Origin of the sequence: Enterobacter sp. HMSC16D10 (genome assembly GCF_001807145.1) — a bacterium.
GTDB lineage: Bacteria > Pseudomonadota > Gammaproteobacteria > Enterobacterales > Enterobacteriaceae > Enterobacter > Enterobacter roggenkampii.
The window spans coordinates 1-54,583 of record NZ_KV787902.1; the positions used below are offsets into that span (position 1 = coordinate 1).

The following is a 54,583-nucleotide window of genomic DNA, read 5'->3' on the forward strand; positions in this document are numbered from 1 at the left end:
ACGCGGTGGCCAGTTTTTGTTGACCACTTCACTCTTCGTACCCGAGGCTGTGAATGGCGGTAGGTCGGATTGCTGCTCCTGAAGAATAAGAACCTGCTCATTCACTTCTGCGAATAATCCTATCAACCCAAAACGGCGTGTAGATACATGTATTGCGAATTTATTAAAATACAAACTTATATTCTGCTTGGTATTTCATTTACAAGTGATAAGTCTGCAGAAGAGGTTGTTGCGTCTTGCTGTGCTAAGATGCGAGAAAGAAGTTAATGGGCTTTCGCAGGCTGGATAAATGTGAAGATCCATTCAATTACCATCATGGATAAGGAGTCAGAGATGGTTTTTGTGATTGATAATAGGGTTTTTTATCGCTCTGAAGATGGTGCCATATGGCCATCCGGAGACGAGGGCTCTACTGTCATTCTGACCCTGACAATGAACAGGCTACTCACATGCCTTCTCGAAAGGCATGGTCAAGTCCTGACACGGAATGAACTCCTGGATAACGTCTGGGATGCTCATGGGTTGCGCTCATCGAGTCACACATTAAATAAATACATCTCAGAACTGAGAAAACACTTCGTCCAGTTTGGTATTACGGATGAATGTATTACCACAGTGCCTCGGGTCGGCTTTATGTTTAACAGTGATATTGATGTCAGGGATATAACTGAATCTACGATTGCTGATGGACGACTCAAAGAAGATGAAGAGTCGGAGATAATAAAGGTAGTACACCGTACGGCGGTAGCGGGTAAGAACAAGGTTCTTCATTATACGCTGGCACTGATTGTACTTTTAATCAGCGCTACCTTAGTTGTGTCAGGTCTCGTAATTCCGTCGAAAGACGTAAAGGAAATAAAACAGATTAAGCCTCATTTTTTGTTTAACTACGACACCTGTCCTGTCTATACAGTCCAGAGCAACTCTGCATCCCTGTCAGAGCAAAAAAAAGAACTGTTTTTAGAACTGGCTAACTCAAATCATATTCAGTGTCTGGAAGGCACTTCTTTTCTCTATCAGGTTTCAGAGTCCTATCTGTACGGCAATAAGGGGAGGGCGTTTATCAGTCGATGCACGCAAAAGAATAATAATTACATCTCCTGTCTGAATAACTACTGGAGTGGTTATGAACGCAATCAATAAAAAAACAGGAATATCGGCCGTAATTTTACTCCTCATCCTGGCGTTATCGGTGTGGTTCTACGTTCACATGCGTCATAAACAGAGTGCGTTGAGTGTTAACTGTTCCACAATTGTGCGTTACAACCATCACGAACCTGATTTCGTCGCTACGCTGGAGTTTATTTTCCGTTTAGATAAAAACCACGATGGCCAGGCTGTCCTGTCTGGGAATATCCAGTCAGCGCGAGGTGTTAATGTCATCTCACGCACAATTCTCTTTAGCTATGAGATGAACAGGCCGGGTGAGATTGCCCTGACCGATACGCGCTACGTTAAAAATCCGCGTGATACAGCTGATGATGACAGTTTTAAAAGCAGCTTCTTTTATGTTCCCGAGGGAACCGTTCGCCAGCTGAAGATTGAACCTACAGGTAATGGCTGGCTGATTGGAAATCTGCAGTCGCCATTTGCGCTTTGCGTGAACAGGTAAGGCTGGTCAGGGATTGTAAACCTGCTCATATTCCTGTGTAGCTGTCTGTTGGGAGCGGTTCATGGTGTTGGCTTAAAAAACCGGGCGTTACGCCCGGTTTTTTTATCTTACAACCAGCACAGGGCATTTCGCATGCCGCACCACTGCCGCAGCGTTCGAACCCAACAGATAGGTCGAGATGTCAGGTTTGTGGGAGGCAATGATGATCAGGTCGGCGCCGATCGTGTCAGCGAGCTTAAGGATCTGATCCTTCGGAGACCCCGTCACGGCGTGGGTCTGTATCTTGTCTGCAGGGATTTTGAATTGCTTAACAATCTCATCCAGTTTCGCTAAAGCAGCGTGCTGGAATTCTTTTATCTTCGGCACTTCCACGGAGTAGGCCAAACCTAACGATGAAAAATAGGGAAGCGAAGGAATAACGGTAAGAAAGTGAACCTTGGCCGTGTTAAGTGCGGTGTGTGCCTGAACGAACGGGATAACCATGTGCGTCAGGCTATCCTCGGAAATGTCAATGGGAACCAAAATGGTGTTGTACATGTGTCCTTCCTGAGTGTTTTTTGCACAACTCAGAGTAGGCCGTTAATTCCTTCAAAACAGAGAGCAGGCTGTCATAACGAGGACAAATTTTGGTTATGTGATATTCGCCCGGTCGAACCTGCCTCTGAATTCGTCAAGTAGTGTGACAAAGAACGTTTGTTAAACGGGGCATCCTGGGATTCATCGGCCCATGTCACTGCCCATTTCTGCAAAACGGGAAGCCTCAACCGGGCGCAATGCCCGGTATCGTATTCATATTGCGTGGCAGCTTACGGAAGCCATAATTTTATTCCCGCCAATATTACCCATAATTAGCTCGAGTAATTTCCGGTATTCCTCACGGGTCATCACCTCGGCCCGTATTTCAGTTTTTCCTTCTGCTTGCGCCGTATCGCAATAAATGGCTTTCAGACTCAACGTCAACTCTTTCGCCATGTTGACCACACTCTGCCGCACCGCATCTTCATGCTCGTCATCACAGGTGATTTTCAGGACATAGCATTTTTCGCCTTCATGGAGCGCGGGCAGCTGATTAATCCGTTGCGCAGCTTCGCGAAGCAGGATGTTGGCGCACAGAATAATCACGCTGGCCATACCAGCATTCCAGAATTGACCTAATCCACATAGCACGCCAATTCCGGCCGAACACCACAGCGTCGCGGCGGTATTAAGACCGCGAATATTCATTCCCTCACGCATAATAACGCCAGCGCCAAGAAAACCTATTCCGGAGACAATCTGCGCTGCAATACGCCCCGGGCTATCGGGTGACGTCGAGAGGGAACTTAAAATAAACACGGCCGCACCCGTTGCAACCAGAGCATTGGTGCGAAGCCCGGCCATACGCTGGCGCCACTGTCTTTCCGCGCCAATAATTGCGCCCAGCAGCATCGCTGCGAGCAGATGAGAGATATAAGGGAACATCAGCCTGTCGCCTGTTAACATGGTTACACGATAAGCGTCAGCGCTTCACAAAGCACAGTATGACGCCGTTAAAACGCAAAGCATGTCAGCGCGAGGGCGGCGGAAAGAGTGAATGATTAAACATGAACATCGCGATGCTCCACAAATTTGGTCGTTCTTAATGTATTGGGATGCAATCACGTCAAGAGGATTGCTGCCCACCGTTAAGGTAAGCAGCGAGAAAATCGCGTCAGCTTACCTTCGTATCAACGATAAAATGGCTTTCCAACGAAGGACTCCTGTGAAAATTTTTGCCAGTATAAGCAGGCGCAATAATGAGTAAAGTAAAAAAACAGCGCCCTTGATGTATTGTTTAAGTTTGCAGGGAATATTTTTCAGACGTCATCTGATTTTCAAAAATACCCGGTATACTGCATTTTGCTTATTTCAGGCAATAACAGGCAAGGCAGGAAGTATGTCTCTTCGTTCGCTGCGGGCGTTATGCCTGACAAGTTTTTTCATTGCTGATGTTCGTGATGGTCTGGGGCCTTTTCTCGGTATTTTCCTGACCGAACGCCACTGGACCCCTGATGATATCGGCATCCTGATGACGGCCGGCGGGCTGGCGGGGTTACTGGCCACGCTGCCGGCGGGATTCATCACCGACACCTCCCGCCACAAGCGCGCTGTGCTCGCGCTTCTGTGCATTCTGATCACGCTCAGCACGCTTCTGCTCTGGTTTAGCCAGCAGAGCAGCGTTGTCGCCGTGTCGCAAGTCGTCACCGGTATCTGTGCGGCATTTGTCGGGCCGTTGATCGCCGGGATTACGCTGGGGTTGACTGGGCAGGGCGGGTTCAGCGCGCAGATGGGCAGAAACGAGGCGTTCAATCACGGCGGCAACTTTGTCACCGCGCTCATTGCGGGCGGCATTGCGTGGTACTGGGGCGTGGGCGGGATTTTCCTGCTGATGACCAGCACCACGCTGCTAACGCTGTGTGCGCTGCTTGCCATTCGCAACAGCGATATCGATAACGACGCGGCGCGCGGGCTGTCCTCTTCAGCGAGCCTGCCGGTCCCCGGTTTTGCGGTGCTGATGAAAAACCGGGCGCTGTTTGTGACCGGGTTGACGCTGCTGCTGTTCCACCTGGCGAACGCCGCGCTGCTGCCGATGCTGAGCATGAGGGTTGCCGCGGCACCTGCCGCGATCAACCCCGGTTTGTATGCAGCAGGTACCGTCATCATTTCTCAGGCCGTGATGATCCCCGTCGCCATCTGGGCCTCGCGCCGGATCGAACACTATGGCTACTGGCGCTTGATTATGTTGGCGCTGCTGGTTATGCCGGTGCGTGCGGCGCTGGCGGCATCCACGGATGCGCCGTTAATGATGATCCCGGTACAAATTCTCGACGGCCTGGCCGCCGGGATCCTGGGGGTCGTCGTACCGTCGTTTATTGTGGTGCTGCTGCGCGGAAGCGGGCACGTCAATGCCGGGCAGAGCGTGGTGATGTTGATGCAGGGAGTAGGGGCATCCATGAGTCCGGCATTAACCGGGACGATCGCCGGTCATTACTCGTTTGCGACGGCATTCAGTGTCCTGAGCGCGATTGCGCTGGCTGCCGTCCTGCTCTGGTGGCGCGTTGCGCACCGGAGCTGGGAAACAAACGCGCCGGGTGAGGCTTAGCCGCCCACCCGGCGTAGCACTTAAGCCAGCTCGTTAGGGCACGCTTCGCCCTTTTCCAGCTGCTGCAGGTTCCCCAGCGTGGTTTCAGAAATGCTGATCAGCGCTTCGGCCGTCAGAAACGCCTGGTGACCGGTAAACAGCACGTTATGGCAGGCAGAGAGGCGACGGAACACGTCGTCCTGGATGACGTCATTAGACTTGTCTTCAAAGAACAGATCGCGTTCGTTCTCATACACGTCCATCCCCAGCGCGCCAATCTTCTGGGTCTTCAGGGCTTCGATAGCAGCCTGAGAATCAACCAGCCCGCCGCGGCTGGTGTTGATGATCATCACGCCATCCTTCATCTGGTCAAACGCCGCCTGGTTAAGCAGGTGATAGTTTTCCGGGGTCAGCGGACAGTGCAGAGAAATCACGTCGGACTGCGAGAACAGGGTCGGTAGGTCGACGTACTCCACGCCCAGATCCAGCGCTGCGGCGCTTGGGTACGGATCGAATGCCAGCAGACGCATGCCAAAGCCTTTCAGAATGCGCAGGGCAGCCACGCCAATTTTACCGGTGCCGATTACGCCAGCGGTTTTGCCGTACATGGTAAAGCCGGTCAGCCCTTCCAGCGAGAAGTTGGCGTCACGGGTGCGCTGATAAGCGCGGTGAATACGACGGTTGAGGGACATCATCATGCCAATCGCATGTTCAGCCACCGCTTCCGGGGAGTACGCCGGAACGCGCACCACCTTCAGACCCAGCTCTTTTGCCGCGTCGAGGTCCACATTGTTGAAGCCCGCACAGCGCAGGGCGATGTACTTCACCCCCTGTTTTTTCAACTCTTCCAGCACCGGGCGACTGCCGTCATCGTTTACGAAAATGCAGACGCCTTCACAGCCGTGCGCCGTTTTGGCGGTTTTTTCGGACAGCAGAAAGTCGAAAAATTCAAGCTCAAACCCGTAAGCCTCGTTAACATGTTGCAGATACTTTTTGTCGTACTGCTTTGTGCTATATACTGCGAGTTTCATAAGACTTTCTCCAGTGATTTTGCATTCACGTTAGCATGATTAAAATTATCTTACAATTTCTAAAATATTATTGAATTCAATAAGTTCTATCAATTATTCTAGAGCATATGTGCACCCTAACTCCATGATATTCATATCCACCGATTTCTTAAGCGGGACTGACACCAGCGACATGTCTGCTTGTTTTACTCTAAGGGGGCTATGGGGGAGACTAAAGTCACAACAAGTGCGTATGTTTGGGTAAGTGGTTTCCCAATGCTTGAAAATGTGACTACCTTTAGCTGTTAAAATGACGTAGCTCTTTGAATGTCCTAACATCGAAGGTAGTATTATTACTATCATTTTAAAATGACAGGGAGACCGAATGTACAACCATAATCGGGATAAAAGTCATTTCGAAGAGAAAGTCTTAGAGATTGAAAATCTTGCGCAGCGAATTGCCACAAAGCATTTGCTTTATGGTACCGCTGGTATGTTTTTTGAAACTCAACAACTTGTTGCTCACCTGAGAAGGGAGATCGAGTCGCATTGCTTGACCTGGTCAGGCGGGATTCAATTACTTGATGAACAGATACATCATCTTAAGGAACAGGATGATTTACTCACCTTCAATAAAGCTAAGTTATTTATTGTTGTTGAAAAAAACCGAACAACAACGACGACTTTAGCGCTTAAACAGATCGGTTTCGTTGCCGGTGGGGCGCAAGTGTATGGGGGCGCTAGTTTATGCGTCGGTTCGCTGGGTCTGGCCTGTGCTGCGTATGGTGCACCTATGATTACTCATGGGCTAAACAACATGTATGAAAATGGATACTATCTTCTTTATCGTGAAGATCGGTCTGGCACGCTAAGAGATGCTTATCGTTACGTAGCAGCGAAACTCGGCTATGGGAATAATGAAGCTGATATTGTCTATGGAGTAGTTGATATCTCTTTATCAGCCTATGGCGCGGGCAGGAGAGTACTGGCTCCCCGAGAAAAATCCTGGAGTCTGTTTCGCAACATTGAATCTGATTATATCAGAGGATGGCAAGAGGCTTCTAAAACAGCGATGGCTCTGGATTTAACCAGTGGAAGCGTCACAGGTTGGCAGATGTACCAGATAGCTAAAGAGAATTAATTATGTCGGAACAATTCGAGTTGTCATTAACCCCACCGATTCTACCTGCCGTATGCTATTTTATTGTATCTATTGTCGTTTTTTTCTTGTTGTACCTCGGGAAACTCAAGGTCAACAGGCTTCATAAATATCCTCTGTTCATTGCCTATACGCTATTTGTGATAGCCATCGCAGCCATTCAAATTAACGTTTTTGCCAACGGCTATGAGTTTGTTAGCGGTTTTTTACATATTGATTTTGATCCCTGGCGGTACGACTCGGTGTATTGGGGGTCATTGATATTCGCCATGCTTTACCTGCTGGCAATGCCACGGAATAGGTATTAATGTCGCAAATCTGCTCTGCGATTATTCTTGAACTTATGCGTAACCAATTGAACCGAAACTATATTCTTTAGGTTACGCATAGCAAAAAAATTACCGCTTACTATTACAGCATCTATTCTTAACTTGGCGTCAACTTCAACTCAACCGCTAAACATGCGACAATGATCGGCACTGCCGGCTTAATTCTTTCGCTAAATCAGGATATTAACTGCCCATGAAGGGTAAATACAAAGCCGCTCTTGCGCTTTTACTGCTGTTCATATTGTTGCCGCTGACGCTGCTGATGACGCTCGCTCAGTGGGTACCGACGCTCGCCGGGATCTGGCTTCCCGTCGGGACGCGCATCGCGTTCGAAGAGAGTCCGAAACTGACTCGCCGCGCGCTGGTGATCCCCGATCTTCGCTATCTGGTGGAAGACTGCGAAATTGCCCGCATCGATAACGTGACGCTGTCACACCCCAGCCGCTGGAAGCTGGATATCGGCGCGCTGGATCTTAACACCGTCTGCCTGAGCAAAATTCCCCAGTCGGCGCCCTCAACGGTCGCCCCGAAAACGCTGGCACAATGGCAGGCTGTGTTACCCAATACCTGGCTCACGATTCACCGCCTGACGCTGTCGCCCTGGCAGCAGTGGCAGGGCGAGCTGCAGGCGTCGCTAACCCCCTCCAGCCAGGAGATCGCCTATAAAGGCGAGCAGGTCAGCATTAAAGGCACGCTTCGCGGTCAGACGCTCTCGGTCAGCCAGTTCGATGTTCAGCTCCCGGATCAGCCGCAGCCGATTAAGCTGGTGGGCGAGTTTACCCTGCCGCTGGTGCCGGACGGCGTGCCGGTGAAAGGCCACGCGGTGGCGACCTTTAACGTGCCACAGTTAACGTCTCTGGTCGATGCCGATCTCGACTGGGAAGACAATCAGGGACAGCTGGTGGTGATGGCGAGAGACAACCCCGATCCGCTTCTCGACCTGCCGTGGCAGATCACGGCGCAACAGCTCAACATCAGCGACGGGCGCTGGAACTGGGATCTCTCGGGTATGCCACTGAGCGGGCGGGTGTCCCTTCGCGCCGACAACTGGCAGCAGGGGCTGGAGAAAGCCACCCTGACCGGACGACTGAACGTCTTGACGCAAGGCGATGCGGGTAAAGGCAACGCGGTACTGAATATTGGGCCTGGCAGGCTCAGCATGGAAAACAGCGACATGCCCCTGCACCTGAGCGGCGAGGCGAAGCAAAACGATCTCATTCTTTACGCCAAATTACCGGCAAAACTGACCGGCAGCCTGTATGAACCGCAGCTCGCCTTTGAGCCGGGCGCGCTGCTTCGCTCGCGCGGGCGCATCATTGACTCGCTCGATATCGATGAAATCCGCTGGCCGCTGGCGGGCGTGAAGCTCACCCGGAAGGGGGTGGACGGTCGTTTACAGGCGATTCTGCGCGCCCATGAAAACGAGATGGGCGATTTTGAACTCCACCTGGACGGTCAGGCCAACGACTTTTTACCCGATAACGGCCTGTGGCAGTGGCGCTACTGGGGCAAAGGCGGCTTTACGCCGATGCATGCCCGCTGGGATGTCGCCGGGAAAGGCGAGTGGCGCGACAACCTTATTGAGCTGACGGCACTCTCCACCGGCTTTGACAAGCTTCAGTATGGCACGATGGAGGTCAGCACGCCGCGTCTGGTGCTGGATCGGCCTGTACGCTGGCTGCGCGATGCCGAAAAACCAACCTTCAGTGGGGCGTTGTCGCTCAACGCAGGGCAAACCCGTTTCTCCGGCGGCAGCGTGTTGCCGCCCTCGGTCCTGACCTTCAGCGTCGACGGCACCGACCCGACGATTTTTCAGTTTAAGGGTGACCTCCATGCGGACAACATCGGCCCGGTACAGGTTAACGGACGCTGGGATGGCGTGCGCCTTCGCGGGCAGGCCTGGTGGCCGAAACAGTCCCTCGCCGTATTCCAGCCGCTGATCCCGCCGGACTGGAAAATGACGCTGCGCGACGGGGCGCTTTATGCGCAGGTCGCCTTCTCGGCGGCGGCCGATCAGGGCTTTGAAGCGGGCGGGCACGGAGTGCTGAAATCCGGCAGCGCCTGGATGCCCGATAACCAGATTAACGGCGTCGATTTTGTGCTGCCGTTCCGCTTCAGCGAGGGCACCTGGTCTCTGGGCACGCGCGGTCCGGTCACGTTGCGCATCGGTGAAGTGGTAAACCTGGTGACCGCGCGCAACATTACCGCGGATTTACAGGGCGATTATCCCTGGACGGAGGACAATCCGCTGCTGCTCACCAACGTGAAGGTGGAAACCCTCGGCGGGAAGATCACCATGCAGCAGCTGCGAATGCCGCAGCACGATCCGGCTCTGCTGCGGGTGGACAATATCTCCTCGAGCGAGCTGATTAGCGCCGTCAATCCGAAACAGTTCGCCATGTCGGGGCCGGTCAGCGGGGCGCTGCCGTTCTGGCTGGACAACGAAAAATGGATCATTAAGGATGGCTGGCTGACCAACCCGGGGCCAATGACGCTTCGCATCGACAAAGATACGGCCGACGCCATCGTGAAAGACAATATGGTCGCGGGCGCCGCGATTAACTGGCTCCGCTATATGGAAATTTCGCGTTCGTGGACGAGAATCAATTTAGATAACCTGGGTGAATTAACCATGCAGGCGACCATCAAGGGGACCAGCAGGGTCGATGGCAAAAGCAGCTCCGTCAACCTGAACTATACCCATGACGAGAATGTCTTTACCCTCTGGCGCAGCCTGCGTTTTGGAGACAACCTGCAAACCTGGTTTGAGCAACACGCGGCGATACCCGGTCTCCGCAGTTCGACTGGCAAGGAAAGTGAGGAATAACAATGAAAAAGATGGCTGGTGCGCTCACCGTTGCCGTTGCCGCGCTACTGTCCGGCTGTACGCCGCGCATTGAAGTCGCTGCGCCAAAGGAGCCGATTACCATCAACATGAATGTCAAAATCGAACATGAGATCCACATTAAGGTCGATAAAGACGTTGAAACCCTGCTGAAATCGCGCAGCGATCTGTTCTGAGGATGCCATGAAACGAGTAGCTCTGATTTTGCTGGCGCTGGGGATGAACGTACAGGCGGCTACGCTCACCCTCAACGATGCCCGGGCCCAGGGGCGCGTGGGGGAAACCCTCAGCGGTTATCTGGCCCCGATTCAACAGGATGCCGAAACGCTGGCGCTGATCAATCGCATCAACGCGGCGCGCACGGAAAGCTACCAGAAGCTGGCTGACAGCAATAATTTGCCGGTCGATGAAGTGGCCAAAATGGCAGGGCAAAAACTGGTTGCTCGCGCCCAGCCGGGCGAGTATGTGAAGGGCATTAACGGAAAATGGCTGAAAAAATAGCTAGCGGTAGCGCTTGCGATATTCACCCGGCGAAACGCCAAAGCGCTGCTTAAACGCCGTTGAAAAATGGCTATGGTCGGTGAACCCCCAGCTGTAGCCAATGCCCGCCAGCTTTTCGTCATCACCGGCTGCGCGCAGCACCTCCGCGCAGCGATCCAGGCGGCGGTTTTTAATGTACTGCGCAACCACAAGCCCCTTCTCGGCAAACATGCGATAGAGGCTGCGCACGGACATTCCGCTCTCGGCGGCAATCCACTCCGGACGCAGCGATTCAGACTGAATATGGTCGTCAATCAGCGCCACCACATGCTGGAACTGGCGCTCCTTACGCGGCTGAATGATTTCGCGCTGCTGGAAAGCGGGGCGCAGCAGGCAAATCATCGCTTCGAGCGCCGCTTCGCTCTCCCGGTCACTCAGGCTGGCATTGCTCATGCTCTCCATCAACAGGCGATGGCTCAGCTGCACCGTGGGCAGCGTGCGGGAAAGGGCGGTGGCGCAGCTTATCTCCTGAAAACGGCACTGCTGCTCAATAATCTGACGGGGAACCAGGAGCGAAATCTGGCGGGATTTTTCCTGCCAGTTGATCGAGCAGGGGCGTGAGGCGTCAATCAGCGTGATATCCCCGGTTCTGAGTACCGCGCGACGGTCATCCTGCTCAATCTCCGCGCTGCCTTCGAGCTGAAACACGGTATAGAACCAGGCATCGTTACTCTGTTTGATCTCCTCACGGGAGCGGAACAGGTTGACACCACCGGCGGTGACGGTGCTGAGCTTCAGGCTGCGCGCATAGCTGGTCTCCAGCTCGCCGTAGAATCTGCCCCCGGTGGGCTGCGCGTTAAAACGCCCGCAAACCTGGTTAATTTGCGCCAGCCACTGCTGATACTGTTCCTGCTCGCTTGCACACGCCATCGTTTCTCTCACTGCACCGTCAACGTTTTCGCATTGTTGCATTTGTGTTGCATTTTGTCAGAGCTATGAGGCTGACTATAGGAAAGAACACTCACCGGTAACAGCGATATAAGCGGCAATTATCGCGATTTGCGGCGCCTGTCACAGGTGGCAAAGCGAATGTCACAGAGACAAAAGCGAGAATGCAAAACCCCTCTTAGACTGGATGAACACCCTGCGAAGAATAACGAAGGAGTATCCTATGTCTGAATCACTGGTGGCTATTCAGCCTGCCGTGCAACAATTTTTAGACCGACAGCATGGCCTGTGGATTGAAGGGCGTCAGGCCGCGTCGGACAGTGAAAAGCGGCTTAATGTCTACAACCCGGCCACGGGCGAGGTGATTGCCTCAACTGCCGACGCCAGCGTCGACGACGTTGATCGTGCCGTCATGTCCGGCTGGCGCGCCTATGTGGCCCGTACCTGGGCCGGAAAACTCCCGGCGGAGCGCGAGCGGATCCTGCTCCATTTCGCCGATCTCGTTGAAAAGCACGGCGAGGAGCTGGCTCAGCTTGAAACGCTGGAGCAGGGCAAGTCCATCAACATCTCCCGTGCCTTTGAAGTCGGCTGCACCCTGAACTGGATGCGCTATACCGCCGGGCTGACCACCAAAATTGCGGGCAAAACCCTCGATCTCTCCATCCCGCTACCGCAGGGGGCACGCTATCAGGCGTGGACGCGTAAAGAGCCGGTTGGCGTGGTGGCCGGAATTGTGCCCTGGAACTTTCCGCTGATGATCGGGATGTGGAAAGTGATGCCAGCGCTGGCCGCGGGCTGCTCTATCGTCATTAAGCCGTCGGAAACCACGCCGCTGACCCTGCTGCGCGTGGCGGAACTCGCCAGTGAAGCGGGCATCCCGGACGGGGTGTTCAACGTGGTGACCGGCAGCGGCGCGGTGTGTGGCGCAGCGCTGACCTCGCACCCGCATATTGCGAAGGTGAGCTTTACCGGCTCAACGGCAACGGGTAAGCAAATTGCCCGCGCGGCGGCGGACACGCTCACCGGGGTGACCCTCGAGCTCGGCGGGAAAAACCCGGCAATTGTGCTCAAGGATGCGGACCCCGCGTGGGTGATAGAAGGATTAATGACCGGCAGCTTCCTGAACCAGGGGCAAGTGTGCGCGGCGAGCTCACGCATCTACATTGAAGCCCCGCTGTTTGACACGCTGGTGAGCGGGTTCGAACAGGCGGTGAAATCCCTGAGCGTCGGGCCGGGCATGTCGCCGGAGGCGTTTATCAACCCGCTGGTGTCGCGTGCGCACTGCGACAAGGTGCAGTCTTTCCTTGATGAGGCGACGTCGCGCAACGCGGAGCTGATCGTCGGTAACCGTGGTCCGGAGGGCAAAGGCTATTACGTGTCGCCGACGCTGGTGGTGAACCCGGATGCCTCGCTGCGGCTCACCCGTGAAGAAGTATTCGGTCCGGTGGTCAACCTGGTACGCGTCGCCGACGGGGAAGAGGCGCTCCAGCTGGCAAACGACACCGAATATGGCCTGACGGCCAGCGTCTGGACGCAGAATATCAGCAAGGCGCTGGAGTATACCGATCGGCTGCAGGCGGGCACCGTGTGGGTGAACAGCCATACGCTGATCGACGCCAACCTGCCGTTCGGCGGGATGAAGCAGTCCGGGACAGGGCGTGACTTCGGTCCGGACTGGCTGGACGGCTGGTGTGAAACCAAGTCGGTGTGCGTGCGGTATTAAAAAGCAAGCCGGGTGACGGCTACGCCTTACCCGGCCTACAACGACTCGAACCGTAGGCCGGGTAAGCGCAGCGCCACCCAGCTTTTATCTACAGCGACCACCGATCCCGCCCGGCCTCTTTCGCCCGATACAGCGCCGCATCGGCGCGGGCGATAATCTCGGTGCCCGCGAGTCCCCCCGCCATCCCCGCAATCCCCATGCTCACGGTGACATGGTCGCTGACCGTCGAGGCGCAGTGCGGTATGGCCTCTGCGCGAAGGCCGTCCTGGATACGCAGGGCGACCTTTTCAGCGATGTTCTCCGGGCAATTAAACAGAATCACCAGAAACTCTTCGCCGCCGTAGCGTGACACCACATCCTCAGGTGTGCGCACCGACTGCTTAAGCACGCGCGCCACGCGCGTCAGACAGTCGTCACCCGCCTGGTGCCCGTAGGTGTCGTTGTAGCGCTTGAAGTAGTCGATATCCAGCATAATCAGCGAGAAGGGCTTCTTCTGCTCAACCGCGTTCTCCAGCACCACCTCCATTTTCCGTCGATTGGCGGTTTTGGTTAACGGGTCCTGATGCGCCAGCGCATCCAGCCGCGAAATCAGCAGCTGATTCTGCTGGTTACGTCGCCAGGCTTCGTCAAACCAGCTCAGCAGAATAAAACGCCCGCAGATCAGGATCAGCGTAAAGACGCTCCAGATAACAACGAAGTGAAGGTTGAGACCATCGTTTCGTATCCAGCTTGCTATCGGCAGGGTGATCCAGAGCGGGAGCACAAAGGCGAGCAGCCCTTCAGGGTAGAAATAGAGCGCCGTCAAACCGGCGAGTAACAGAATAACGCACAGCGGCCAGACGTGCGGGAGCAGCAGCTGGGTGATAAACCAGAAGCAGGAGACCGACCAGATGGCGCTGCAGATAAACAACACCACGCTGATGCCGGCGATGCGCCGCCAGGCCATAAGGATCAGCGCAGCCGAGAGAATGATAATACCGAGCATGGAGGCATCGACGATTCTCGTCAGCTGCGGCGAGTGGGGATAAAGAGGATCGCTGGCCTTAAGCAGAACGTGTCGCAGCAGAATCATCACCGCGAAGCTGATATTGACGAAGGCCAGCCACGGCAGGTTCATCGCCAGTCCATGCATGACCATGGCCTGGCGCGTTGGCCAGGTTGCCCGTTCCAGCGTCGGTTTTTTTCTTTTTTCCATAAAGCCCTTTCCCGTCCGGGGGATAAATCATGCAGGTGAGATATCAGTAACTATAAGCAAGCCAGGACGATCCTCAAACGCCAGGGCAAAAAAAACCGGGCAATTGCCCGGCGGATGGTTATTTTTCGTCTTTTTTCTTCCCGAGCGTTGGCGTCTCGTCGAAGAAATTCCACGGTTTAAGCAGGGTATGCACCCATTCCGTCGGCATAATCGGCCACTCCTCCGCGCGCGCCACGTGGGTGGTGCCGGTGGTCATCCAGACCACGTCATCCTGATCGTTCAGCGACTCGTTATCCTTGCTGTACTGCCCAAGGCCCGTGTCGTGGATGGAGCGGTTCGGGAATTTCCCTTCCGGGTAGAGTTCATCCGGATGGTAACGAGTCACCCACAGCTGTTTGTCCATAAAGCTCAGGCGATGGTAAATCCACTCGTCCGGGGCAAATTTCGCGCCGGTCGCCACCGGGTGCGTCCCCCCCGCGTAAGGGATAATCTGGTATGAGACCGGGTTGCCCATGCGGTTCTCTTTACTTGTGTTGCTCAGCAGTCGAATCGTGCCCGGGTCGAACTTCTGCGCCGCCTGCTGCTCGGTATCAATATCGTACTGATTAATCTGCATGGTGCTGGTGCGCGGGCCCCCGGCGGTGTTCGGCTTCACTTCCGGATCCATCGCCACCAGCTTGTTGTTGATGCCGTCCACGTCCATATCAAGACGGAAGTTGTAGATGTGCTGGTGCGTGGTGCCCACGATGTTGTGGTCGATCAGCGTGCCGTATTTAGTGTCATCTTTGGCGGTGGCGTCGTGCATGGTTTTCGCCTGAACGCCTTTCACCGCCTCGATACCCGTCGCGCCGGCGTCAATGCCGATGGTGCCATTTTCATGGAACACCCAGTCGAAGATGTAATCGTAATTGCCCACGGTACTCACCCAGCGCACCACCAGTTCGCGACGCTCGGTGCTGACGTTAGGCTGGCCCATCTCCTGATGCTTATATTCCGGCCCCGCATAGCGTTCGAAAATCGCAATCGCGCGCGGGATCTCCATCGGCGCGCCGGTGTAGTCCGGGATAGTTTCGTTGAGCATCACCGCGTTGGACGGCACGTCTTTCCCGCGCACCAGCGGCGAGGTCAGGGTGCCCATGCCGTAGTCGCCGGAATCAAGATAGGCCTTGAAGTACCAGCCCACGTCCGGATCGCCGTAAGGAACGATCATGCCGCCGAGCGACCCCTGATACATAATCTGGCGTTTTTTGCCGTTGTCGTTGTACGTGACGGTCGAAATCATCGGGCCGACGCGGGAGTCCAGGCTCAGGTGGAAATCCCAGTTCTGCCAGTGCACCATATCGCCGGTAATGGTGTAGTTCTTGCCTTCCGGCTCAATGATGTCGAGCGGTTTTTTCGGCGTCTCTATACGGTCGCGGCCATCGTAGGGGCGCGGCGTCATCGGAACCGGAACAACGGCACCTTCCTCAATCTTCTGGATTTTCTTCTGCTCAAGATCGACCACGGCCACCAGGTTCTCAATCGGGTGCGCCCAGTAGTTGCCGTCGCCGACGTCGAGATAGCTCACCACCTTCAGCAGGCGATCTTCCTGCTTCAGGCCGTCTTTACCGTCGAAATAGCCGACGGTCAGCGGCGTGGTAATCACTTTTTTCGGGTCGGTGATGCCGTGTTTTTTAAGCACCTCGGCAAACTCCGTGCTCTCGTTAACGATCTGCTGCACCGCAGTGAAATCATCCAGCAGCACCATGCCGTGCGCGTCTTTCACCGGCTCCCAGCGCAGGATTTTTTTATCCTTCAGATCCACCAGGCTTTCGATAACGTGCTTCCCATCGAGCATCACAATCTTTGCCTGACGCGGGGCATCCACAGCCGTACCGTTAAGCACAAAGTCCCACACTTTGGCTTTCTCTGGCTCAGCAAGGGCAATCTGGGTAAAGCGGGTATTTGGTTTAAAATCCGCCGAGGCTTTGACAATCTCAACGGCTTGCTTAATTTCGTCCGCCGTCAGCGCGTTCAGCGGGTGAGGGCGTTTTTCAACCTGGAAAGTCTGGTCAAGACCGGACTGGAAAACATCATTGATGAAGCTGTCAGAGATAAAGGCTTTCTTGCCTTTCATCACCACCGGCACCTCGAGCTTGAGGGTTTTCCCGTTGACGATGGCGGTTTTAGCGCCCGGTTTGACCTTCACAAAGGCGCCGTCTTTCGCAATGGTAAACATCTGTGCGTAATCATCCCACTGAACGTCGGCGCCAAAGTCCTGCAGCGTTTTGTCCATCGGGACCATATGCGCCTCGCTGCCGTGGGCGAAAACAGGGGATTGCCAGGCGCAACACAGCGCAACGGCCATAGCCAGCGCCGTTCTACGGGCAGAAAAAGAAGAATTGCTTCCCATCGTAGACCTCATCTTGTTGTGTTTATTGTGTTGTGACAGCCCTATCCTGACAGGCGTCTGAGAAAAGCGTTTGCCTGCATCTGCCAGATTATTTGCCAGTCTTGCCAGGTTAAAAAAAGAGCGGGGCGATGTCACACCCCGGCTGGTCGTCGTAGGCCGGGTAAGCATCGCGCCACCCGGCAGGAAAGGCGGTGAAGGGAAGGTGTCAGAAATCCCCCTGCTGGCGCGCCACCAGCGTCAGGATGGAGTAGAGCGCCACGGCCTGCTGGTGCTGGTTGAAGATCTCAACCGCCCATTCCACCACGCCGGTTGGTTTTTCATCGGCACTGCGTTGTTTCTTCAGCGTTTTACGCTTGCAGGTCAGACGCACCTGAATGGTATCGCCCGGTTTAACCGGCTCGATAAAGCGCAGGTTTTCCATGCCGTAGTTGGCAATGACAGGCCCAACGCCCGCATCAACGAACAGCCCTGCCGCGGCGGAAATCAGGAAGTAGCCGTGCACCACGCGCTCGCCAAAGATCGACTCTGCCGCGCCGATCTTGTCCATATGGGCGTAAAAGTGGTCGCCGCTCAGGCAGGCAAAATTCACGATGTCCGCTTCCGTCAGGGTGCGGCGCGGCGTCAGCAGGCTGTCGCCCGGCTGCAGCTCCTCAAAGTATTTGCGGAACGGATGCACGCGATCTTCCTGCACCGCTGCGCCACGCACCCACTGCTTGCCGATGGCGGCCAGCATGGTTGGACTGCCCTGAATCGCGGTGCGCTGCAGGTAGTGCTTCACCGCGCGCAGGCCGCCCAGCTCTTCGCCACCGCCCGCACGTCCGGGACCGCCGTGCACTAGCTGTGGCAGAGGGGAACCGTGGCCGGTGGATTCTTTCGAGGCTTCCTCGTTGAGGATCTGAATACGCCCATGGGCGCGCGCCGCGCCGAGAATAAACTGGCGGGCAATGTCCAGGTCTGCGGTGACCAGCGTGCCTGCCAGGCTGCCGCCGCCCGCGCGGGCAAGCTGCATTGCGTGCTGTGCGTTGCGATACGGCATCAGGGTCGCGACCGGCCCGAAAGCCTCCGTTGCGTGGACGGCAGGGGTTTCATCCGGCTGCGGGCAGAACAGCAGGGTCGGCGGGAAGAACGCGCCCGCGGCCTGCAAATCCGCTTTGCCGCCCAGGCGGACCTGGCAGCCTGCGGCGATCAGGTGATCCACTTTCTCCTGCACGTCCGCGCGCTGTTCGGCGTTGACCAGCGCGCCCATCTTTACTCCTTCCTGCGCCGGGTCGCCCACAACCACCTTTTCCAGGCGGGCAATCAGCGCCTGGCTCACGGCGTCAATCTGGCTCTGCGGGACGATAATGCGGCGAATGGCCGTACATTTCTGCCCGGCTTTGGCGGTCATCTCGCGCACCACTTCCCGAATGAACAGGGCGAACTCCGGCTGCTCCGGCGTGACGTCTTCTCCCAGCACGCAGCAGTTCAGGGAGTCGGCTTCCATCGTGAACGGAATGGCATTCGCCACAATATTCGGGTGCACGCGCAGGCTTTGCCCGGTGCTGGCGGAGCCGGTAAAGGTGACCACGTCCTGGCTGTCGAGCTGGTCGAGCAGATCCCCCGCGCCGCCGCAGATCAGGCTGATGGCACCGTCCGGCACCAGCCCGCTGTCGACGATGGATTTCACCATCGCCTGCGTCACCTGCGCGGTAGCGGTGGCAGGTTTGATGATGGCGGGCATGCCCGCAAGCCAGGTCGGGGCCAGTTTTTCCAGCATTCCCCAGCAGGGGAAGTTAAAGGCGTTGATGTGCACCGCCACGCCGGACTTCGAGGTCAGAACGTGGCGCGCGGCAAAGCCGCCTTCTTTCGACAGCGGGATCGGCTCGTCTTCCGGCCACACGGTGTCATCCGGCAGCTCGCGGCTGCCCAGGCTGGCGTAAGTGAAGAGGGTGCCGATCCCGCCTTCGATATCGACCCAGCTGTCTGCTTTCGTCGCCCCGGTCTGGGCGGACAGGGCATAAAACGTCTCTTTCTCGCTAAGCAGGTGCTTTGCCACCGCCTTCAGCATGGCCGCGCGTTCGATAAAGGTCATCGCGTGAAGCGCTTCGCCGCCGCGCTCAATCGCATAGCGACGGGCGGCCGCCATGTCCAGCCCTTCGCTGGTCACGCTCCACAGCGCTTCGCCACTGATGGCGTGATGAATAGTGCGTTCGCGGCCCCGGCCAGACTGCCAGGTGCCGGACAAGAAGCTGGCTAACTGCTGCATCGCTTATCTCCAAGTGTTACGTGGTTTACCCATTAATAGTTTGATCGTGAATCATAAAAATCAAGCCGAGTTTTTAATGAATTGTTAACGATGTGATCTGGATGGATGAATCACAGAATACCAAGGCCCGCTTATCAAGGCTTTCAGCAAAAGCCTTGCGAGCAGCATCACAAAACAAGCAAACAATTCTTGGGGTTATATTTAACCTTTGTGTAACTTTTAAAAAACAAAGTGATTCAGCATTACGCTTTAATTTGCAAACTAACGAATCATAAAGGTGATGACGTGACGCAAGAACAACGGTTTGAGCAGCGCATAGCGCAGGAGACGGCGATTGAGCCTCAGGACTGGATGCCTGACGCCTACCGTAAGACGTTGATCCGCCAGATTGGCCAGCATGCGCACTCCGAAATTGTCGGCATGCTGCCGGAAGGGAACTGGATCGCCCGCGCCCCGACGCTGCGCCGTAAGGCGATCCTGCTGGCGAAGGTGCAGGACGAAGCCGGACACGGGCTTTACCTCTACAGCGCGGCGGAAACGCTGGGCTGCGCGCGGGAAGACATCTACCAGAAGATGCTCGACGGCAAGATGAAATACTCCTCCATCTTCAACTATCCGACCCTGAGCTGGGCCGATATCGGCGTGATCGGCTGGCTGGTGGACGGCGCGGCCATCGTCAATCAGGTGGCGCTGTGCCGAACCTCCTACGGTCCGTATGCCCGCGCGATGGTGAAAATCTGTAAAGAAGAGAGCTTCCACCAGCGTCAGGGCTTTGAAGCCTGCATGGCGCTGGCGCAGGGCAGCGAGGCTCAGCGCCAGATGCTGCAGGACGCCATCAACCGCTTCTGGTGGCCGGCGCTGATGATGTTCGGACCGAACGACGACAATTCGCCGAACAGCGCCCGCAGCCTGGCGTGGAAAATCAAACGTTTCGGCAACGACGAGCTGCGCCAGCGCTTTGTCGACAACACGGTGCCGCAGGTGGAGATGCTGGGCATGACGGTGCCCGATCCCGACCTGCGTTTTGATGAAGAGCGCGGTCATTATCGCTTCGGCGAGATCGACTGGCAGGAGTTTGACGAGGTCATTAACGGGCGCGGCATCTGCAACCACGAACGCCTGGCCGCGAAACGTAAAGCCTGGGAAGAGGGCGCGTGGGTGCGGGAAGCCGCGCTGGCGCACGCCGAAAAACAGCGCGCCCGTCAGGCCGCTTAAGAGGAAATAACCATGAGCAATGTCTACTGGCCGCTGTACGAAGTGTTCGTACGCAGCAAACAGGGGTTGTCCCACCGTCACGTGGGCAGCCTGCATGCCGCCGACGATCGCATGGCGCTGGAAAATGCGCGTGATGCCTATACCCGCCGCAGCGAAGGCTGTTCTATCTGGGTGGTGAAGGCGAGCGAGATTGTCGCCTCCCAGCCGGAAGAGCGCGGCGAGTTCTTCGACCCGGCGGAAAGCAAGGTTTACCGCCACCCGACGTTCTACACGATCCCTGACGGCATCGAGCATATGTGAGGCAAAGAATGAATTCAGTGACTGCCTATGCCCTGCGTCTGGGCGACAACGGTCTGGTGCTTTCTCAGCGTCTCGGCGCCTGGTGCGGACACGCGCCGGAGCTGGAGATCGACCTCGCGCTCGCCAATATCGGTCTCGACCTGCTGGGCCAGGCGCGCAATTTCCTGACCTATGCCGCGGAGCGGGAAGGCCAGGGCGATGAAGACACGCTGGCGTTTGGCCGCGACGAGCGCCAGTTCCGCAATGTGCTGCTGGTGGAGCAGCCGAACGGCAGCTTCGCCGACACCATTGCCCGCCAGTACCTGATGGATGCCTGGAACGTGGCGCTGTATGAACGCCTGACCCAAAGCCGCGACGGCCAGCTTGCCGCCATTGCCGCCAAGGCGATTAAAGAGGCGCGCTACCACCTGCGCTTCAGCCGCGGCTGGCTGGTGCGGCTGGGCGACGGGACAGAAACGTCTGCGCAAAAAATGCAGCAGGCCATCGAGAGCCTGTGGCGTTTTACGGCCGAGCTGTTTGACGCCGATGAGGTCGAGCTTGAGCTGATTGAGTCCGGCGTGGCGGTTGACCCGCGCCTCCTGCGCCAGCCGTGGGAAAGCGAAGTGTATGCCGGTCTGAATGAAGCCTGCCTGCAGGTGCCCGCCGAGGTGGCGTACCGCACCGGGGGCAAGCAGGGGCTGCATACCGAACATCTGGGCCCGATGCTGGCGGAAATGCAGTATCTCCAGCGCGCGTACCCCGGTCAGCAGTGGTAAAGGAGAACGCTATGCAACGCCTCGTCGACATCGCGCCTGCGCAAATTCCGCAGATCTGGGCGCTGTTAAGCCAGATCCCCGATCCGGAAGTGCCGGTGTTAACCATCACCGATTTAGGCATGGTGCGCAGCGTGAAGGCGCAGGGTGAAGGCTGGGTTATCGGCTTCACGCCCACCTACTCGGGTTGCCCGGCGACGGAACACCTGCTGGGGGCGATCCGCGAGGCGATGACCGCGCACGGCTTTACCCCGGTGCACATTGTGCTCCAGCTTGAACCCGCCTGGACCACCGACTGGATGACCCCCGACGCGCGCGAGCGCCTGCGGGCGTACGGCATCAGTCCGCCCGTGGGGCATAGCTGTCACGCGCACGCCCCGGTGGAGGTGAGCTGCCCGCGCTGCGCCAGCACCGACACCTCGCTTATCAGTGAATTTGGCTCGACGGCCTGCAAAGCGCTCTACCGCTGCAATTCCTGCCGTGAGCCCTTCGACTATTTCAAATGTATTTGAGGCTGCCATGACAACGTTTCATTCATTAACAGTGGCAAAAGTGGAACCCGAAACCCGCGACGCGGTGACCATTACCTTTGCGGTGCCGCAGGCCCTGCAGGAGGCCTACCGCTTCCGTCCCGGCCAGCACCTGACGTTAAAAACGACGCTTGGCGGAGACGAGCTGCGCCGCTGCTACTCCATCTGCCGGAGTACCGCTCCGGGCGAAATCAGCGTGGCAGTCAAAGCCATCGACGGCGGGCGCTTCTCCCGCTATGCCCGGGATGAGATCAAAGCGGGCATGGCGCTGGAGGTGATGGTTCCTCAGGGGCAGTTTGGCTACCAGCCCCGGGCCGAACGCGAAGGCCACTACCTGGCGATTGCGGCAGGCTCCGGGATCACCCCGATGCTGGCGATTATCTCCGCGACGCTTGCGACCGAACCCAACAGCCATTTCACCCTGATCTACGGCAACCGCAGCAGCCAGAGCATGATGTTCCGCCAGGCGCTGGCGGACCTGAAGGACAAATACCCGCAGCGGCTGCAGCTGGTCTCCATCTTCAGCCAGGAGCGGCTGGACAGCGATCTGCTCTATGGCCGCATCGACGGGGAAAAACTGCAGGCGCTGGCGAAAACCCTGATCAACTTCCGCCAGTATGACGAGGCGTTTATCTGCGGCCCGTCCGCAATGATGGATGACGCGGAAGCCACGCTGAAGGCGCTGGGGATGCCGGACAAAGCGATTCACCTTGAGCGCTTTAACACCTCCGGAATCACCGTTAAGCGCGCGGCGCACGTGCAGGCAGAAGGCCAGAAAGTGACCGTTCGCCAGGACGGGCGCGACCGTGAAATCACCCTGACGGCGGACGACGAAAGCATTCTGGATGCCGCCCTGCGTCAGGGAGCGGATCTGCCGTATGCCTGCAAGGGCGGCGTCTGCGCCACCTGTAAATGCAAAGTGCTGCGCGGGAAGGTGGACATGGCGACCAACTACAGCCTGGAGCCGGACGAGCTGGCCGCCGGGTATGTGCTGAGCTGCCAGTCGCTGCCGTTAACCGCCGACGTGATCGTCGACTTCGACGCGAAGGGGATGGCATGAGCGAACTGATTGTTACCCGTCATGGCCGCGTGCTGCAGCTGACGCTAAACCGTCCGGCGGCGCGCAACGCCCTCAACAACGCGCTGTTGACCCAGCTTGCGGAACAGCTTGAGGCCGCCGCTGTGGATGCCGACATCGCCGTCTGCGTGATTTACGGCAGCGAGCGCTGCTTTGCCGCCGGGGCCGATCTCAACGAAATGGCGGAGAAAGACCTGCCTGCCACTCTGAACGATATTCGCCCGCAGCTGTGGGCGCGGATCAACGCGTTTCCTAAACCGCTGATCGCCGCCGTAAATGGCTTCGCGCTGGGCGCGGGCTGCGAGCTGGCGCTGCTGTGCGACGTGGTTATCGCTGGCGACAACGCCCGTTTCGGCCTGCCGGAAATCACGCTCGGCATCATGCCCGGCGCGGGCGGCACCCAGCGCCTTATCCGTAGCATCGGGAAATCGCTCGCCAGCAAAATGGTGCTGACCGGCGAGAGCATTACCGCAGAGCAGGCGCTGAACGCCGGGCTGGTGAGCGATGTTTTCCCGGCGGCGCTGACGCTGGAGTATGCCCTGAAGCAGGCGGCCCTGATGGCGCGCCACTCGCCACTGGCGCTGCAGGCGGCGAAGCAGGCGCTGCGCCAGTCCCAGGAGGTGCCGCTCCAGGCCGGTCTGGCCCAGGAGCGCCAGCTGTTTACGCTGCTTTCTGCCACCGAAGACCGCCGGGAAGGCATCGACGCCTTCCTACAAAAACGCACTCCCGACTTTAAAGGACGCTAATTGTGGAATTTATTCTCAGTCATGTAGAACAGGGCGTGATGACCCTTACGCTGAACCGTCCGGAGCGTCTGAACAGCTTTAACGACGTGATGCACCAGCAGCTGGCCGACTGCCTGAAACAGGCCGAGCGCGACGACACCGTTCGCTGCCTGCTGATCACCGGGGCTGGACGCGGCTTCTGTGCCGGTCAGGACCTGAACGACCGCAACGTCGACCCCAACGGCCCTGCGCCGGATCTGGGCATGTCCGTTGAAACCTTCTACAACCCGCTGGTGCGCCGCCTGGCAAAGCTGCCGAAACCGGTCATTTGTGCCGTTAACGGCGTGGCGGCGGGCGCGGGGGCCACGCTGGCGCTCGGGTGCGACATGGTGATTGCGGCCCGTTCCGCCAGCTTTGTGATGGCCTTCAGCAAGCTCGGTCTTGTGCCGGACTGCGGCGGCACCTGGCTGCTGCCGCGCGTGGCCGGACGCGCCCGCGCCATGGGGCTGGCGCTGCTCGGCGACAAGCTCAGCGCTGAACAGGCGCAGGCGTGGGGGATGATCTGGCAGGTGGTGGATGACGAACAGCTCTCCGCTACGGCGCAGCAGATGGCCCTGCATTTTGCGTCGCAGCCGACCTTCGGGCTGGGGCTGATCAAGCAGGCGATCAATGCCGCGGAAACCAACACTCTGGACGCCCAGCTCGATCTCGAGCGCGACTATCAGCGCCTGGCCGGGCGCAGCGATGACTACCGCGAGGGCGTCAGCGCCTTCCTGGCGAAGCGCGCGCCGAACTTTACGGGGAAATAAGATGCTGAATATACGGACTGTCGCCGTGATCGGCAGCGGCACGATGGGCGCAGGGATTGCCGAAGTCGCCGCCAGCCATGGTCATCAGGTGCTGATCTACGACATCTCCAGCGATGCGATATCGCGCGCCATCGACGGGATCCGCCAGCGTCTGGCCTCCCGGGTAACACGCGGAAAACTCTCTGCCGATGCAGGGAGCCAAATCCTTGCCCGGCTGGTTCCCATCACGGATATCGAGGCGCTCTCCGCGGCCGATCTGGTGATTGAAGCGGCATCCGAGCGGCTGGAGGTGAAAAAGGCGCTGTTTGCGCAGCTGGCTGACATCTGCCCGCCGCAGACGGTGCTGACCAGCAATACTTCCTCCATCTCCGTCACGGCGATTGCGGCGGACGTCCACCACCCGGAGCGGGTCGCAGGGCTGCACTTCTTTAACCCGGCGCCGGTGATGAAGCTGGTGGAGGTGGTCAGCGGGCTGGCGACCTCCCCGGAAGTGGCCGACGCGCTGTGCGAGCTGGCGCTGAACTGGGGCAAACAGCCCGTTCGCTGCCAGTCCACGCCGGGGTTCATCGTCAACCGCGTTGCGCGTCCGTTCTATTCCGAGGCCTGGCGCGCGCTGGAAGAACAGGTTGCCCCGCCGGAGGTGATTGACGCCGCCCTGCGCGAAGGCGGCGGTTTTCCGATGGGGCCGCTGGAGCTGACCGACATGATTGGTCAGGACGTGAACTTTGCGGTGACCTGCTCGGTCTTTAACGCCTTCTGGCAGGAGCGTCGTTTTCTGCCTTCGCTGGTGCAGCAGGAGCTGGTGCTGGCGGGAAGGCTGGGCAAAAAGAGCGGGAAGGGCGTTTACGACTGGCAGGGTGAAAAACCCGACGTGCAGTGGGTTGCGTCAGTGAACGACACCTATAGCCCGATGCGCGTGGAAAAAAGACGTGACGGTGTCACAGAAATTGATGATGTGTACCTGATTGAAACGCAGGGGGAGACCGCGCAGGCGCTGGCGCTGCGGCTCAACGGCCCGGTGGTGGTGGTCGACCGCATTGAGCGCGACGTGGCGGTCATTGCCGCCGCGGCCAGCAACCCGCATACCGCGACGCAAAAAGCCATCCGCTACCTGCAGCAGCAGGGGCTCCGGGTAGTGCAAATTGCCGATTATCCCGGCCTGCTGATCTGGCGGACGCTGGCGATGATTGCCAACGAGGCGCTGGATGCCCTGCAAAAAGGGGTCGCCAGCGAGAAGGACATCGACACGGCCATGCGCCTGGGCGTGAACTACCCGAGCGGGCCGATCGCCTGGGGCGAGCGCCTGGGCTGGCAGCGCCTGCTGACGCTGCTGGAGAACCTGCAGCGTCATTACGGCGAAGAGCGCTATCGCCCCTGTTCCCTGCTGCGCCAGCGCGCGCTTCTGGAGAGTAGCTATGAGTCATAACGCCTGGCATAACGCCCGCACCATGTACGAACGGGACGCCTGCGCGCAGGCGATGGGGATGGACATTGTCGAGATGGACGAGGGCTACGCGGTGGTAACCATGACCATCACCCCGCAGATGCTGAACGGCCACAAAACCTGCCACGGCGGACAGCTGTTTTCGCTGGCAGACACCGCTTTTGCCTACGCCTGCAACAGCCAGGGGCTGGCGGCGGTAGCCTCCGGCTGCTCGATTGACTTTCTGCGTCCGGGCTTCGCCGGGGACACGCTCACCGCCACCGCGCGGGTGAAGCATCAGGGAAAGCTGACCGGCGTATACGACATTGAAATCCAGAACCAACAACAAAAAACCGTCGCCCTTTTTCGCGGAAAATCTCACCGCATTGGCGGCAGCGTGACAGGAGAGGCCTGATGCGTGACGCATTTATTTGTGATGGCGTTCGAACCCCGGTGGGCCGCTACGGCGGCGCGCTTTCCGCCGTTCGAACTGACGATCTCGGCGCCGTGCCGCTGCGCGCGCTGCTGGCCCGCTACCCGCAGCTCGACCTGGAGCGGATTGACGACGTGATTTTCGGCTGCGCGAACCAGGCGGGGGAAGATAACCGCAACGTGGCGCGCATGTCATTGCTGCTGGCCGGTGTGCCGCAGACGGTCTCCGGCACGACGATCAACCGCCTGTGCGGGTCGGGGCTGGACGCGATTGGTTTTGCCGCGCGCGCCATTAAGGCGGGCGACGGCGACCTGCTGATTGCGGGCGGGGTGGAGTCGATGTCCCGCGCGCCGTTTGTGATGGGCAAAGCCACCGCGGCGTTTCAGCGACAGGCGGAGTTCTTTGATACCACCATCGGCTGGCGATTTGTGAATCCGCTCATGCATCAGCAATTCGGAACTGACAGTATGCCGGAAACGGCAGAGAATGTAGCTGAATTGTTAAATATCAGCCGTGCCGATCAGGACGCGTTCGCGCTGCGCAGCCAGCAGCGTACCGCGCAGGCGCAGCAGAACGGCATTCTGGCGCAGGAGATTGTCCCGGTGCCGGTGCCGGGCAAAAAAGGGACGGTTACGGCGTTCAGCGTGGATGAACATCCGCGCGCCAACACCACGCTCGAGCAGCTTGCCGGTCTGAAAACGCCGTTCCGTAAGAACGGGGTGGTCACGGCGGGCAATGCCTCCGGCGTCAACGACGGCGCGGCGGCGCTGATCGTCGCCAGCGAGAAGATGGCGCTGGCGCAGGGGGTAGTCCCGCGCACGCGGATCGTGGCGATGGCGACGGCGGGCGTGGAGCCACGTCTGATGGGGCTCGGCCCGGTGCCGGCCACCCGCAGGGTGCTGGAGCGCGCCGGACTCAGTATTCACGATATGGACGTCATTGAGCTTAACGAAGCTTTCGCCGCGCAGGCGCTGGGCGTGCTGCGTCAGCTGGGCCTGCCGGATGATGCCGCGCACGTCAACCCGAACGGTGGCGCGATTGCGCTGGGCCACCCGCTGGGCATGAGCGGCGCCAGGCTAGCGCTGGCCGCGAGTAACGAACTGCACCGACGCGGCGGGCGCTACGCGCTGTGTACGATGTGCATCGGTGTGGGTCAGGGCATTGCCATGATCCTTGAGCGTGTTTGAGCATAAAAACAATGTGAGTACCCTACAATGACAAATACAACAAAGCTTGACCCGATCGAAACCGCGTCCCTTGACGAGTTACAGGCGCTACAAACCGCGCGTCTGAAGTGGACGCTGCATCACGCCTATAACAACGTGCCGATGTACAAACGCAAGTTTGATGCCGCGGGCGTTCATCCTGACGATTTCAACGAGCTGGCGGATATCCGTAAGTTCCCGTGCACCACCAAGCAGGACCTGCGGGATAACTACCCGTTCGATACCTTCGCCGTGCCGATGGAGCAGGTGGTGCGCATTCACGCGTCATCCGGCACCACCGGCAAGCCGACCGTTGTCGGATACACGCAGGGCGACATTGACAACTGGGCCAATCTGGTGGCGCGCTCCCTGCGCGCCGCGGGCGGCAGCGCGAAGGACAAAATTCACGTGGCGTATGGCTACGGCCTGTTTACCGGCGGGCTGGGGGCGCACTACGGGGCCGAGCGCTTAGGCGCGACGGTGATCCCGATGTCCGGCGGCCAGACGGAGAAACAGGCGCAGCTGATCCGCGATTTCCAGCCGGACATGATCATGGTGACGCCATCCTACTGTCTCAACCTGATAGAGGAGCTGGAGCGCCAGATGGGCGGCGATGCCAGCGGCTGTTCCCTGCGCGTGGGCGTCTTCGGCGCCGAACCGTGGACGCAGGCCATGCGCCGCGAAATTGAAAAACGCTTAGGCATTACGGCCCTGGACATCTATGGCCTCTCCGAAGTGATGGGGCCGGGCGTGGCGATGGAGTGTATCGAAACCGTCGACGGCCCGACCATCTGGGAAGATCATTTCTACCCGGAGATCGTTAACCCGAACGACGGCACGCCGCTGGATGACGGCCAGCAGGGCGAACTGCTGTTCACCACGCTGACCAAAGAGGCGCTGCCGGTGATCCGCTATCGCACCCGCGACCTGACGCGCCTGCTCCCGGCCACCGCGCGCAGCATGCGCCGTATGGACCGCATCAGCGGCCGCAGTGACGATATGCTGATCATTCGCGGCGTTAACGTCTTCCCGTCGCAGCTGGAAGAGGAGATTGTGAAGTTCGAACATCTCTCTCCGCACTACCAGCTTGAGGTGAACCGTCGCGGACATCTTGATTCACTTTCCGTGAAGGTGGAGCTGAAAGAGAGCAGCCTGACGCTGACGCACGAGCAGCGTTGCCAGGTATGCCACCAGCTGCGCCACCGCATTAAATCGATGGTGGGGATTTCCACCGACGTGACGATCGTGAACTGCGGCAGCATCCCGCGCTCGGAAGGGAAAGCCTGCCGGGTGTTTGACCTGCGTAAAGTTGCGGCCAACGGCTAAGTTTCCTCTCACCCCGGCCCTCTCCCAAAGGGAGGGGGTTAGGGTGACGGGCTATCCCAGAATCCTATGCTATGATTCATCCAGGACTAAAATAACAACAGAATGAATCACATGAATAAACTCGACGCCTTTATCCAGCACGCGGTCAGCTCCGTTCCCGTCAGCGGGACCTCGCTTATCTCCTCGTTATACGGTGACGCGCTTTCCCATCGCGGCGGTGAGATTTGGCTCGGCAGCCTGGCAGCCTTACTGGAAGGCATGGGGTTTGGCGAACGGTTCGTGCGTACCGCGCTGTTTCGCCTCAACAAAGAGGGCTGGCTGGACGTCTCGCGCATCGGGCGACGCAGCTTTTACCGCCTGAGCGATAAGGGGCTGCGCCTGACGCGTCGCGCGGAGAATAAGATCTACCGCGCGGAACTGCCCGCCTGGGACGGCAAATGGTTACTGCTGCTCTCCGAGGGGCTGGATAAAACCACCCTGGCCGACGTTAAAAAGCAGCTGATCTGGCAGGGGTTTGGCACGCTGGCGCCGAGCCTGATGGCCTCGCCGTCACAGCATCTGGCGGACGTGCAGTCCCTGCTTCACGATGCCGGCGTGGCCGAAAACGTGATTTTCTTTGAAGCCCACTCGCCGCTGGCGCTCTCACGCGCCGCGCTGCGTTCACGCGTAGAAGAGTGCTGGCAGCTAACCGAGCAAAACGCGATGTACGAGTCGTTTATCAGCTCATTCCGGCCGCTGCTGCCGCTGCTGAAAGAGGCCGCGCCAGAGGAGCTGACGCCGGAACGCTGCTTCCAGATCCAGCTGCTGCTGATTCACTTTTATCGTCGCGTGGTGCTGAAGGACCCGCTGCTGCCGGAAGAGTTACTGCCTGCGCACTGGGCGGGACAAAGCGCCCGACAGCTCTGCATAAATATCTATCAGCGTGTCGCGCCGGGAGCGCTGGCGTTTGTCAGCGAGAAGGGCGAAACCTCTGTCGGCGAACTGCCCGTGCCCGGCACGCTCTACTATCAACGCTTTGGTGGTCTTACAAGCGCATAAGGAGGGAAGATGCCTGTTTATCAAATTGACGGCCTGACGCCGGTCGTGCCTGACGAGAGCTATGTTCACCCAACGGCGGTGCTCATTGGCGACGTGATTCTGGGCAAAGGCGTTTATGTCGGTCCCAATGCCAGCCTGCGCGGTGATTTTGGCCGTATCGTGGTGAAAGACGGGGCGAACATTCAGGATAACTGCGTGATGCACGGCTTCCCGAAGCAGGACACCGTGGTGGAAGAGGACGGGCACATCGGCCACAGCGCCATTCTTCACGGCTGCGTGATCCGCCGCAATGCGCTGGTGGGCATGAACGCGGTGGTGATGGACGGGGCGGTCATTGGTGAAAACAGCATCGTCGGCGCGGCGGCGTTCGTGAAGGCCAAAGCGGAGATGCCTGCCAACCATTTGATCATCGGCAGCCCGGCCAAAGCGATCCGTGAGCTGAGCGAGCAGGAGCTGGCCTGGAAGCAGCAGGGCACGCGGGAATACCAGGTACTGGTGGAGCGCTGCAAGCTCACTATGCACCAGGTCGAGCCGCTGCGCGAGGTTGAGCCTGAACGGAAACGGCTGACGTTTGACGAGAATTTGCGGCCGAAGTCGGCGGTGTAAGGGGAGATCCGCTTCGTGCTGGAGCGGACGTTGCCTTAGAGCGATTATCGTTTTAAAAAAACTGACAAAATGTAAAAGGACAATCACTATGCTCCTGGAGAAGCTTATTGGACTTGAATGTTCTCTACATGGCGAGATGCGAAAAGACAGGGAATGGCTCGAACAGATACTTCATAAAGAATTCAGAGAAATAACGCGTACAGGTGTGTTAGTCACTCGTACTGAGACAATAGAATGCCTTTCTGATGAAGTAAACGCGCCGACTATTCTCAGCAGCGATTTTCAACTCATTAGCGTAAGCGATAATATCGCAATATTATATTACAGGACGTTTAATCAGGATGGCAGTCGTGCTTCTCTTCGTTCTTCATGTTGGGAGCGTTTTGATAATGACCAGTGGAAGCTGGTGTTTCATCAGGGGACACCCGAATCGCAATAGAGTTAGATGTAAATAAGCTCATCGTTCATTCTTTTGCATTGCATAGCGCAATATACCTATCGACTTAGTTTTTTTGGTGAAATGTAAGCCTTAAAAACTCGTATTATATATTTTTAATGGTGAAGTACAATGCAGTCGCTGTTTTAGCCAGCTGTAAATGGCACTAACGGGAAGATGTTCCCCCGCCTCACCATGCTATAAATCCTCCGACACAGACTCATCACGATAAAGGACGCAGAGTTATGCTGAGAGGAAAACGCGCTGTTATCACGGGTGGCGGTGGGGGATTTGGTCAGGCGCTTTGCGTCTGGCTGGCGCGAGAGGGCGTTGACGTTGATTTTAGCGCCCGTCGGGTCGAGGATATTGAAAAAACCTGCGCCCTCATCGCGGCTGAAGGGGGTGTGGCAAGAGGGTATCTCTGCGATTTAGCCCAGCCGGAATCCATTTCTCAGTTCTCTTCACAGGTCTTACGTTCAGAAAAGCCAATCGATATTTTAATACTGAATGCTGCTCAGTGGCTGTCAGGGACGATATACGAACAATCGAGCACAGAAATCGTCAGTACCGTCAGTTCAGGCCTGACTGGTTCAATCCTGCTCACCCAGGCGCTGCTTCCAGGATTGCGACGCTCAGAGAGCGCTGACATCATTGCGATTATTTCCGCATGCGGTATTCCGAATTTTACAGATTCCATTGCCCATCCCGCTTTTTTTGCCAGCAAACACGGGCTCAGCGGCTTTACAACGAAACTGTCAGAACACTTATCCAAAGAAAATATTCGGGTAACCGGGTTATATCCGCCTGATTTTGAACTGACCGGTTTAGATGCGCATGTCGATAATCAAACAAGAATGGGGCAGCGTCTGATGAATGGATGGTCAATCTGGGAAACGATGCGTTTTGTACTGACTCAGCCTCGAAGTTGCCATATTAGTACCATCTACTTTCAGGGGCCGACTCGTGAAGATCTGGCACATCAGGCCTGAATCTGACGGCGGGCGTTCACCGTTATTGCTGATAAACGCGCTCAGGCATCCTATTATTCGCAAAACGGTTGCCAGAGGTAATAAGGCCGTCTTTTTTCGCCATATCCATCAAAAGCGCGATGCCAATGTAATTACTCCAGTTAAAGGTATTTTGCAGCACTACCACCGCATTGCCTCTTTCTTTGTCATAACCGAAAAAGCTGGAGTAGCCGCCGATATAGCCGACCTGATAGGTGATTTTCTCCAGACCGATAAAGTCGGTGGTCCAGGCAATACCCTGTACTCCGTCAGGTCGTTGAATGTCGGTATCCCTGACTTCGGCAAAGACGCTGTCCAGTAAGCGATTGTGAGTCGTCGATACGTGATAGCGCGCATAGGCCGCCAGATCTTCAGCGTTGCTGTATAAGCTCGCTGCCGCCACCATATTATTGGAAAAATGCCAGTCCGGTGTTAGCTGCCCGCGCGGGATAAATTTCGGCTGATCGCCCGCGTGGCCAAGCGCACGCTGGGGATACCCTTTTAGCTGCCGGGGCGTAAAGCTGCTGTTAGCCATTTGCAGCGGACGGAAAATATAGCGCGAGGCTAAACTCTGGATATCTTCGCCGGTTTTGTGCTTCAGGATGTAGCCGATCAGGGCGTAGCCGGTATTGGAGTATTGCGGCACTTTATTCTTTGGCGCTCGCCAGTCGGCGAGGTAGAGCAGCACGTTATCGCTATCCAGCTCACCGTAGAAATTATCGCCGGTGCTTAAGTAGCTGATGAATTTCCCAAGCATCGGAACATCCATATTCTGACGCGGCAGGCCGGAGGTGTGGGTTACCAGTTCAAGTAGGGTGATTTTTTGTGCATCCGCGCTAAGCGCCGTCTCCGGCGGAAGCAATGTCGCCAGGCTATCGTTCCAGTTCAGTTGCCCTTCATTCACCAGACAAGCCACTACTTCTGCCGTTATCCCTTTGCTGATCGAGCCGAGCGCAAACAGGGTGTCGGGCCTGACAGGATAGCGATTGACCGCATCGGTTACGCCCCAGGTGTAAAACTGCGGTGAGCCGTGATTATGGATCACCGCGACCGTCATCCCGGGAACGGATTTTTGCGCCATGTAGTGACGCACCACGCTGTCAACGTCGCCATCCAGCGAATCATGAGTGAGAAGTTCCTGAGTACCTTCCGGGGAGGACATTTGCGAGAGCGTGCCACAACCGCTGAGGAGTGGCAGAGTAAGCAGAAGCCAGTTAATTTTTTTTGTTATGTTCTGCATACCTGATAGCGAGTGTGGTGGTCATTGACGCGCCAGGAATGTATCACAAATAGCCTGCCGTGAGGGAATTTTTCGGGTAGCAGAATCACCTCTGTGTGTTGCCGGAAGTGGAAGTGATACCGGCCTGACAAAGTTGTTGATATGATAATTTTTTGTTAATCCGGAGGGGCGATGGACACAGGCACGATTGTCACGTTATTCAAATTCAAACGCTGGGCAGATACGGAAACCTTACAAGCAATACAGAGGGTCGATACTTCCGCAAATGCTGAAAAGCACCATCTGATGCTCAGACTTATGAACCATGTTTATGTCGTGGATATGATTTTCAGGGCAAATATTACTGGTCAAACGCATCAATACACCGCGTTGAATACGCCGGAAACGCCGTCTGCAGATGAGCTTCTGAAAAAGATGACTGAATGCACTGACTGGTATATTACGCACGCAGGCTCAATGGACGTGCCCGGACTTTCTGAAATCATCAAATTCCGTTTTGTCGATGGCGGATATGGCGAAATGAAAGCGGCGGATATGCTCAACCATGTACTGTTTCACGGTACCTATCATCGCGGCGCTGTGGGATGGATGCTTTCAGAAACGGGTGTAACCCCTCCAAAGGATGTGCTAACCGTTTTTCTAAGAGATCATAATCACTAATATGACCCATTTTCATGAACTTAGCGCCACCCGTCTGGATGGGCAGCTTATCTCTATGGCCGACTATGCGGGTAAGGTGATTCTGGTTGTTAATACGGCCAGCCAGTGCGGCTTTACGCCCCAGTATGCGGGTCTTGAAGCACTGTACAAAAAATACGCCGATCAAGGGCTGGTGGTGCTTGGCTTCCCCTGCAACCAGTTCGGTAAGCAGGAACCCGGCGGTGCCGACGACATCTCAAAGACCTGTTACATTAACTACGGCGTCAGCTTTCCCATGTTCGAGAAAGTCGAGGTCAACGGTGCCGCAGCACATGCGATTTTTCGTTATCTGAAAGACGAATTGCCCGGCGTGCTGGGTGGGCGGATCAAGTGGAACTTTACCAAGTTCCTTGTCGGGCGTGACGGTAAACCCTTCAAGCGCTTTGCACCGATGACTACGCCCGAGAAAATGGAGGGGGCAATTGTTGCGGCACTGGGAAGGTGAGTGTTTTTGTCGCCAGAGCCATCTGTTTGTCGGGGATAGCCGATATTCTGATGTCCGCTCTGTGCCAGATGCGGACGTCGAGGAGAATGTTATTTTGATGCGAAATATTTGCGTAATATTTTTTCTAATAACGAGAAAACGACCGTCACCCTTTTGGGAGTAATCAGCTGGTAAGGCCGATATAAATAAAATTGCCATTTCTCCTGTCGCAGTTCTGGCAATGGGGGAACAAGTTGGCCGCTTGCTAAGTACTCCCTACAGATAAAGTCGCTGGACTGTACAACCGTTCTCCCGGCCAATGCAGCCTGAATTTCGGCATATGGATCTGTAGTATAAAACTCAATATGACGAGGGACAAAAGTATTTACTGCGTCACTCATAAACTCAAATGATTTTCCCGTCTCAGGATTAATTAAACCACTAAATGGATAACGCTGTCGAAGATCTTCTAAATCAGTAGGTGCTCCCAGGCGCTCAATAAGTTCAGGGGATGCAACCAAAATATGTTCAACTTGTCCGATATTTTTAATGATAAAGTTTGGATTAGGTTCTCGTCCTACGCGTATACCTATATCGATACGATGCTCAATAGTATCAAGTTTCATCATATCTAAACGCCAGTCGATAAATAACTCAGGATAGGGACGTAGTGCAGTCAATAGTTCATACAAGATTTGTTCATGATTTGGAAATCGAAGTAATGTGATACGAACAATACCCTTCATTTCATTATCATCTTTCGCTGTCTGAAAAAGTTTTTCAGAATCTTCAAGCAGTCGCTTCGCTTGGGGTAAAAATAGTTCGCCGAAACTGGTGAGAAAGATCGAACGCGTATTGCGTTTGAATAAAGGCTCACCAAGTTGTTTCTCCAGCTCAGCGACTGTTCGGGTTACTACTGATGGTGAAACCGACAGCTTGATGGCTGCTTCGCGGAAGTTCAAGGTCTCAGAGGCGATGATAAAAAATTTTAGAGCGTCAAGTTTGTCCATGATTATTGTGAAATCTGCAATAATGTATTTTGATAATAGCAATTAATTTGCAACTATTCCAGCCATATAATCGAACAATCAAATAAGTAACCTGTCTTACTTTTTATCAGAACTCAAAAGAGTAAACTATGTCAATTCAACCAGTAGAGTTAAACAAAGCCTATCGTTTATTACAGGTGGGGCCAACGACGATGATATCGGCTAAAAATGATGGCATTGAAAATGTCATGGCAGCGGCTTGGGTGGGATTAGTAGGCAATAACAAAGTGATGGCTTTTATAGGTCCACAGGCATTTACTCGCGGGCTTGTAGAAAAAAGCGGATATTACGTTGTACAGATCCCAGTAGTAAATCAGATGGAAATGGTTTTATATGCTGGAGGTCACAGTTATTCCGACACACCCGATAAAAATAGTAAAATCCCACTATTTTATCAGAAAGAGTTTGATCTGCCTTTAGTGGAAGGTTGCGCTGGCTGGTTAGTATGTAAGGTCATACCCAATGAAGAAAATGAAAAGCAGCACAACTTGTTCATGGGGGAAATTGTCGGAGCATGGAGTGATGACCGCGTTTTCAAAAATGGGCACTGGATTTTTGATGATGCACCAGATGAATTACGTACTGTCCATTACGTAGCTGGCGGACAGTTTTACGCCATTGGCAAAGGGACAAAATTTAATTATGGTCCGGGAAAAGACTAATCCTTACTTCTGTATAAATGTAGCCATATAACATGGCTACATAGAGGTAGTAGCATAAAAGAACAACCTACTTAAGATGTTTGCTTCTCACTCACAGCGGACCTTTAGCTCAGTTAGCATATCCGCTCAGTGCCAGAAGCGGATGTCGTAAGATTCGTTCGGCTAAAAGAGCAAATTCTTCTGCATCAGAGTGACAGGCCCTGCGGATTCACATTTATCATTACTCTCTGAAAAGTACTTTTATTTTTGCCCGGGGTTACGATAAATATCGGGTCGATTGATTTGCCAGACAAAATCTGGTCGGTTCAATGGGTTATACCCCAGCTTCTGGTATAACCATGGCGCGCTGTCGGTTACCAGCATTATCCGTCGCAGACGTGACAACAATGGATGGGCATGACAGCATTCAATCAGCCAACGTCCAAGACCACTTTTCTGATAATCGTTCAGCACGTAGACGTCACACAAATAACCAAAAGTGGCATAGTCTGTGACCAGACGGGCGAAGCCGATTTGTCTTGTTCCATCCAGGAGCGCGAAACAAAGGCTGTTCTGGATTGATATCCTGACCGTTTCAGCATCAATACCAGGAGCCCAGGACGATTGCGAGAGGTAATCGTGAATGGCTTCCAGCTGAAAAAAGCTGGGATCGGTTGTGACAATAAATTTGTCTTTGGTAAAACGCAGATGCTGATTATTCACCGAACTCCTCCTTTTGGGCTACTTGTTATGAGGCACAGGGCTGTCCTCTATGCCGGGGAATGCTCAGGATGCTTTTTCATGTACTGTCATGATAAATACCAGCGGGTTCTCCCCCTGGTTTTCATAGAAATGAGGAACGTCCGTTCTGGCGGTTGCCGAACAGCCAGTATTTACCCGATACACGTGTTCCTGTACGCCGAGTGTGAGCGTGCCCGACTGCACATAAAACAGTTCAAGCGTACCTTCCGTGTGGCCGGGGGACGCAAACTTTTCCCCCGGCTGCATTTCCCACATCCAGAGCTCGGTCATATCAGGGCCACCTGACCCTGCGAGCAATCTTGCTCTCCCGCCTTTTTCACCTTCCCACAATTCTGGGATCTCATCTTCAGCAATGAGATGCACGGTCGGTTTTGAACTGACATCCACAAAATCAGCCACCGAAACCCCCATTGCGGCAGCCAGGCGGCATAACAGGGCAATGCTGGGATTCGCCCGGCATCCCTCTATCTCAACCAGCGCTCCCTTGCTGACGCCTGCCCGACGGGAGAGTTCATCGAGGGATATCTTCTTATGCTTACGATAGAGTTTAATTCGCTGAGATACGGCTTCATTCACAGTGTTGACGATAGCGTTTGCATCGGTCATTAAATTGACTTTTTTGGTCATTGGTCATTATCATGGGATAAAATGGTCATTACAGGATTATCACGTGCTAACAGTATCTCCGTCAATTACCCCTGAAATTTATCGTATTGCTCCCGGTTTTCGTGCACTGAGCATTTGCGTAAAAGCTGCGCCAGTGCTTAATCCCGACGCTGGAGAAACGGCGCTGCGTGAAGCCTGTGAAGCCGTTCTGGCCGGTGAACCAGATTGGGCGGACTCTCATCTGGCGGCATGGGCCGACGTTTTTCAAAAGTTTGGTGCTAAACCTAAACGCACCCCTTGCTCAGCAGATGCGTTACGCAAGCGCGTGTTACGTGACGGAACGATGCCAGCGCTCGATCCTATCGTTGATCTTTATAATGCCGTTAGTCTCCGCTATGCCGTTCCGGTTGGTGGAGAGAATCTCTCTGCCTATCAGGGGGCGCCGCGTCTGACTGTGGCAAAAGGAACAGAGCCTTTTGATACCGTCAAAGAGGGAGAGGCCACCGTTGAGTATCCTTCACAAGGCGAGGTTATCTGGTGTGATGATATCGGCGTGACCTGCCGTCGCTGGAACTGGCGACAGGGGATCAGAACCCGCTTAGGCGTGGAGGCTCAGCAAATGTGGTTCATTCTGGAGAGTCTCCCGCAGATGCCGCTGGATAGACTTCACGAAGCCGGGAAGATGCTGACCGACGGCCTGGAAAAAATGATGCCCGGTCTGTGGTTTGAAGTTGCTCTCATCGAAGAACAACAGCTGTAATACCCTTCAGGAGATAGAGTTATGTTTACCGGTTTGTCGGCGTTTCCATTAACCCCAGTCACTGCCCGCGGCGTGGATGAAAAGGGTTTTAGCCATATTCTTTCCCGTCTTACAGACGCTCGGGTTGATTCTATGGGCATCCTGGGGTCAACCGGAAGCTACGCCTATCTGACCCGGGAGCAGCGCAAGCGCATAGCAACGTTGGCTAAACAGCATGCAGGGAACATCCCCGTTATGGTGTGTGTGGGAGCGGTTAGTACCGATGCCATTCTGCATCTGGCAGAGGATGCACAGGCAGCTGGTGCGAATGCGCTGTTACTCCCGGCGGTCAGCTACCAGCCACTCCGTGACGAAGAAGTCTTTTCACTCTTTGAGACCGTTACCCGGCACGTGTCTGTACCGGTGTGTATCTATGATAATCCGGGCACTACGCATTTTACCTTTACGGATGAACTTCACGGTCGTCTCTCCTCACTTGAGGGGGTTCACTCGGTCAAGATCCCTGGCGTCCCGGATAGCCCCGCTGCAGCGATTGAACGGGTGAATGCGTTACGTCAACATTTGCGCCCTGGCGTAACAATCGGTATTAGTGGCGACGCTTATGCGGGGCTGGGATTAAACGCCGGTTGTGAAGTCTGGTATTCCGTGTGTGGCGGTCTGTTCCCTGAGATGGCGAAACAAATCACCGAAGCTGCGGCGGCAAACGATCGTCAACGCGTTACAGCCCTGACAACCCGCCTTGAGCCGTTGTGGTCGCTCTTCCGGAAACATGGCGGAAGTATTCGCGTTATTGCCGCTGCGGCTGGCGTGCTTGGGCTTACCGACATGGATTGCCTGCCTCGCCCTCTGCAACCGTTGTCAGCTGGCGATATCGCGGATATTGCCCATGTAATAAGCACGCTGGAGCTGAAGTGATCTCCGCAGGACTGGGTGTCTACCGGTCCTTACCGCAAAATTTTATTATTGAAGTGACTCTTCTTCGCCTGATAGCTTATCTGCATCAGGAGAATAATGCTGGCAAACGCACGCCAGTTTATGCCCGTCAGGATCGCGCAGATAGGCAACATAAAAATCGGGGCCGTAGGCGGTTCGTGTACCGGGCACGCCTTCATCCTTTCCTCCCGCACGGAGGCCCGCTGCATGGAAGCGTCTGACAATTTCCGCGCTATTGGCTCTGAATGCGAACATTGTCCCGTTTCCCGCCGTCGCGGGTTGCTGGTCAAAAGGAGGACAAATGCAGAAGCTAAATTCGTCTTCCGGATGATTTTCGTTTCCCCACATTGCCCAGCTATCAGTCCAGGCGGGCAGACGTGAATAGCCCAGCACGTTAAAAATAGCGTCATAAAAGTTCACGGCGCGCTGAAAGTCATTTGTCCCTATCGTGATATAAGCCAGCACCTTATAACATCCTCTATCCACGCAGCCACGGCGTAATCGTTAGTCCGGTCAGCAAACCTTCCGGGCTGAGCAGGCGAGTAACGATTTGTCCCCACGTTTCCGTGCGGTTGGCGACCAACAACCGATAGCCTTTTTCACTCAGAACACGGGTAGCGGAATCGAGATCCTGCACCTCGTATTCAATCCATCCCTGCGGTATCGGATGCTCCTCGGGCCACTCCGATTCACCAAAACAGGACGTTGCCGCCTGTGACAGCGGCCAGACGGCAAAATGCTTCACGCCCGGTAAGCGTCCCTCTTCAGTGAGCAGATAATCGGCATTGCCCTCCATCGGCTTCAGCGGCAGACCGAGTGTCTGGATATAAAACGCGGTGCTGGACGCTGTATCCTGTGAAATGGGCCCGAACCCGGCGACGAACATGACATCAATTCCCGGTAACGTCTGCGACATATCCACTCCTTAATAGCCTGAAATGATGGAATTTAGCGTAGAGCTGTCTGAAATACGACTCTCATTTCTGGTACCGCATTCACCGCGCCTGCACGTTCACGGCGGGTTTGAAAGTGAACGCGATAACGATCAACAGCACGACTCCCGCACTCATCACCAGCCATGCGCTGGTCAGCGAGACCGAACTGTCGCGAACGATCCCGGCAACTAGCGGCATGAGCGCGGCGATCATATATCCTCCTCCCTGAACTTTAGACAGTAACTTCCCGGCCTGCGCGGGCGTTCGCGCATGATCGAACGTGACGATAAGCGACAGCGGGAAGAGGGCGCCGATACCGATGCCAAGCAGCAAGGTTGATAAGACCGGCGTCGTACCTGGAGAGAAGACCAGACACAGTAACCCCGCGAGCAGCAGTAACAGTACAGTTATCAGCGGAACACGGCGGTCGGTGAATTTACCGATCAGCGCGGAGACGGCAAACCCGGCGGCCACCTCGGTTAGGGTCAGCCAGGCCAGCATATAGCCGCTGCTGCGTGCAGACCATCCTGCCTGAATATAGAGCGGGGGCAGCCAGGCTAAGACCAGCGTGTAGGCGCCCGTCCCCACGCCGAAAAAGAGCAGAAGGAGTCCAGTCCGGGAGGAAGAGAGCGTAACGGATTCATGTGCTGTCTGTTCCCCTTGAGGCTGTTTAACCAGGGGTAACCACAGCATCAGCGCCAGCAGCGCGAGCACGCCTGCCATAGCCAGCGCGGGCTTGAGCGTGAGCCATGAAAACAGCGGCTCGGCGCTGGCGGCGGCGACTGCCGCACCGGCCATAATGCCCGTGCTGAATAGCGACATGATCGTGCTGGCCGTTTGCGTATACGCCTTTTTTATCAGGGCAGGCATTAACGCCTGGATCGTGCCGATGCTGGCCCCGCCCAGTAACGCGGTGCCCATCAAACCCGTCAGCGAGGTGCTAAAACCGCGTAATGAACAGGCTACCAGCAGGATGAACAGCCCGAGCATAATTCCCCTGACGGCACCGATCCTGGCTAAAAGCCAGGGGCCACACAGGGCAGCCAGTCCCATCATCGCCACCGGCAGGGTGGTCAGCAGGCTGAATTGCGTCGCGGTCAGCCCTGCTTCGCGCTGCAGCACGGAGAACAGGGGGCCAACCGAGGCCAGAATGGGGCGCAGGTTCAGCCCGACGATAAAAGCGATAATAGCGAAGAGTAACGGTGACGTGCGTTTCAACATGGCATCCTTTTCGGGTGTGAATGGCCCGGGAAAATTGCCGCGAGCATTTATCTTAACGTTAAGGTAAAATCTGTTTTAGTGTAAGATGTACCGCACAACTCGATAAATTCCCACGCCATACGGGGTGAAGATGAAAGACCATGTAGACTTCGTTGTCGGCCAGTGGAGCCGCGCCATGCCCGAGCTGGACGCCTCGTCGATGAAAATTTTTGGCCGAATGCTCAGGCTGATGAAGCACCTGGGAAAAGAACGCGCGCTGGCCATGGCGCCGTTTGGCTTTCGCGAGGGCGAGTTTGACGTCCTCGCCACGCTGCGCCGCGCCGGGGAGCCATACTGCCTTTCGCCCACGCAGCTGTATACATCCCTGTTGATCACCTCAGGGGCGATGACGAACCGGCTCAACCATCTCGAACAGCAAGGCCTTGTCAGGCGGATTGCCGATCCCGACGACAAGCGCAGCTCGCTCGTCAGCCTGACGCTGCACGGGCAGGAGCGTATCGAACAGGCGCTGCTCGTGCATACGGAAACGCAAAATGCGCTGCTGAGAAACCTCTCTGAGGCGCAGCGCGCGCAGCTTGAGTCCCTGCTCAGGGTGCTGCTGCTGACGTTTCCGGCTGAGGAATGGGATGAAACGTCACCGAGTGCCGATAATACAAAACCTGCATGATTACACCTGACAAAAAGGGAACGTATGTCTTTACCGCCACTGTATGCGCTGCGCGCGTTCGAAGTTGCCGCACGGCTGAACTCCTTTAGCAAAGCGGCTGAAGTCCTGAACATCACGCCGGGGGCGGTCAGCAGGCATGTCCGGACGCTTGAGATGTGGTTTGACTGCGCGCTGTTTAAGCGGCAGGGTCCGAGAGTGGAGGTCAGCGATGCCGGGCGCATTCTGGCCGGGCAGCTTAGCGAAAGTTTCTCGAATATTGAGTGGGCCTGTCGCGCATTCAAAAGTGAAAATCACCTTCTGCGCCTCAAAGCCCCCAGCACCCTGACGATGCGATGGCTCCTCAATGTGCTTAAATCCTTTCGCGAGAACCACGCGAAGCCGAAAATCGAAATCGCCAGCGTCTGGATGGACTTCGACACCGTTGACTTCAGCCGCGAGCCCTACGATTGTGCGATCCTCCTCGGGAACGGCTATTTTGGCGAGTCAACGGAGAGCCGGCTGCTGTTCAGCGAATGGCTTATTCCGGTTTGTACGCCGTCTTTGCTGGAGCCTGCCCGGCAGCAGCTTCCAGAGTGCGATCTTATTCATCCGTCACCGGACAGACGGGACTGGAAGCGCTGGCTGAAAAGGACGGGCTTATTCCCCGGCCTCGACATGGGCGGCGGGATCGTGTTCGACACCCTGGAGCAGGGCAGCCTTGCGGCCATGCACGGACACGGCGTAGCGATGGCGGATCTCCGGCTCACGCTCGACGCGCTGAAAAGCGGCCTTCTCGCGCTGCCCTTCAGGGAGGCGATAGCAACAGGGGACGGTTACTACCTTGTCTGGCCCAAAAATTCGCTCAGAGGACAGAGTATTGAACGGTTGCTGGCCTGGCTTAACCTTAATGCGCCAGTGGTGCCCTCTTTGGATATTGTCTGTCTTGATTTCAATGAAAAGCGGATTTAATAAATAGCGGAATATTAACAGGGAAATATTCCGCACAGTGAACGTATTTATGCGTAGGGAATATTTGCCATATTTTTATATCTTTCCGGCAGGGCGCTGTTCAGGTTGAGTAATTTATCCAGTATATATAGCGCAGGGGTTCCCTTTGCGCGTTCAGCTTCGATCAGCGCAGAACGTAACAGATTGGTAGCCGATGTCATTTCGCGGAAGTACTCCTCAGATTCAGGCGTCTGAACTTCGCCTGAAGCGGCGTAGCGCACCCTTGGCCAGTCCGCGAAGTCCAGAACCGGAAGGATCCCGTCGTCTTTGGGTAAATGCGCAGAGAGCAACTCTTCGGCGTTACCCGGATTGCTTTGGGCGAAAGACAGAAGATGCAGTCGATGAATAAAGGGCGAAAGCACCTCACCGCTATCGTTTTTTGACGAAAGTAACGTTATTAACGCATGTATATTTTCACCCGCGATGTTTTTTTCAGGTGAGATCATTTTCATTAGATGAAATAAAACATCGAGTGTCATACGTACTCCATATGCATGCAGGTGTATTTATTATTTGAGTTTCGCTCTCTGTTCCAGGTCAGGAAGAGACCGGGAATGAAGGGATGGTATTTCAATGAGATTACGTTTGAAAAACGAGAAATAGTGGGAATCAATGTGAGTTTTACTCAACATAGGTTTTATTTTTCAATGAGATTCTCCAGATGTGATGATTAACTTACAATGAACAGCAGAATATCTGTCCGACAAGCGTCTACAGAGGCGAGCAAACATGAGATTAGAGAGTGCGTCAGTTTTAGAAGAACTCCGGACCAGGCTAAGACCCGCATCGGTCGCGCAGGTCGGTGGATTCCGGCCGCCTGAAGATCCCATTACGTCATGGTTTCTGAAGGGCGTTTCTCGTGCAGATGAAGGATTACCCACCTGGAAGGGCAAACCCATGTTTCCACTTCTTCAGATAAGGGTCGACGAGCTTCCTGTTATTCCTGACCAGTTGAACGGCATAGCCCTTCTGGTGTTGTTTCACAATGTGGAACAACATCCCTTTGACGAACCGCATGGTGAAGGATGGTTAATTCGCGAGTATGCCAGCCTCGAAGGGCTTCAGCCATTGCCTGAATTGGACACGCCGTATCGGCCGTTTCCAGTTCAATGGCTGAGTGTCATTGACGATGCTCCTGGATGGGAAGATGCCTGGGATATTATTGATCTCTCTTGCGTAAATGATGATGAGCAGGCCAGTGATAGTTTTTTTGAAGATTTCAATCGCTACAGGGGAACCAAGGTAGGGGGATTTCCGACTGAGATACAACACTGTGTGGGAATCGAAGAGTTTGTTTTTCAGGTTGGGTCAGAAGAAAAAGTAAACTGGATGTGGGCGGATAACGGTATCGGTTACTTTCACCGGTCATCAGAAGGGGAATGGCGGTTTTCATGTCAGTTCTACTGATGAGCTTCCTGTCGGGGGATTGACCACTCGCCCGGCAGCGATTTGTTTCACAAATCCCATCGCTCCTCGACCGTTCAGGATGGTATAACGTCCTGCGGCAACCGGGTTGCCGCAGACAGCCCACATACCTAAAGGTGTATATGAAACAGATTACTTTCAGTGACCTGCAGCAGCAAAGCGAGCAGGCCGCACATTCTCCTCGCTTACGCGCGCACCGTAATTTACACCCTGACCTGAGCGACCCGGTGCAGCGCCTGGCCATTGCAATGGAACCCGGTACCTATGTCCGCCCCCACCGCCATCCGCACACGTTTGAACTGCTGACGGCGCTGAGCGGTCGCTTTCTGGTGCTGAATTTTGACGACAGCGGCAACGTGACCCGGCGCGTGGTGTTAGGCGAAGAGTGTAAAGTCCTGGAGATGGATGCCGGAACCTGGCATGCCGTGCTGTCGCTGGATAGAGGCGGCGTCATTTTTGAGGTTAAACACGGGGGGTATCAGCCCGTGCCCGAGCATGATACCGCCCCATGGTCACCGGCAGAAAACGAGCCTGGCACCGAGAAGCTGATGCAATGGTATGCTCAGGCACAGGTGGGGGACGGTGGTTTTACCCTGTAATTATTCTCTTATGTGCCCGGCGCGCGGAAAGGCGAGCCGGGTAAAGAGATAAGCGATCACCTGAGTCAACTCACCGTACTAAAAAGCCAGTCACGAGCAGTCGACAGCGTCACGAACGGGCCTGCCAGCGTGCTGTTGTGATGGGCAATAATGTCGCTGGCGGATAAACAGTCATTATCCATTGTGGTATGCGCATCTGAAATTAATACCGTCCTGAAACCCAGCTCCGGTGCGGCCCGGCAGGTCGTATCGACGCAAAACTCTGTTTTCATCCCGGCAATGACCAGCTGTTTGATGCCTCTCTGATTAAGTTCTCGCTGCAATACCGTATCCCGAAAACAGCTGGGATAGCGCTTGGTGAAAACAACGTCCTGCTCCTTCACGTCCAGTTCAGGTATCAGCTGTGTTAACGGCCCATTTTCTGAGAAGGGGGAGTCGTCCGACCCAATATGGCGGGCAAAAAAGACGGATACCTGCGCGTCTCGGGCGTTGGCGATTAACAAGCGGATATTGGTCAGAACGGCATCGGCGGAGCGAGGGGAAATCGGGCCCCGAAAGAGGCCCTGCTGCATGTCGATAATCAAGAGAGCATTGTCAGATGAAACCATTTTCTTTCTCCATTCAGAGGGTGGTGAACGGAGAGAGATTTCCCCGTCCATGTCGGCGGGGATTGAGGTTCTGTTTGTCAGTCGTTCACTACAGACACGCTCGCACCGCCGAAGGGTCCGGTGGTGGTGAGGGGGGTTGTTGGCTGAACTGACGTAAACATGTTATGACCTTCGCTGATATATCTTTTAAACCATATCCGGACGAGCCGTTAAACTTTAAATATTTGCTGCCGATAGTTCTTTTCAATACCATCAATATGCATGTAAAGATGAACAAAATCATATCAGCATATTTGGTAGTTGCGTATTTGTCGGCTCGACTTATTACACAATCCAACTGTGCGAGAGACTGGATAAAAACCGTTGTGTTTCAATAAAAAAATCACAAAAAGGATGTGCGTATGTTGAAAAGATTAGTCGCGGGGCAGATGAGCTTACCGATGACTTTCTGGGGATGGGGAATTTGCGGTAATTTTCTACTGGGTCTCATTGGGCTTGCTGGAGTGCAGACCGGTCACCCGGCCATGGTGCCGCTTTCCTATATACTCAAAGCCATTCTGTCCAGTGCTGTACTTTCCGGCATAACTTTCATTCTGCGTCGAAAAATCACGGTATTGGGTGGGATCGCTTTTTTTATTATTTTGATTCAGGTGATTATGAGTGTAGTGATGACGATAGGCCTTTTCTCGTTATTTTTTGAATAATCATAAGAAAGAGCGTTCCGGTTTGCCAGCAGGATCCCTGACGGTTAGTAACATCGAGAACTCGTGCCTCCTTATGGCGAAGGAGGCACGCCGTTGCTGGCTGGATAGCCGATATTATTTTAGGTTGCCGATCTCGCTCAGGAATTCGTCAACCTGCTCGGGCGTCGCCGTGTCTGCCTGGTAAAGGATATCGAGCTTAACGTTCTTCAACCCGCAGAAGCCAAATACCCCTTCGATTATTTGCGTCTGAATCGCCGTCGAGTAGCCGTGTTTGTCGAACCCGGTAAGATCGCTACCGCCAGTGGCAATCAGGCGGACGGGAACATCCCTTAAGTTGCCCACAATCCGGCCGTCGTCGGCCACCTTATACGCCCAGTTCAGGGTTAACACGCGATCGAACCAGCCTTTCAACAGCGCGGGAACCGACCACCAGTACACCGGGAAGACGAATACCAGCATATCCGCGCGCTCGACGCGCTGCTGCTCGCGCAGAATATCGTCGGGGAGGGCGCTCGGATCGCCGTGATACAAATCGAGATCGGCGCGGGTCATCGACGGATTAAACCCTTCAGCATGCAGATCGGCGATCTCAACCTGCGTACCTTCCTCGCGTAATTTCCCGGCAATACGGGCTGCCAGCGTATGGGATAACGAATTGTCGATCGGGTGTGCCGTCACGATCAGCGCGTTTTTAATGGCATGTGTTGCAGACATAGCGACCTCCAGATGGGGGAGAAGTGATGCCTATATTACTATTGGTAACTTAGGTGTCAATCCGCCCCCGGCGATCATTTTGTGCTATTCGCGTAGGTCTCCAGCACCCCGGTCATGGCGCCGCAGAGCATATCTTCTGCCACATTTCGGGCGAGCACGCCGTTGCCCGCCGCGGTGCTGAGCGCCTCCGCCGCGCCAATGATGGCCGTCAGTACCGCTTCTCCCTGAACGCCTTTTAAGACGATAAAAGGAGAAAGCGCGGTGCGCAGGCAGTCGGCACATTCGGCCACGCACGCTTCCCGAAACGTCTGCAGCGCGCGAGAACCGGACAGCGCCGCGGCGATTGGCCCGGTTTCAGGCCCGGCGGCAATCGCACAGTCGATATAGGCCGCGCTGAAAAAGCGGATCGTCTTCTCCAGCGTTTTGCTGTCCACCGCCAGCGTCTCGCGGAATTTTGCCAGCTGCCGATCGCTATAATCCTGGTACAGCGCCATCAATAGCCCTTCACGATCGCCAAAGTGGTCGTAGGGGATGGGCTTGGTCACGTTAGCCCGTTCTGCCAGATAGCCAAGGGTCAACGCCTCCGTGCCTTGCTGACGCACGATTCCACGCGCAACCTCCAGCAGCTGCACGCGGCGGTCCTCTTTTCTTAAGCGCTTAACAACCATGCTTTCCTCGGGTCAGTTATCTACTGATGGTAGTTTACACGTTTTCCGTGGCATGCTGCACGCGTTGTTCAACCGGGCGGATCCGGAACCAGATCGCATACATCGCGGGCAGGAAGACGAGCGTAATGATCGTCCCGCCCAGCGTTCCGCCGATCAGCGTCCAGGCCAGCGTGCCCCAGAACACCGAATGCGTCAGGGGAATGAACGCCAGCACGGCCGCCATGGCGGTCAATAAAACCGGGCGTGCGCGCTGGACCGTCGCCTCGACCACCGCCTGGAACGGATCGAGGCCGTCCTTCTGGTTATGATCGATTTGACCGATCAGGATCAGCGTATTGCGCATCAGAATGCCGGAGAGGGCGATCAGGCCGACCAGCGCGTTGATGCCAAACGGCTGATTAAATATCAGCAGGGTCGGCACGACGCCAATCAGCCCCAGCGGCGCGGTTAAGAACACCATGACCATCGCGGAGAGTGAGCGCACCTGCAAAATGATGATCAGCAGCGTCAGGGCAATCATGATCGGGAACAGCGGTAACATGGCCTGCGTGGCTTTGCCCGCCTCCTCAATCGACCCCGCCATGTCAATGCGGTAGCCGGCCGGCAGCGAATCAACGATCGGCTGGAGCTGCTTCATGATGGCGACCGACACGTCCGGCGGCTGAAGATTGTCGGCGATATCGCCCCGTACGGTAATTGTGGGGGTGCGATCGCGGCGGCGCAGGACCGGGTCTTCCATGCCGACCTCTATCTTGCCAATTTGAGACAGCGGCACGCGCTGTCCCGCATTGCCGACCAGGGTAAAGCCTTCGATTTTTGCCGGGTCAAGGCGGATATCACCCGCCGCGCGGGCAACGACGTCTACCGATCGAATATCTTCCCGCACGGAGGTGACAGGCACGCCGGAGAGCAGGAACTGAAGCTGCCCGGCAACGGCGCTGGAGGTTAAGCCGGTCGCCTGCAGGCGGTTCTGATCGAGAGTGAAATGGAGCACCGGAACGCGCGAGCCCCAGTCGGTGTTAACGGTTCGCATCATCGGGCTTGCCTGAAGCACGGCTTTCACCCGTTCGGCGATGTCCTGCACCTGTTTGACATCCGGCCCCGACACGCGCCAGGCAACCGGGAAAGGCGAGTAGGGGCCAAACACCAGCTGCGTCACCCGCACGCGGGCTTCGGGCGCAAGGCCGCTGGCAACGGCCTCCCTGAGCCTGAACTTGAGCGCCTCGCGTGACGTCTCGCTGTCCGTCAGGATCACGATTTTCGCAAAAGAGGGATCGGGCAGCTCGGGGGCCATTGCCAGATAGAAACGGGGCGAGCCCTGACCAATATAGGCCGTGACGATTTTGGCTTCCGGCTGCTTGCCCAGCCACGCTTCTATTTTTGCGGTAGCGGCGCTGGTTTGCGCAATCGAGGTGCCATAGGGCATCTGCACTTCAACCAGCACTTCCGGGCGATCGGAGGTCGGGAAGAACTGTTTTTTTACCAGCCCCATGCCGAGCACGGCCAGAATGAAAATGGCGACCACGGACCCGGCCACGCGCCACTTTCTGGCGATAACGCGGCCAAGCAGCTGGCGAAAGCGGTTATAGCGAGGCGTGTTATAGATGGCGGCATGGCCCCCTTCCACTTTGGGGATCGCCGGCAGGATCTTCACCCCCAGATACGGCGTGAACACCACCGCCACAAACCATGAGGCAATCAGGGCGAGGCCGACAATCCAGAACATATTGCTGGTGTATTCCCCGGCGGTCGACTGGGCAAACCCATTCGGCATAAAGCCAATCGCCGTCACCAGGGTACCGGCCAGCATCGGCGCGGCGGTGTGGCTCCAGGCATAGGCCGAGGCTTTGATTCTGTCGTAACCTTCCTCCATCTTCACCACCATCATTTCGATGGCGATAATCGCATCGTCAACCAGCAGGCCGAGGGCGAGGATCAGGGAGCCCAGCGTGACGCGGTCAAAGTTTATTCCCGCAGCCTCCATCACCACGAAAACGACCGCCAGCGTCAGCGGCACCGCCGCCGCAACCACCACCCCCACGCGCCAGCCCATGCTGACAAAACAGACCACCATGACCACAAGCAGGGCGACGAAGAATTTGATCATAAACTCATCGACCGAGGAGCGGATATTCACGGACTGGTCGGTGACTTTGGTCAGGGTCATGCCAAGCGGCAGGCTATCATTGATTTTCGCCGTCTCCGCATCCAGCGCTTTACCCAGCGCCAGGCCGTTCCAGCCCTCACGCATGACAACGCCCAGCAGCAGGGCGGGTTCATGCTGATTGCGTATCAGCATCGTCGGGGGATCTTCATAGCCTCGTTCAACCGTTGCCACATCCGACAGCGTGAGCGTTTTGCCCTGGGCGACTAAAGGCGTATCGCGGATTTTCTGCAGTTCATCGAACGCGCCGTCCAGGCGGATAAAAATCTGCGCGCCCCGGGTCTCAATGGCGCCCGCCGCGGCCAGGGCATTCTGGCCGTTGAGGGCATTGAAAATATCCTGCGGTGAGAGGCCCATCGTCGCCAGACGGTCATGGGAGAAGGCGATATAAATCCGCTCGGCCTGTTCACCGATGATGTTCACTTTTTTGACCCCTGGAACGTGCAGAAGCTGCTGGCGCAGGCCTTCGGCATCGCGTACCAGCTGCCGCTGCGGTTCGCCTTTTGCTTTCAGAGCAAAGAGGGCAAAGGTGACATCCGAGAATTCGTCATTGATCATCGGGCCGATGACGCCCGCCGGGAGACGCTGGGATTCATCCCCAAGCTTTTTACGCGCCTGATAGAACTCCTCCTGCACTTCGGCTGGCGGGGTCTTGTCCTGCAGTGACAGCGTGATAAATGCCATGCCGGGACGGGTATAGGTTTCGGTACGGTCATACCATTTGAGTTCCTGCAGGCGCTTTTCCAGCGGTTCGGCCACCTGATCCTGCATCTCCTGCGCGGTTGCGCCCGGCCAGACGGCAATCGCCGTCATCTGCTTCACGGTGAAGGGCGGATCTTCCGCGCGTCCCAGTCCAAAAAAGGCGTAAATACCGGCAATCGTCACCAGAACGATCAGAAACAGCGTGACGGAACGCTCGCGGACGGCCAGCGCTGACAGGTTGAAGCGGCTTTGGCTCATGGCGCGTTCTCCGCCGGAGCGGCATGGCGCTGTTCTGCCAGCCTGACAACTTCACCTTCGTGCAGAAGATGGGCCCCTAACGCAACGATCTTCTCCCCGGGCTTCACGCCGCCCGTGACCTGGACCGCATCTTCGCCCACGCTCAGCACCGTAACCGGCGTCCATGTGACCTTTGCCGGCTGGGCGGAAATGCGCCAGACGCCGGGCCCTTTACCCGCATCGTAGAGTGAGGCCAGCGGGACCTGCATGGCCTGACCTTCCGCTTTCGGGTCTTCAAGGCTGAGCGTGACGGTCGCCCCCAGCGGCGCGTTCGCCAGCTGGCCTGCCAGCACGTAGCGTGCTTCATACGTCCGGGTTGCGGCATCCGCGGAGTCAGACAGCAGGCGCAACGTGGCGGTGACCGGGTGTTGTTCACGGCCATAAAGCGTGGCCCGTGCTTCGCTGCCGACGGCAGGGCGCAGCGTCTCCGGAAGCTGCACGAGCGCTTCGCGCTGTCCCGCTCTGGCAAGGCGGATCGCCACCTGTCCGGCGCTGACCACCTGACCGGGTTCGGCAAGCGTCTCCATCACCACGCCGTCTGAATCCGCCAGCAGGACGGCATAGCCCGTGGCGTTTTGCGCCACGTTGGCCTGCGCACGGGCGGCGCTGAGATCCGCCCTGGCCGTATCGGCCGCCGCTTTAATCTGATCGTACTCCGCGGCGGACACCGCGCCGGACGCCACCAGACCGCGATAACGCGCCTCATCGCTGGTGGCTTTTCTCGCCCGCGCCTGGGCAGCATCCACCGCGCGCTGCTGCGCCTGAGCCTGTAATTTCAGGTCAACCGGATCCAGACGCAGCAAGGGCTGGCCCTGTTTGACGGTCTGCCCGGTATCCACCAGGCGTTCGAGGATTTTACCCTGAACCCTGAAGCCCAGGTCGCTTTGCGTTCTTGCCACCACCACGCCCGTAAAGGTGCGAGCGGCTGGATTCGCCCTCTCGACGGAGGCGGATCTGACAAGCGGTGGCCTGGTGCGCGGATCGTCACTCGCGGAAATATCGCCGCATGCCGCGAGGGCAAACGGCAGAAGACATATGGCAAGGCGGGCTGAAGTGAGCCTGAGCATGGGAAACCCTTTTGAAGTAACAGGACAGTTTCCGCATTCTGTGATTAGTGACCAATAAAGTCAATGGTCACCAATCAGGGGGCCAGGCTTCTTAAAATCAGTGAGGAGAGAAGTACTGCTGCCGTTGGGGCAGTTTCAAGGTTGTACTGCAGCTGAACGGGGTTAATGTAAGGGCACATCACCATGTAAACGGCAAAGGTGACCTCGTCCAGCGGCGTCTTCCTTTCGAACTCTCCAGCCTGTCTGCCTTCGATAATGATGGTCTCAATCAGCTTCAGGAGGCTTTCGGTATACCTTTCCGTCGAAGGCCACTTCTCCCGTGACGCGACGGCGGCGATGTCGTAGAGCTTGCGATCGTGGAAAAACAGCTCGCTGCCGGCCTCGGTGAGCGACTTAAAAAGACGGCGGAGTTTTTCGCTGGCTGACGGCGCATCCTCAATGGCGGAAAGCACGGCCGCCATGATCAGCTCCAGGCGGTTAGCGCAGATCACTTCGCCGATAGCCTGCTTGGAATCGAAGAACTTATAAATGTAGGATTTTGAAAAACCGATAGATTTCGCCAGCTCGGCGACGGTGGTTTTTTCATAGCCGTAATGACCGAAGTGCTCAAAGGCCGCTTCGACGATTTGCTCTCTGACAGAATGGTCAAGTGGACCACGTATTGATGGGGCGTTCATAGTTTTAGTCATTATGTAAGCTTAGCGTGACGAGCCAGGGTTGGCGACGAGTGACCGTTTTGTACTTTGGTTACTGTTATGCTGTCTTACGTCGTGAAGACGGGACAATCGGCCAGGTGGAGTAAGTGTATCACTGTTTTTTACGTTAATGTTTTTTAAGCCAGTCGAGAAAAAACTGGCTGAACGCCGTAACCTGAAGCGGCTGCAGCTTGCGCTGCGGGTAAACAAACTGCAGCCCGACATCTTTGCGATCGTAGCGGCTAAAGCCGGTGAAGCTGTCGGCAAACAGCACCGTGAGTCTTCCGGCGTCAACGTCGTCTTTGACGTCCCACCACGATTTCCCGGCGATGCCCGCTCCGCCCAGGGCCCACTGACGAAGCAATGCCCCGTCGTCGCACACCATGGCGGGCTCGACGCGAACAACGCTTTCCTCTCCCTCATGTTCAAAGCGCCATTCGTTCATCACTACGCCCTGAGACTCCAGCGCCAGGCACCGGTGCCGGGCTAGATCGGCAAACGTGGCGGGGATACCGTGGTCGTTAAGATACGCCCCGGAGGCAACCAGCACCCGACGGTTCGGGCGGATGTTTCTGACGACAAGGCTGCTGTCCGGCAAATTGCCGAAGCGCACGCTCATATCCAGCCGGTTAGCGACCAGATCCTCAACGTGTTCTTTTAGCGAGATGTAAAATTTGACGGCAGGATGGTGACGCGAAAATTCAATGACGGCAGGGCTGAGATACTGTCTGCCAAAGTCCGAGGGCGCGGAAAGGCGAATATTGCCGCTGAGCACGCCCTCTTTTTGCGCCAGCAGCGACTCGGCGTAATGCACCTCTTCCAGAACGCGCAGCGCGGCGTGATAAAACTCTTCGCCTGCGCGGGTCAGGGTGAGGGATCGCGTTGAGCGATGAAACAGGCGCGTCTGGTAACGCTCCTCAATTGCCTTCAGCCTGGCGGTCATCGTGGCAGGAGAAAGCGACAGGCGTCGTCCGGCGGCGGAAAGACTTCCGGCCCTGGCGACTTCCACCAGTAAGGCCATGTCTTCGAGTTTACCCATTATTCATCTTTTCCGAAAAGTGCATCTATTTTTAGCGTAATTATCAAAATCAGATGCCGACTGTAAAGTGATTTCATCCAAACCATAAGGGATGAAAACATGAAACCTGCTTCACTCTTTGAACGCTACAGGCTGGGGTCGCTGGACCTGAAAAATCGTATCGTCATGGCGCCGATGACCCGAGCGCGCTCCCTTCAGCCGGGCAACATTCCCTCCGCGCTGATGGCGGAGTATTACCGGCAGCGGGCCAGCGCGGGGTTAATCATCACCGAAGCCACGCAAATCTCGCCTCAGGGTCAGGGATACTCCTGGACGCCCGGCATCCATTCGCCGGAGCAGGTTTCAGGATGGCAGCTCACGACGGGGGCCGTACATCAGGCGGGCGGGGTCATTTTTTCTCAGCTCTGGCACGTTGGGCGAATGTCGCACGCCAGTTTTCACCAGGACGGTCAGCCCGTCGCCCCGTCAGCGCTGGCCCCGGACGCGCAGGTGTGGGTGGTGAATGAGCGTGGAGAAGGCCAGATGGTTGACTGCCCGCAGCCGAGAACGCTCTCACGCAAGGACATTCAGAACATCGTCGCGGACTATCGCCAGGCCGCTTTGAATGCCGTTCAGGCCGGGTTTGATGGCGTGGAGGTCCACGGCGGAAACGGCTATCTGATCGACCAGTTCCTGCGCCAAACCTCCAACAAACGCACGGACGAGTACGGCGGTACGGTGGCTAACCGGATCCGCTTCGCCCAGGACGTGTTAAGCGCGATTGCTGAGGCGATTGGTCATGAACGTACGGGCATCCGTCTTTCGCCGTTTAGTACCCAGCGCGGGATGAACGACCCGCAGGTCTCTGAAGCCATACTCGCGCTTGCGGCCTGGTGCGAACAAAAAGGGATTGCGTTTATCCACCTGGCGGAAGCCGACTGGGACGACGCGCCGCAGATTCCTGAGCATTTCCGTCAATCGCTTCGCGAGACCTTCAGCGGCACCCTGATCGTCGCGGGTAACTATGACCTTGCCAAAGCCGAAGAAATTCTGGCGGCGGGCTATGCCGATTTGATT

58 protein-coding genes (1 of these 58 cut by a window edge) are annotated in these 54,583 nt (G+C 56.2%); 36 read left to right on the forward strand and 22 right to left on the reverse strand.

The genetic code is table 11. The features are described from left to right. Positions 1-333 precede the first annotated feature (333 nt). Together HMPREF3143_RS19025 and HMPREF3143_RS19030 are read left to right on the forward strand one after the other, a co-directional pair. Complete coding sequence (locus HMPREF3143_RS19025; protein ID WP_008502397.1) at positions 334-1,143, forward strand: winged helix-turn-helix domain-containing protein; 810 nt, start codon at positions 334-336, stop codon at positions 1,141-1,143. After that, a complete protein-coding gene (locus tag HMPREF3143_RS19030; protein ID WP_008502396.1) occupies positions 1,127-1,612 on the forward strand; it encodes a hypothetical protein in 486 nt (161 codons plus the stop codon). Before HMPREF3143_RS19025 ends, HMPREF3143_RS19030 begins: the two co-directional genes overlap by 17 nt. Before the next feature lie 102 nt (positions 1,613-1,714). On the opposite strand, the gene uspF is transcribed toward HMPREF3143_RS19030, so the two are convergent. Further along, positions 1,715-2,149, reverse strand: a complete 435-nt coding sequence (gene uspF, locus HMPREF3143_RS19035) for a universal stress protein UspF (RefSeq protein ID WP_070534087.1) — start codon at positions 2,147-2,149, stop codon at positions 1,715-1,717. A gap of 252 nt (positions 2,150-2,401) precedes the next feature. Beyond that, positions 2,402-3,094 (reverse strand): MgtC family protein, encoded by a 693-nt coding sequence (locus HMPREF3143_RS19040; RefSeq protein WP_021241319.1) that lies wholly within the window; start codon positions 3,092-3,094, stop codon positions 2,402-2,404. Positions 3,095-3,527: 433 nt separating this feature from the next. On the opposite strand from HMPREF3143_RS19040, the gene HMPREF3143_RS19050 reads away from it, so the two are divergent. Beyond that, a complete protein-coding gene (locus tag HMPREF3143_RS19050) occupies positions 3,528-4,733 on the forward strand; it encodes an MFS transporter (RefSeq protein WP_070534088.1) in 1,206 nt (401 codons plus the stop codon). Positions 4,734-4,753: 20 nt separating this feature from the next. On the opposite strand, the gene HMPREF3143_RS19055 is transcribed toward HMPREF3143_RS19050, so the two are convergent. Then, complete coding sequence (locus HMPREF3143_RS19055) at positions 4,754-5,743, reverse strand: 2-hydroxyacid dehydrogenase (RefSeq protein WP_008502392.1); 990 nt, start codon at positions 5,741-5,743, stop codon at positions 4,754-4,756. A 364-nt stretch (positions 5,744-6,107) separates the two neighbouring features. On the opposite strand from HMPREF3143_RS19055, the gene HMPREF3143_RS19060 reads away from it, so the two are divergent. The 5 genes from HMPREF3143_RS19060 (at position 6,108) to HMPREF3143_RS19080 (ending at position 10,556) form a co-directional block, all read left to right on the forward strand. After that, positions 6,108-6,863 carry a DUF4225 domain-containing protein gene (locus HMPREF3143_RS19060; protein ID WP_023327356.1) on the forward strand — a complete coding sequence of 252 codons (756 nt, stop codon included), beginning with the start codon at positions 6,108-6,110 and terminating at the stop codon, positions 6,861-6,863. Between the two features lie 2 nt (positions 6,864-6,865). Then, positions 6,866-7,189, forward strand: coding sequence for a hypothetical protein (locus HMPREF3143_RS19065; RefSeq protein WP_008502390.1), 324 nt, complete (start codon positions 6,866-6,868; stop codon positions 7,187-7,189). 214 nt (positions 7,190-7,403) lie between these two features. Next, complete coding sequence (locus tag HMPREF3143_RS19070) at positions 7,404-10,037, forward strand: YdbH family protein (protein ID WP_023292538.1); 2,634 nt, start codon at positions 7,404-7,406, stop codon at positions 10,035-10,037. A 2-nt stretch (positions 10,038-10,039) separates the two neighbouring features. After that, positions 10,040-10,231, forward strand: coding sequence for a YnbE family lipoprotein (locus tag HMPREF3143_RS19075; protein ID WP_008502388.1), 192 nt, complete (start codon positions 10,040-10,042; stop codon positions 10,229-10,231). 7 nt (positions 10,232-10,238) lie between these two features. Further along, entirely contained in the window at positions 10,239-10,556 is a 318-nt protein-coding gene (locus tag HMPREF3143_RS19080) for a YdbL family probable chaperone protein (protein ID WP_070534089.1), read from the forward strand. Here the strand turns inward: HMPREF3143_RS19080 and feaR are convergent, their stop codons facing one another. Then, a complete protein-coding gene (gene feaR, locus HMPREF3143_RS19085; protein WP_021241324.1) occupies positions 10,557-11,465 on the reverse strand; it encodes a transcriptional regulator FeaR in 909 nt (302 codons plus the stop codon). It abuts the gene before it with no gap. A 241-nt stretch (positions 11,466-11,706) separates the two neighbouring features. Between feaR and HMPREF3143_RS19090 the strand changes: the two genes are divergently transcribed. Continuing rightward, complete coding sequence (locus HMPREF3143_RS19090; RefSeq protein ID WP_070534090.1) at positions 11,707-13,206, forward strand: aldehyde dehydrogenase family protein; 1,500 nt, start codon at positions 11,707-11,709, stop codon at positions 13,204-13,206. 88 nt (positions 13,207-13,294) lie between these two features. On the opposite strand, the gene HMPREF3143_RS19095 is transcribed toward HMPREF3143_RS19090, so the two are convergent. The 3 genes from HMPREF3143_RS19095 to paaZ form a co-directional block, all read right to left on the reverse strand. Beyond that, positions 13,295-14,401, reverse strand: a complete 1,107-nt coding sequence (locus tag HMPREF3143_RS19095) for a GGDEF domain-containing protein (RefSeq protein WP_070534091.1) — start codon at positions 14,399-14,401, stop codon at positions 13,295-13,297. Positions 14,402-14,519: 118 nt separating this feature from the next. After that, entirely contained in the window at positions 14,520-16,793 is a 2,274-nt protein-coding gene (gene tynA / locus HMPREF3143_RS19100; RefSeq protein WP_070534092.1) for a primary-amine oxidase, read from the reverse strand. A 205-nt stretch (positions 16,794-16,998) separates the two neighbouring features. Next, entirely contained in the window at positions 16,999-19,038 is a 2,040-nt protein-coding gene (gene paaZ, locus HMPREF3143_RS19105) for a phenylacetic acid degradation bifunctional protein PaaZ (RefSeq protein ID WP_070534093.1), read from the reverse strand. 101 nt (positions 19,039-19,139) lie between these two features. Here paaZ and HMPREF3143_RS26020 point away from each other — a divergent pair, with 101 nt between their 5' ends. The 16 genes from HMPREF3143_RS26020 to HMPREF3143_RS19180 all read left to right on the forward strand — a co-directional run bounded on the left by HMPREF3143_RS26020 (position 19,140) and on the right by HMPREF3143_RS19180 (position 31,903). After that, positions 19,140-19,313, forward strand: coding sequence for a hypothetical protein (locus HMPREF3143_RS26020; RefSeq protein ID WP_175441129.1), 174 nt, complete (start codon positions 19,140-19,142; stop codon positions 19,311-19,313). 10 nt (positions 19,314-19,323) lie between these two features. Beyond that, positions 19,324-20,253, forward strand: a complete 930-nt coding sequence (gene paaA, locus HMPREF3143_RS19110) for a 1,2-phenylacetyl-CoA epoxidase subunit PaaA (RefSeq protein ID WP_045353897.1) — start codon at positions 19,324-19,326, stop codon at positions 20,251-20,253. Positions 20,254-20,265: 12 nt separating this feature from the next. Then, positions 20,266-20,553: a 1,2-phenylacetyl-CoA epoxidase subunit PaaB gene (gene paaB, locus HMPREF3143_RS19115; protein ID WP_008502380.1), complete on the forward strand. Its 288-nt coding sequence runs from the start codon at positions 20,266-20,268 to the stop codon at positions 20,551-20,553. A gap of 8 nt (positions 20,554-20,561) precedes the next feature. After that, positions 20,562-21,308 carry a 1,2-phenylacetyl-CoA epoxidase subunit PaaC gene (gene paaC, locus HMPREF3143_RS19120; RefSeq protein ID WP_070534094.1) on the forward strand — a complete coding sequence of 249 codons (747 nt, stop codon included), beginning with the start codon at positions 20,562-20,564 and terminating at the stop codon, positions 21,306-21,308. Between the two features lie 11 nt (positions 21,309-21,319). Next, the gene (gene paaD, locus HMPREF3143_RS19125) at positions 21,320-21,817 is read left to right on the forward strand and encodes a 1,2-phenylacetyl-CoA epoxidase subunit PaaD (RefSeq protein WP_025911360.1); all 498 of its coding nucleotides are present in this window, start codon (positions 21,320-21,322) and stop codon (positions 21,815-21,817) included. A 7-nt stretch (positions 21,818-21,824) separates the two neighbouring features. Continuing rightward, positions 21,825-22,895 carry a 1,2-phenylacetyl-CoA epoxidase subunit PaaE gene (gene paaE, locus HMPREF3143_RS19130; RefSeq protein WP_070534095.1) on the forward strand — a complete coding sequence of 357 codons (1,071 nt, stop codon included), beginning with the start codon at positions 21,825-21,827 and terminating at the stop codon, positions 22,893-22,895. Next, entirely contained in the window at positions 22,892-23,659 is a 768-nt protein-coding gene (gene paaF / locus HMPREF3143_RS19135) for a 2,3-dehydroadipyl-CoA hydratase PaaF (RefSeq protein ID WP_070534096.1), read from the forward strand. The genes paaE and paaF overlap by 4 nt, the downstream gene beginning before the upstream one ends. Further along, complete coding sequence (paaG, locus tag HMPREF3143_RS19140; protein ID WP_139145879.1) at positions 23,659-24,447, forward strand: 2-(1,2-epoxy-1,2-dihydrophenyl)acetyl-CoA isomerase PaaG; 789 nt, start codon at positions 23,659-23,661, stop codon at positions 24,445-24,447. The genes paaF and paaG overlap by 1 nt, the downstream gene beginning before the upstream one ends. Before the next feature lies 1 nt (position 24,448). After that, complete coding sequence (paaH, locus tag HMPREF3143_RS19145; RefSeq protein WP_070534097.1) at positions 24,449-25,873, forward strand: 3-hydroxyacyl-CoA dehydrogenase PaaH; 1,425 nt, start codon at positions 24,449-24,451, stop codon at positions 25,871-25,873. Further along, positions 25,863-26,285 (forward strand): hydroxyphenylacetyl-CoA thioesterase PaaI, encoded by a 423-nt coding sequence (gene paaI / locus HMPREF3143_RS19150; RefSeq protein ID WP_008502373.1) that lies wholly within the window; start codon positions 25,863-25,865, stop codon positions 26,283-26,285. Before paaH ends, paaI begins: the two co-directional genes overlap by 11 nt. Beyond that, positions 26,285-27,490 carry a 3-oxoadipyl-CoA thiolase gene (pcaF, locus tag HMPREF3143_RS19155; RefSeq protein WP_070534098.1) on the forward strand — a complete coding sequence of 402 codons (1,206 nt, stop codon included), beginning with the start codon at positions 26,285-26,287 and terminating at the stop codon, positions 27,488-27,490. The genes paaI and pcaF overlap by 1 nt, the downstream gene beginning before the upstream one ends. Before the next feature lie 27 nt (positions 27,491-27,517). Then, positions 27,518-28,834 carry a phenylacetate--CoA ligase PaaK gene (paaK, locus tag HMPREF3143_RS19160; RefSeq protein ID WP_023327374.1) on the forward strand — a complete coding sequence of 439 codons (1,317 nt, stop codon included), beginning with the start codon at positions 27,518-27,520 and terminating at the stop codon, positions 28,832-28,834. Between the two features lie 102 nt (positions 28,835-28,936). Next, on the forward strand, positions 28,937-29,872 hold the full coding sequence (gene paaX / locus HMPREF3143_RS19165; RefSeq protein ID WP_028016008.1) for a phenylacetic acid degradation operon negative regulatory protein PaaX: 936 nt from the start codon (positions 28,937-28,939) through the stop codon (positions 29,870-29,872). Positions 29,873-29,881: 9 nt separating this feature from the next. After that, positions 29,882-30,478 carry a phenylacetic acid degradation protein PaaY gene (gene paaY / locus HMPREF3143_RS19170; protein ID WP_070534099.1) on the forward strand — a complete coding sequence of 199 codons (597 nt, stop codon included), beginning with the start codon at positions 29,882-29,884 and terminating at the stop codon, positions 30,476-30,478. 88 nt (positions 30,479-30,566) lie between these two features. Next, positions 30,567-30,917: a nuclear transport factor 2 family protein gene (locus HMPREF3143_RS19175; RefSeq protein ID WP_025911343.1), complete on the forward strand. Its 351-nt coding sequence runs from the start codon at positions 30,567-30,569 to the stop codon at positions 30,915-30,917. 242 nt (positions 30,918-31,159) lie between these two features. Further along, positions 31,160-31,903 carry an SDR family oxidoreductase gene (locus HMPREF3143_RS19180; protein ID WP_070534100.1) on the forward strand — a complete coding sequence of 248 codons (744 nt, stop codon included), beginning with the start codon at positions 31,160-31,162 and terminating at the stop codon, positions 31,901-31,903. Between the two features lie 22 nt (positions 31,904-31,925). On the opposite strand, the gene HMPREF3143_RS19185 is transcribed toward HMPREF3143_RS19180, so the two are convergent. Further along, a complete protein-coding gene (locus HMPREF3143_RS19185; RefSeq protein WP_070534101.1) occupies positions 31,926-33,161 on the reverse strand; it encodes a serine hydrolase domain-containing protein in 1,236 nt (411 codons plus the stop codon). A 171-nt stretch (positions 33,162-33,332) separates the two neighbouring features. Between HMPREF3143_RS19185 and HMPREF3143_RS19190 the strand changes: the two genes are divergently transcribed. Together HMPREF3143_RS19190 and HMPREF3143_RS19195 are read left to right on the forward strand one after the other, a co-directional pair. Next, the gene (locus tag HMPREF3143_RS19190; RefSeq protein WP_023292523.1) at positions 33,333-33,821 is read left to right on the forward strand and encodes a DinB family protein; all 489 of its coding nucleotides are present in this window, start codon (positions 33,333-33,335) and stop codon (positions 33,819-33,821) included. A 1-nt stretch (position 33,822) separates the two neighbouring features. Then, positions 33,823-34,305, forward strand: a complete 483-nt coding sequence (locus HMPREF3143_RS19195) for a glutathione peroxidase (RefSeq protein WP_070534102.1) — start codon at positions 33,823-33,825, stop codon at positions 34,303-34,305. 89 nt (positions 34,306-34,394) lie between these two features. Here HMPREF3143_RS19195 and HMPREF3143_RS19200 read toward each other — a convergent pair whose 3' ends face one another. Further along, positions 34,395-35,294 (reverse strand): LysR family transcriptional regulator, encoded by a 900-nt coding sequence (locus HMPREF3143_RS19200; protein ID WP_058653788.1) that lies wholly within the window; start codon positions 35,292-35,294, stop codon positions 34,395-34,397. A gap of 128 nt (positions 35,295-35,422) precedes the next feature. Here HMPREF3143_RS19200 and HMPREF3143_RS19205 point away from each other — a divergent pair, with 128 nt between their 5' ends. Next, the gene (locus tag HMPREF3143_RS19205; protein WP_021241342.1) at positions 35,423-35,995 is read left to right on the forward strand and encodes a flavin reductase family protein; all 573 of its coding nucleotides are present in this window, start codon (positions 35,423-35,425) and stop codon (positions 35,993-35,995) included. Positions 35,996-36,235: 240 nt separating this feature from the next. Here the strand turns inward: HMPREF3143_RS19205 and HMPREF3143_RS19210 are convergent, their stop codons facing one another. Both HMPREF3143_RS19210 and HMPREF3143_RS19215 read right to left on the reverse strand, forming a co-directional pair. Continuing rightward, complete coding sequence (locus HMPREF3143_RS19210; RefSeq protein ID WP_008502363.1) at positions 36,236-36,697, reverse strand: GNAT family N-acetyltransferase; 462 nt, start codon at positions 36,695-36,697, stop codon at positions 36,236-36,238. A gap of 63 nt (positions 36,698-36,760) precedes the next feature. Next, a complete protein-coding gene (locus HMPREF3143_RS19215; protein WP_023292519.1) occupies positions 36,761-37,363 on the reverse strand; it encodes a helix-turn-helix domain-containing protein in 603 nt (200 codons plus the stop codon). Positions 37,364-37,406: 43 nt separating this feature from the next. On the opposite strand from HMPREF3143_RS19215, the gene HMPREF3143_RS19220 reads away from it, so the two are divergent. Beyond that, on the forward strand, positions 37,407-38,102 hold the full coding sequence (locus tag HMPREF3143_RS19220) for a B3/B4 domain-containing protein (protein ID WP_039266333.1): 696 nt from the start codon (positions 37,407-37,409) through the stop codon (positions 38,100-38,102). A gap of 21 nt (positions 38,103-38,123) precedes the next feature. Further along, a complete protein-coding gene (locus HMPREF3143_RS19225; RefSeq protein ID WP_070534103.1) occupies positions 38,124-39,017 on the forward strand; it encodes a dihydrodipicolinate synthase family protein in 894 nt (297 codons plus the stop codon). A gap of 45 nt (positions 39,018-39,062) precedes the next feature. On the opposite strand, the gene HMPREF3143_RS25165 is transcribed toward HMPREF3143_RS19225, so the two are convergent. The 3 genes from HMPREF3143_RS25165 to HMPREF3143_RS19240 all read right to left on the reverse strand — a co-directional run bounded on the left by HMPREF3143_RS25165 (position 39,063) and on the right by HMPREF3143_RS19240 (position 41,191). Further along, positions 39,063-39,500: a VOC family protein gene (locus HMPREF3143_RS25165; RefSeq protein ID WP_084832202.1), complete on the reverse strand. Its 438-nt coding sequence runs from the start codon at positions 39,498-39,500 to the stop codon at positions 39,063-39,065. 13 nt (positions 39,501-39,513) lie between these two features. Continuing rightward, complete coding sequence (locus tag HMPREF3143_RS19235) at positions 39,514-39,951, reverse strand: VOC family protein (protein ID WP_070534104.1); 438 nt, start codon at positions 39,949-39,951, stop codon at positions 39,514-39,516. A 79-nt stretch (positions 39,952-40,030) separates the two neighbouring features. Beyond that, positions 40,031-41,191, reverse strand: coding sequence for an MFS transporter (locus HMPREF3143_RS19240; protein WP_070534105.1), 1,161 nt, complete (start codon positions 41,189-41,191; stop codon positions 40,031-40,033). Between the two features lie 130 nt (positions 41,192-41,321). On the opposite strand from HMPREF3143_RS19240, the gene HMPREF3143_RS19245 reads away from it, so the two are divergent. Further along, positions 41,322-41,858, forward strand: a complete 537-nt coding sequence (locus HMPREF3143_RS19245) for a MarR family winged helix-turn-helix transcriptional regulator (protein WP_070534106.1) — start codon at positions 41,322-41,324, stop codon at positions 41,856-41,858. Positions 41,859-41,882: 24 nt separating this feature from the next. Further along, positions 41,883-42,806 carry a LysR substrate-binding domain-containing protein gene (locus HMPREF3143_RS19250; protein WP_070534107.1) on the forward strand — a complete coding sequence of 308 codons (924 nt, stop codon included), beginning with the start codon at positions 41,883-41,885 and terminating at the stop codon, positions 42,804-42,806. A gap of 47 nt (positions 42,807-42,853) precedes the next feature. Here the strand turns inward: HMPREF3143_RS19250 and HMPREF3143_RS19255 are convergent, their stop codons facing one another. Then, positions 42,854-43,324, reverse strand: a complete 471-nt coding sequence (locus HMPREF3143_RS19255) for a hypothetical protein (protein ID WP_070534108.1) — start codon at positions 43,322-43,324, stop codon at positions 42,854-42,856. Between the two features lie 250 nt (positions 43,325-43,574). Here HMPREF3143_RS19255 and HMPREF3143_RS19260 point away from each other — a divergent pair, with 250 nt between their 5' ends. Then, on the forward strand, positions 43,575-44,252 hold the full coding sequence (locus HMPREF3143_RS19260) for a DUF1963 domain-containing protein (RefSeq protein ID WP_070534109.1): 678 nt from the start codon (positions 43,575-43,577) through the stop codon (positions 44,250-44,252). Positions 44,253-44,392: 140 nt separating this feature from the next. Continuing rightward, complete coding sequence (locus HMPREF3143_RS19265) at positions 44,393-44,869, forward strand: WbuC family cupin fold metalloprotein (RefSeq protein ID WP_032663581.1); 477 nt, start codon at positions 44,393-44,395, stop codon at positions 44,867-44,869. Between the two features lie 65 nt (positions 44,870-44,934). Here the strand turns inward: HMPREF3143_RS19265 and HMPREF3143_RS19270 are convergent, their stop codons facing one another. Continuing rightward, the gene (locus tag HMPREF3143_RS19270) at positions 44,935-45,477 is read right to left on the reverse strand and encodes a cysteine hydrolase family protein (RefSeq protein ID WP_070534110.1); all 543 of its coding nucleotides are present in this window, start codon (positions 45,475-45,477) and stop codon (positions 44,935-44,937) included. A 401-nt stretch (positions 45,478-45,878) separates the two neighbouring features. On the opposite strand from HMPREF3143_RS19270, the gene HMPREF3143_RS19275 reads away from it, so the two are divergent. After that, entirely contained in the window at positions 45,879-46,181 is a 303-nt protein-coding gene (locus HMPREF3143_RS19275) for a hypothetical protein (protein ID WP_070534111.1), read from the forward strand. Between the two features lie 114 nt (positions 46,182-46,295). On the opposite strand, the gene HMPREF3143_RS19280 is transcribed toward HMPREF3143_RS19275, so the two are convergent. The 6 genes from HMPREF3143_RS19280 to HMPREF3143_RS19305 all read right to left on the reverse strand — a co-directional run bounded on the left by HMPREF3143_RS19280 (position 46,296) and on the right by HMPREF3143_RS19305 (position 53,527). Next, positions 46,296-46,895, reverse strand: coding sequence for an NAD(P)H-dependent oxidoreductase (locus tag HMPREF3143_RS19280; RefSeq protein WP_023292508.1), 600 nt, complete (start codon positions 46,893-46,895; stop codon positions 46,296-46,298). A gap of 74 nt (positions 46,896-46,969) precedes the next feature. After that, positions 46,970-47,563, reverse strand: a complete 594-nt coding sequence (locus tag HMPREF3143_RS19285; protein WP_008502347.1) for a TetR/AcrR family transcriptional regulator — start codon at positions 47,561-47,563, stop codon at positions 46,970-46,972. Between the two features lie 34 nt (positions 47,564-47,597). Beyond that, a complete protein-coding gene (locus HMPREF3143_RS19290) occupies positions 47,598-50,687 on the reverse strand; it encodes an efflux RND transporter permease subunit (RefSeq protein WP_070534112.1) in 3,090 nt (1,029 codons plus the stop codon). Further along, positions 50,684-51,793, reverse strand: a complete 1,110-nt coding sequence (locus HMPREF3143_RS19295; RefSeq protein WP_063435512.1) for an efflux RND transporter periplasmic adaptor subunit — start codon at positions 51,791-51,793, stop codon at positions 50,684-50,686. Before HMPREF3143_RS19295 ends, HMPREF3143_RS19290 begins: the two co-directional genes overlap by 4 nt. 74 nt (positions 51,794-51,867) lie before the next feature. Then, positions 51,868-52,482: a TetR/AcrR family transcriptional regulator gene (locus HMPREF3143_RS19300; protein ID WP_025911302.1), complete on the reverse strand. Its 615-nt coding sequence runs from the start codon at positions 52,480-52,482 to the stop codon at positions 51,868-51,870. A 133-nt stretch (positions 52,483-52,615) separates the two neighbouring features. Then, positions 52,616-53,527, reverse strand: a complete 912-nt coding sequence (locus HMPREF3143_RS19305; RefSeq protein WP_070534113.1) for a LysR family transcriptional regulator — start codon at positions 53,525-53,527, stop codon at positions 52,616-52,618. Between the two features lie 99 nt (positions 53,528-53,626). Here HMPREF3143_RS19305 and HMPREF3143_RS19310 point away from each other — a divergent pair, with 99 nt between their 5' ends. Next, positions 53,627-54,583: the 5' portion of an alkene reductase gene (locus tag HMPREF3143_RS19310; RefSeq protein ID WP_070534114.1), read on the forward strand. It continues 156 nt past the right edge of the window; only the first 957 of its 1,113 coding nucleotides appear in the window; it begins with the start codon at positions 53,627-53,629; its stop codon lies beyond the right edge, outside the window.

Excerpts from the sequence above, each read along its gene's own strand:
- HMPREF3143_RS19025 (WP_008502397.1), top strand. The coding sequence starts at position 334 with ATGGTTTTTGTGATTGATAATAGGGTTTTTTATCGCTCTGAAGATGGT.
- HMPREF3143_RS19030 (WP_008502396.1), top strand. The coding sequence starts at position 1,127 with ATGAACGCAATCAATAAAAAAACAGGAATATCGGCCGTAATTTTACTC.
- uspF (WP_070534087.1), bottom strand. The coding sequence starts at position 2,149 with ATGTACAACACCATTTTGGTTCCCATTGACATTTCCGAGGATAGCCTG.
- HMPREF3143_RS19040 (WP_021241319.1), bottom strand. The coding sequence starts at position 3,094 with ATGTTAACAGGCGACAGGCTGATGTTCCCTTATATCTCTCATCTGCTC.
- HMPREF3143_RS19050 (WP_070534088.1), top strand. The coding sequence starts at position 3,528 with ATGTCTCTTCGTTCGCTGCGGGCGTTATGCCTGACAAGTTTTTTCATT.
- HMPREF3143_RS19055 (WP_008502392.1), bottom strand. The coding sequence starts at position 5,743 with ATGAAACTCGCAGTATATAGCACAAAGCAGTACGACAAAAAGTATCTG.
- HMPREF3143_RS19060 (WP_023327356.1), top strand. The coding sequence starts at position 6,108 with ATGTACAACCATAATCGGGATAAAAGTCATTTCGAAGAGAAAGTCTTA.
- HMPREF3143_RS19065 (WP_008502390.1), top strand. The coding sequence starts at position 6,866 with ATGTCGGAACAATTCGAGTTGTCATTAACCCCACCGATTCTACCTGCC.
- HMPREF3143_RS19070 (WP_023292538.1), top strand. The coding sequence starts at position 7,404 with ATGAAGGGTAAATACAAAGCCGCTCTTGCGCTTTTACTGCTGTTCATA.
- HMPREF3143_RS19075 (WP_008502388.1), top strand. The coding sequence starts at position 10,040 with ATGAAAAAGATGGCTGGTGCGCTCACCGTTGCCGTTGCCGCGCTACTG.
- HMPREF3143_RS19080 (WP_070534089.1), top strand. The coding sequence starts at position 10,239 with ATGAAACGAGTAGCTCTGATTTTGCTGGCGCTGGGGATGAACGTACAG.
- feaR (WP_021241324.1), bottom strand. The coding sequence starts at position 11,465 with ATGGCGTGTGCAAGCGAGCAGGAACAGTATCAGCAGTGGCTGGCGCAA.
- HMPREF3143_RS19090 (WP_070534090.1), top strand. The coding sequence starts at position 11,707 with ATGTCTGAATCACTGGTGGCTATTCAGCCTGCCGTGCAACAATTTTTA.
- HMPREF3143_RS19095 (WP_070534091.1), bottom strand. The coding sequence starts at position 14,401 with ATGGAAAAAAGAAAAAAACCGACGCTGGAACGGGCAACCTGGCCAACG.
- tynA (WP_070534092.1), bottom strand. The coding sequence starts at position 16,793 with ATGGGAAGCAATTCTTCTTTTTCTGCCCGTAGAACGGCGCTGGCTATG.
- paaZ (WP_070534093.1), bottom strand. The coding sequence starts at position 19,038 with ATGCAGCAGTTAGCCAGCTTCTTGTCCGGCACCTGGCAGTCTGGCCGG.
- HMPREF3143_RS26020 (WP_175441129.1), top strand. The coding sequence starts at position 19,140 with ATGGATGAATCACAGAATACCAAGGCCCGCTTATCAAGGCTTTCAGCA.
- paaB (WP_008502380.1), top strand. The coding sequence starts at position 20,266 with ATGAGCAATGTCTACTGGCCGCTGTACGAAGTGTTCGTACGCAGCAAA.
- paaC (WP_070534094.1), top strand. The coding sequence starts at position 20,562 with ATGAATTCAGTGACTGCCTATGCCCTGCGTCTGGGCGACAACGGTCTG.
- paaD (WP_025911360.1), top strand. The coding sequence starts at position 21,320 with ATGCAACGCCTCGTCGACATCGCGCCTGCGCAAATTCCGCAGATCTGG.
- paaE (WP_070534095.1), top strand. The coding sequence starts at position 21,825 with ATGACAACGTTTCATTCATTAACAGTGGCAAAAGTGGAACCCGAAACC.
- paaF (WP_070534096.1), top strand. The coding sequence starts at position 22,892 with ATGAGCGAACTGATTGTTACCCGTCATGGCCGCGTGCTGCAGCTGACG.
- paaH (WP_070534097.1), top strand. The coding sequence starts at position 24,449 with ATGCTGAATATACGGACTGTCGCCGTGATCGGCAGCGGCACGATGGGC.
- paaI (WP_008502373.1), top strand. The coding sequence starts at position 25,863 with ATGAGTCATAACGCCTGGCATAACGCCCGCACCATGTACGAACGGGAC.
- pcaF (WP_070534098.1), top strand. The coding sequence starts at position 26,285 with ATGCGTGACGCATTTATTTGTGATGGCGTTCGAACCCCGGTGGGCCGC.
- paaK (WP_023327374.1), top strand. The coding sequence starts at position 27,518 with ATGACAAATACAACAAAGCTTGACCCGATCGAAACCGCGTCCCTTGAC.
- paaX (WP_028016008.1), top strand. The coding sequence starts at position 28,937 with ATGAATCACATGAATAAACTCGACGCCTTTATCCAGCACGCGGTCAGC.
- paaY (WP_070534099.1), top strand. The coding sequence starts at position 29,882 with ATGCCTGTTTATCAAATTGACGGCCTGACGCCGGTCGTGCCTGACGAG.
- HMPREF3143_RS19175 (WP_025911343.1), top strand. The coding sequence starts at position 30,567 with ATGCTCCTGGAGAAGCTTATTGGACTTGAATGTTCTCTACATGGCGAG.
- HMPREF3143_RS19180 (WP_070534100.1), top strand. The coding sequence starts at position 31,160 with ATGCTGAGAGGAAAACGCGCTGTTATCACGGGTGGCGGTGGGGGATTT.
- HMPREF3143_RS19185 (WP_070534101.1), bottom strand. The coding sequence starts at position 33,161 with ATGCAGAACATAACAAAAAAAATTAACTGGCTTCTGCTTACTCTGCCA.
- HMPREF3143_RS19190 (WP_023292523.1), top strand. The coding sequence starts at position 33,333 with ATGGACACAGGCACGATTGTCACGTTATTCAAATTCAAACGCTGGGCA.
- HMPREF3143_RS19195 (WP_070534102.1), top strand. The coding sequence starts at position 33,823 with ATGACCCATTTTCATGAACTTAGCGCCACCCGTCTGGATGGGCAGCTT.
- HMPREF3143_RS19200 (WP_058653788.1), bottom strand. The coding sequence starts at position 35,294 with ATGGACAAACTTGACGCTCTAAAATTTTTTATCATCGCCTCTGAGACC.
- HMPREF3143_RS19205 (WP_021241342.1), top strand. The coding sequence starts at position 35,423 with ATGTCAATTCAACCAGTAGAGTTAAACAAAGCCTATCGTTTATTACAG.
- HMPREF3143_RS19215 (WP_023292519.1), bottom strand. The coding sequence starts at position 37,363 with ATGACCAAAAAAGTCAATTTAATGACCGATGCAAACGCTATCGTCAAC.
- HMPREF3143_RS19225 (WP_070534103.1), top strand. The coding sequence starts at position 38,124 with ATGTTTACCGGTTTGTCGGCGTTTCCATTAACCCCAGTCACTGCCCGC.
- HMPREF3143_RS19235 (WP_070534104.1), bottom strand. The coding sequence starts at position 39,951 with ATGTCGCAGACGTTACCGGGAATTGATGTCATGTTCGTCGCCGGGTTC.
- HMPREF3143_RS19240 (WP_070534105.1), bottom strand. The coding sequence starts at position 41,191 with ATGTTGAAACGCACGTCACCGTTACTCTTCGCTATTATCGCTTTTATC.
- HMPREF3143_RS19245 (WP_070534106.1), top strand. The coding sequence starts at position 41,322 with ATGAAAGACCATGTAGACTTCGTTGTCGGCCAGTGGAGCCGCGCCATG.
- HMPREF3143_RS19250 (WP_070534107.1), top strand. The coding sequence starts at position 41,883 with ATGTCTTTACCGCCACTGTATGCGCTGCGCGCGTTCGAAGTTGCCGCA.
- HMPREF3143_RS19255 (WP_070534108.1), bottom strand. The coding sequence starts at position 43,324 with ATGACACTCGATGTTTTATTTCATCTAATGAAAATGATCTCACCTGAA.
- HMPREF3143_RS19260 (WP_070534109.1), top strand. The coding sequence starts at position 43,575 with ATGAGATTAGAGAGTGCGTCAGTTTTAGAAGAACTCCGGACCAGGCTA.
- HMPREF3143_RS19265 (WP_032663581.1), top strand. The coding sequence starts at position 44,393 with ATGAAACAGATTACTTTCAGTGACCTGCAGCAGCAAAGCGAGCAGGCC.
- HMPREF3143_RS19270 (WP_070534110.1), bottom strand. The coding sequence starts at position 45,477 with ATGGTTTCATCTGACAATGCTCTCTTGATTATCGACATGCAGCAGGGC.
- HMPREF3143_RS19275 (WP_070534111.1), top strand. The coding sequence starts at position 45,879 with ATGTTGAAAAGATTAGTCGCGGGGCAGATGAGCTTACCGATGACTTTC.
- HMPREF3143_RS19280 (WP_023292508.1), bottom strand. The coding sequence starts at position 46,895 with ATGTCTGCAACACATGCCATTAAAAACGCGCTGATCGTGACGGCACAC.
- HMPREF3143_RS19285 (WP_008502347.1), bottom strand. The coding sequence starts at position 47,563 with ATGGTTGTTAAGCGCTTAAGAAAAGAGGACCGCCGCGTGCAGCTGCTG.
- HMPREF3143_RS19290 (WP_070534112.1), bottom strand. The coding sequence starts at position 50,687 with ATGAGCCAAAGCCGCTTCAACCTGTCAGCGCTGGCCGTCCGCGAGCGT.
- HMPREF3143_RS19295 (WP_063435512.1), bottom strand. The coding sequence starts at position 51,793 with ATGCTCAGGCTCACTTCAGCCCGCCTTGCCATATGTCTTCTGCCGTTT.
- HMPREF3143_RS19300 (WP_025911302.1), bottom strand. The coding sequence starts at position 52,482 with ATGACTAAAACTATGAACGCCCCATCAATACGTGGTCCACTTGACCAT.
- HMPREF3143_RS19305 (WP_070534113.1), bottom strand. The coding sequence starts at position 53,527 with ATGGGTAAACTCGAAGACATGGCCTTACTGGTGGAAGTCGCCAGGGCC.